Here is a 56,265-nt window from a genome sequence, read left to right as displayed (position 1 = left end):
GCCCCAGGAGAATCCGACGATGCCGACAAAGACGGCGCCAATCACGGCACCGTAGATACCTGGTTTCAGCCATTCGGGAGTGGTCATATCAAGTCCTCCAGCGGAGAAAGCGCCGCGTCGCTATTTTCGCTGTCCCAAGATTGGGCTCAGCGCCATTTTCAGGTTGTGTTCGACGATCGAATGTATCTCGGACTGTGCAGCGAAGCGCCGCTTGCCTAGCGCCATGCGCGAAGGAGCGGCGTCAAACCGCGACAAGTCCAAAGTTAATTTCTCGGCTGCGTATGGCTCTCGTGGTGAGTTTCGCCACTCTTTGCCGTTGCCCGGTTCCCGGGTGGCACATTACAGCCATCCGTTTGCTTGTATGTCAGCAGCGGGTGACCCGCGCTGATGCATGTTAGTCTTGACCGCAATGTAGCGGTGACGGCTCACTTTTCTGTTTCTGGCTCTTGGGAAAAGATTGCATGCCGGTTTTGGCGATAGATCGCGAGTGGAGTCGGTAGGCGCATGCATCGCTGTCGTCCCGGGGCAGGGCAGAGGGAGGCACGATTTGCCAGGCTTCCGGAACATGTCTCCTTTCGGACCGCGGCTGCGGTCGATCCGTCGATCTTGGTCAGTTGATCTATGACAGTTCACGACATGGTGGCGTGCATTAGACTGAGAGGGTGAAAGCACCATTCCCACTTTGGGTCAGGACATCATGAAGGAATAGCCAATGCATATCGAAGTCAGTACCGACAACAGTATCGACGGGAGTGAGGCCCTCACAAGCCATGTTACGAAAATCGTTCAGCACGAACTGGCCAACTTGGAAAAGCACATCACCAGAGTCGAAATCCATTTGAGTGACACGAACACCGACAAGACCGGCCCGGACGATATGCATTGCATGCTGGAGGTGCGGCTCGAAGGGCTGCAACCGACGGTCGTCAAGGAATCGGCTGCGACTGTCGAACAGGCCGCCAAGGGCGCCGCGGTGAAGATGAAACATTCGCTGGAGAGCATTCTCGGCAAAAGATCGGACCGTCGCTGAAACTGCCGCGAAGACATGCCGGCACAAAAATATCAGCTTCACTTGGCGGTACGGCCACGTTGGGCGTCGTGCTGGCGTTTACGTAAATCTAGCCTTTTGAGATTGTTGGCGCGGGGCGGTTCCGACCGTGAAGAGGTGCGGTCTCAGAAGTCCCGCTTGCCATGATAGGCGGCCAAAACCAAAATCCGCTGTCAATCGGCACCATATCCCCGTCCACTTTGGCTACGCTGAACAACCGCTGCGCATAGGTGACGCCGGGCAGGATGATCGGTGACTAATTCCTAATGTCGCCAATTTAGAATGGCGCTTTGCCCATGGGGAAAGCGAAGGTTGCAAGGGCACCGCGTTACGACCGTCGCACCGAGTTTCCGCCGGCGATGATCGTGTTGATCAGGTCTGCGACAGCCCGGTGTTTTTCCGTTTCGGCCTCTGATCCGATGGCGTTCTCGTGGGTTGCCGCGGCGTCGCGCAGGACCCCCACGATTTCGTGCTCGGGCAACAACCCGCTATCGTTCAGGGCAAGCAGGAGTGCCTCGCAGATTGAAAGCGCGGCCTGACCTGCGTGCTCGTTTGCCGTGGACATCTGGGTATTCCTTTTATGGCATCTTGAACCGGCAGAGGTGCCAGCCGGGCGCATGCGTACTTTTCGCAGGAATTGTTCTATGTTGGACTGATCGAGAGCAGTCTTCGGTCCGATTTGCGCTCGGACATCCCAACGGCGCGGTAGAAATAGTGACATCAGTTGAGAACAGCCCCCTCACGCGCAAGCTTTCGGCCTTCGTTGCCCTGTCGGAGGTCGAGCTGGCAGTGCTCGAGCGTCTACACCAGCGCCGCCGAACATTCGTTGCGGGGCGCGATATGGTGCATCAGGGCCAGTCTGCACAGGCCGCCTATATCCTGTCGTCTGGTTGGGTTTGTTCCTACAAGATCCAGCCGGACGGAACGCGCCAGATCGTTGATTTCCAAGTGCCCGGGGATTTTCTGGGGTTGCGGAGCATTCTTTTGCGCACGTCGGATCATAGCTTTGAGCCCATCGTGGATATCGAGGCCGCCGAAGTGTTGAGGGTCGACCTTCTTGATGCATTCGCGCAAACGCCGCGCCTCGCAACGGCCGTTCTCTGGGCAGCGTCGAGGGACGAGGCGATGGTCGTGGAGCATCTCGTCGGGATCGGCCGGCGCGATGCGGACGCCCGCATGGCGCATTTCCTGCTGGAACTGGGATCAAGGCTGGCGCTGGTCTGCATGGGCAGCAAGGACGGGTTCGACTGCCCGCTGACGCAGTATCACCTCGCCGATACCTTGGGGCTTAGCTCGGTCCATGTGAACCGCGTTCTGCGGCAGCTTCGCGAGAGTGGCCTGGTCACCTTTCGTGACGGGCATGTGACGTTTCACGACTATGGCAGGCTGGTGGAATTTGCCGAGTTCGATCCGACATATCTGGACCAGACCGGGCCGCTCTTGAAATGAGGGGGCCGCCCTTCTTTGTGCGGTAGGCGGCGCCAGTGATCACGTCAGGCGCTGAAGGTCACGCGAGGCTTGGGGCGACGCGTCGAGTTCCTTGTTGGTCGTGGCATCATTCTTCGCCGAACGCGCCCTTTCTGCGGCCTGAAAGTGCTTCAAGACCGCATCCTTCTGCGGGTCGGAAAGCACCTTGTCCCAAACGGTCTTGGCGGACTTCATTCCGAGAAAAAAAGAAGCGTGCCGACATGCCAACCTTTTGAGGATTGGCATGCCCACACGCTTCTGGGGAACTCGGAAAAATCGCACCGCCAAATATTCGGCGGGCACGTCTCACCTAACGGATGCCGGCGCATCGCTGCACTGACTCAGGTTAGCCCCCGGCGCGCGCCGATGCGGATTTCTGTCAGCGCCCACGGTGAGCACGGGTAACCGGCCGCAGGGCGATACCCCGCTCGCGGAGGTCTGACCCGGTTGTTACAGCGTCTTGGCGCTATTCACGTCACAGTCGTTTGCTGGTGGGAGATTCTCAGCCATCTGTCCTCATCGTGGAGGTATGTGGAGGTGCAGAGCGCTTGGAAGATCGGCACGTCCGGCTTCTCTGCCGAGGCCCGGTAGGTGAGAATCGCGATCTCACCACGCCGCATTATTCCGCGTTCCGCCATGACGACCGAACGCCAACCTGTCCGTTCGCGAAGATGGGTCCAGATATGGTCACCCTGCAGGATACCGGGAGGATAGGGGAAGATCATGACGGCGTCGGTTGCTGTTGTCGCTCTCGCATTGTCCGCGCCGCTGGTCCAGAAGTGTTCTTCCATGTCCCAGAGAACGTCTTGTTGGGGCGGGGAAAGCGTTTCGGCCTCGTGCGCTGCTTGGCCTGGTGTCTTGGCGGTCTGAGAGGAAACGGTCATTCGCCTGACCCCGCCCCGACAATCGTCAGCACTTGAAACAGCACAATGATGATCGTTAGAACCGCCCAGATTGTTCCACTTGTGCCCAAGCGGTGGCCTGTTACCGTCGAGGCCGCCCGCTTCAGGGTATCTGATGCTGGACCTTCGGGGAGCAGTTGGCTCAGATCTTGTGCGACCCTGCCGTGATCGCTTGCGAGCATGGGGACATCCCGAAATCGAGCAAGCAGCGTTCCCAGCCGCGCTCGTGCCGCATCGCGCCCCAGCGTGACCAGTTCAGCGGTTTCTATCCAAGGGTCGAGGCCGAGCCGCGCGAGCGCGGAGAGGACCGTCACGACATATCCGTTCCGGTCCTCGCCGACCGACGCATAGAGAAATCGCTCGAACTCGGGCGGGTGCGGCCTGAGAACACTGGGTTCGGCCATATTCATTCCACTTCTTGGCTAACGGAACGCAAATCGTTCCTGTTTCTCCCAAGGGTACGCGCAGCACGGTTCCGGCGCCCTTACACAGGTCAGTGCTGGCGATTATCGCCGTTGTACCTTTGACCCAGACAGTCGGGTCGAACACTTTGATGCAATCCGAAAACTGGTCCGATGAATTGGCCTGAACTTGGCTTCCTTCGCGGTGCGCCATCGCAAATTGGCGCGCCAACCCCCATGTAGATACTACCGATGTCAAACATCCCGGTCCGGAATGGACGGGGAGGGGGCGTCGGCCAATCAAAGGATCAATGACATGTCCTTCAAGGACCTGACCGCCAGGGCTGCGGTCGCGATGAAGCCGAAGTCTGCGGAGACGGCGAAGACCCCTGCCAAAGAGAATGAGTCCAAGGTCGTCGGCAAGGAAGCGCCAGTGAAATCCAAGACATCTTGAGAGGTGCACAGGCCACGCGCCCCATCCTCAAAGGGGGCGCGGGCCACCCACAGCAACAAGGGAGAGGATCACGCCGATGGAAGATTTGACGAGCAAGACAGTTGTGGCGTTCGCCCGACCGTTCACCGTCCCAGGCTTTGCCGAGACGCTCCCGGCAGGGGAGTACGAGATCGAAACGGAATTGGCTTCACCCCCGGACCAACAGGATCTCGCCGCCTGGAAGGCCTCCGTTCTTGTGAAGCTTCATTCCCGGATATCGCATCCCGGGCTTGAGCGAACTTTGACCGTATCCCTTGCCGACCTGGACCATGCACGCGCCAGAGATAAGCTGACAGGCAAGGCGTTATCCCAGTTTTTCCTGGAAGAAATGCTGGCTGATCCGATGGTGCGTCTCGTGATGAAAGCCGACGACGTCTCCGAGGCGCATCTGCGACATCTCTACTCCGGGCTCGGGACGCCTGATGCCAGCTTGAATGCGCCGACTTCGAAGGCGGCTAGGCGACGGGCGCGGGATGATGAATCAATCCGGGCCGCCGAAAACGAAGGCATGTTCCCACGACCGGAATCACGGTTGCCCTCACGCACCCGCCACGTAGCGGGGCAGATGTGATGGCGAACAAGGCCATCGCCGAGGGTGTAACGCCAGACATCGAGACGGCAAAGGCCTTGGGCGATGTTCCGCAAAAACGCCAATGCCTGCGATGTGATACCTCTTTTCTATAGCCAAGGATTCGGGGAGCGGATCTGCCGGTTCTGCAAGGGGTTGAGCGCTTGGCGAAACGCCGCACCCGTCAGCCCGGGCTCATCCAGCCGCTGCTGATACTAGTAAGAGTGAAGAGCGCTTCGGTTCGAAACTGCTTGCCCATGATCCAAAGATGCGGGGCATCCAAACATGCATGCCGGTCTACATTTTGCTTTGCAAGACAGATGCCCGCTCCTTGATCAGGCCAGATGCCATGACATCGACAACCTTTATTCTGACCAAGTCGCAACCGCGCAGCTTGCTGTCGATGGCCAGGTTAAAGAGCGCTAGTTCGCGGCGGTTCTCGGCAAGCTCAAGCCGGACCCTGATCGCCCAAACATGTTTGGGCTTCAGTCGGCGTTTCTGGCCGACGATGCGCCGCTTGTTCCATGCAGGGCGAAGTGCTCGAATGGCGGGTAAGTTTGGTGATTGCATGACTGATCCTCCGATCCGCCATGCCCTCCCATATCGACAACCCGACGTTGACGATTCATAATATCACGACATGCTGCGACGCATCCGAGGTCTGCTACGAGCCCAATTCGACTCATGATGTGTGAAGCTCGTACGTCCATTATTAGAAGAACGTCACGACCCTCCAACATCTGGTTCTGTTCTGATCGGGATTTTTGGTGGTGTAAATCAAGATGATGGGTATCGGCTGATAGGACTTTTTCGATCCTCAATGGAACTTTACTGGTTTCAAAGCTTTGTATTTCCAGAAAAAATACTATGTCTTTCACAGGGCTGACGCCGATCAAATCAGACCTAACCTCAACAAAGGTCTGCAATGACAGTTTACCTTCACAGCCTTTCGACCGCACTACCCCCACATTGTCTATCGCAATCAGACGTTAGAGAACGTGCATCCGTTATCTTTGGCGATAAATACCCTCAGTTCGGTCGTCTTTCGAAGACCTTTGAAACAGCTGGGATCGACAAACGCTATTCTGTCGTTCCGATCGATTGGTTCTCCGAAGATCACGGCTGGGCGGATCGGAACGCCGCCTTTATTGTCGGGGCAAAGGCGATGTTCATTGACGCCGCACAACTCGCTCTCGCAAATGCTGGCTGGGAAGGATCAGACGTTGATTGCGTGGTAACCGTTTGCTCGACAGGTATTGCTACACCGACACTGGATGCACAGGTTTTTTCCGAGATGGGCTTTCGAGAAGACATCATGCGAGTTCCTCTTTTCGGGTTAGGCTGTGCTGGGGGTGTATCAGGTTTGTCCGTGGCGCAGTCGATTGCGTCAGGTAAGCCGAGTGCAAAAGTTTTACTCGTATTGATCGAGACATGTTCAGTGTCTTTTCGGGCGGATCGACTTCAGAAAGCCGATATAATTGCGACAGTTCTGTTCGGCGATGGATCGGCAGCCGCGTGCATTAGCTCGGTTGCTCCGACGACTGGTAAGGTCGTTTCATTGGGTCAGGGCCATCAGAAAATGTGGCCCGATACGCTTGGCATCATGGGGTGGGACGTAGACGAAAACGGCTTTGGTGTTGTGTTCGACCGCTCGATCCCATCGTTTGTCACCCAAGAGTTTGCGGCTGCAACCGAGGGTGCTTTGAAAGCGGCAAATCTCAATCATGCTCAGATCGACCGCTACGTCTGTCATCCTGGTGGCGCAAAAGTCGTGGATGCCATTGAGGGCGCGTTACACCTTGATCAGGGTTCACTTGTTGCGGAACGCGACACATTGCGGGCGGTTGGAAATATGTCGGCCCCCACAGTAATGTTTGTAATGAAATCTGTTATTGAAGCCGGGACAACAGGTCAAATGATGGCTTGTGCCTTGGGACCAGGCTTTACCGCATCTTTTCTGCCGTTTCATGTCAGCGCGAATGCCGCATGATGGAAACAGCAACAGCGCTCTTTCTCGGTTTCATCCTTCTGCAGCGGTTCAGCGAGCTGGTCATTGCAAAGCGGAACACCGCGCGCCTACTCAGAAAGGGTGCTTATGAGGTTGGCGCGTCACACTATCCAGTGATGGTTGGCATGCATTGCGCTTGGATCGCTTGTCTAATCATCCTTGGCTATGACGAGTCTTGTGCATTTGGTTGGTTGGCCTTGTTCGCTGTCTTGCAAATCTTGCGTCTCTGGATTTTGGGCAGTTTGGGCAGTCGCTGGACAACACGCATCATCATTCTTGAGGAACCGCTCGTCGTGCGTGGACCCTTTAGATATTTCTCTCATCCCAATTACATGCTGGTCGTGACCGAAATAATCGTTGCACCGATGGTCTTAGGACTTGTTTGGGTCGCGGTGTTTTTCACTGTTCTGAATGCGGCGATGTTGTGGGTCCGTATTCGAGTGGAGCATAAAGCACTTGCGCCACTTCGGGCGGCTTAACTTTGGTTTGGGGCATCGGGTTCGGGGCTGAGCGCCTCGGACTTGCAGCCATCAAATTCCCGCGCAGCGCGACTTTATGTTTGTTCGCATTGTTAATCCTAATCGGCAACACTTTGCCACGGCTGTCGTTCGATGATGATATTCACCGTGTTTTTCTATCAGACAGCCCATTGTCACAGGCTCAACGCGCTTATGAGGCTGAACAATCACCGCCCCTAAGCACTGTTCTGATGCATATCACTTCGCCAGACACGCTGGACGCAGAGGACATGACTGCGCTGCGCGATTTGTCGTTGGATATGGAGTTTTTAGAAGGAGTTACGGCTGTTGCGTCGCCTTTCATACTTAGATGGCTGCCAACTCCTGATGCACCGTCCGGCACGCCTCTTTTCGAAACCCCGATTGAACCTGCTTTTGCGAATGATTTGGCGTCTTTTAGGGCGCTTGAAACAGGCTTGCCGACGTTCGTGAATGATAGCCTCACAGCGATTTTGCTCAGCGTGGCGATTAACACTGACCAGACAAAGATTGCCGCTGCGATGTCAGGTATACAATCCGAGTTGGACCGCGCCTTACCCGGAGACCTGTCGGCCAACATTACTGGTGAGAAAGTCATCAGCGCGGAAATCGTGTCGGGATTGAAAGACGACCTGATTGAGTTGAACCTTTGGGGAGCCTTGATCATTACCTTCACGGCATTTGCTCTACTTCGTGACCTGCGGATGGGATTGCTGGCGGTTGTGCCTGCGCTGGTCGGGGCGGCAGGCGTTCTGGCGCTGTCAGTCTGGCTTGGCTATCCGATCACAGTCCTTAGCAACGTGATCCCGATCCTGTTGCTGGTCTTGGGCGTTGCCGACGGCGTGCATCTGACAGGGCACCTTAAAGAACACGGGACGCTGCGAGGGGCCGTGGAGACCGTTGGCCCTGCATGTGCATTGACGGCGCTTACGACGGCTGTTGCGTTCGCCAGTATTACACTGACGGGAAACGCACAGCTTTTTGAATTTGCTGTTCTGGGGGCAATAGGGACGATGCTGTCTTTCGGTATTGTCATCGTAACATTCGCGCTTCTGGGGTGGATTATCCCCTTATCGGACAGGCCGATTCCGCAATTCAGCGCAGTCTTTGCGCGGCGGTTAACCCTGATTGGGGCAGCACGGCCCCGTGTGATGATCGCGTTCTGCATACTTGCTTTGTGTGTTGCGGCATTCGGCTTCAGTCAGACGCAAGCATGGTTCCCGCTTTACCAAAATTTGCCTGTCGACAGCGCAACCTCGGCCACGAATGACGCCATTTCAGATGATTTTGGCGGTGTGTTTCAGACGGTCGTGGAAACGAGCGGCGGTTGGAATGACACCCGTAGTTTGGTCGAAGAACTTGAGGCTGTTAGTGCGCCGGAAACGGTGTTGTCCGAAGTGAATTTTGCCCGCTGGCTGGGCCACCCGGACACTGCCCCAACGCCGCAAGAACTGGAAACGTTGCCAAAGGCATTGGTGGATCAGCTTCGCGGTGGTGAGGATACATCCCGTATCTTTGTGTCCGTGCCAGAGCCAATGCGCAGCGACGACACCTTGGCGCTTTTCGACGCGGTTTACGAAACCGCCCTTGCCGCCGGGGCAGACACGATCATCGGCCTGCCCACCATCATGCGGTATGAAGCCGTCAGCCTTATCGAGCAACTGTCATTGGGGTTGATCGTGGCAGCTCTTGGCGCAACAGCTTTGGTTGCCATTGCGTTTCGCTCAGCGCGCTTAGTTCCTGTGCTTATCATTCCCAATGTCTTGCCGTTGATGATTGCTGGTGCATCGCTGCATCTTTGGGCACAGGGTCAACTCAGTCCCACCGCCGTCCTTGCCCTGACAATCTCATTTGGCGTTGCCATCGATGACACGGTTCACTTTCTGAGCCGGTTTTCAGATGCAAAAGTCACAGGCCAGACTTCCGAGCAGGCGGTCGTGACGGCAACCAAATCGGCAGGACAGGTCATGGTTTTGACCACGCTTTTGTTGACGTTTGGCCTGTCCGTGACGCTGTTCAGTGATTTTACCCCGATCCGTCTGTTTGGGGCCATGATGATCGTCACACTCTGGGCCGCTTTGCTGATTGATCTACTTTTACTGCCTGCACTGCTGACTTGGAAAAGGACCGCGCATGCTTCTGTCTGAGATCACTATCATTTCCGCGGTTGCCCTCGCCTCTGCGGCAATGGCTGAACCTCTTGCTGGCATGGAAGGCACTTGGCGCGGGTCTGGTTGGGCCAAAGAGACGCAGCAAAGCCCTCAGGAAACCGTGCGCTGCCAAATTAAAAACAGCTACGACAGTGCAGGTCTAACCCTCACCCTGTCAGGGCAGTGTGTCGTGCCAGGGCGGCGGTTGACGATATCTGGCACTTTGACGGGATTCGACGGCATGGAAAGAATCACAGGGCGCTGGTCTAATCCAGATGGTATCGGCAGCACGCGGGTTGTCGGGGTACAGTTGGACGATATTGTTGCCTTCAAATTCAATATGACTGATCCTACCACTGGCCGTAATCTTGGCCAGAACGTGGAGTGGCGGGTGTCAGAAGAAGCCCTTCGCTTGCGCTCGACTGATCGTAGCGATCCGACCATCATGATGTCGGATATCTCTTTCACCAGATAGCGCCAGATATGATCATTCGTTGAGCATCATTTCTGAAAGCTGTCATTAGTGAGCGCGCCGATAAGGACCACTAAATCCGCTCCTCGCTTGTCGATACAAAGCGCAGCGAAAGGGCGGTTTTGATCCAGCCCCCGTTTTACCGGACACCTAAGCGGTTTCGGTTTTAGCCCTGATGAAATCACGAGGTGAGTGCCATTTCAGGCCGCTGTGAGGGTGGTTGTCGTTATAGTCCTCGATACAGTCTCCTATCAATTTCAGAACGGTTCCCGGATCCGGCAGCGGAGTGACGCGCACATCGACCGGTGGTTGTGTCTCGAATCTGGTGGAAATTCTCCGGCGGCGTTCTCCGAGTATTGGGATTTGGGCCTGATCAGGCCGCGAGGTCAAGGCTGATCGGGGCAACGGGCTGAGCCAAGGTTTCCCAACCATCTACTTTCCGCATCTGGATCTGGCCCGATGCCATCAGTGCCCAGAGGAGCATCGGCACGGTTTCGGCGCAGGGCAGCACGGTCTGGGTCTTGATGCGACGGCGGAATTCCTCGTTCAGGCGTTCTATGGCGTTTGTCGTCCGTGCCGATTTCCACTGCGACGGGTCCAGCCGGGTGAAGGTAAACAGCCGGTCCCCGGCCTCCTCCAGGCTGTCAGCGACCGCGCGGCATTTCAGGCGCCATTTGCGCAGGAAGGCGTTACGGTGCTTTTCGATTTTTGCCGCAGTGGCGGCATAGATCATGTCGCGGTAATCCTCGGTCAGCTCGTCCTGCATGTGTTTCGGAGCGTGACCGAGAAGGTTACGGTGCTTGTGGACCGTACAGCGCTGGATCGGCAAGTCCTCACCCCAGAGCGCGACCAGCGCGCCCTCAAGACCGGGGGCGCCGTCGACAATGACAAGCTCAGGGCGTTGAAGGTCACGCACATCGAGATCGCCGAGAAACTTGGCCCAGGCCGCCTTGCTTTCACCGCCCATATTCTTAATGGAAAGCAGCACCTTCTGCCCGTCCCGGCGCACGCCGATGGCCGCCAGCACGGAGATGTTCGTGGCTTTCTTGTCCAGTCGCGTCTTGATGACGGTGCCGTCCAAAATCAGACGGACGATGTCTTCGTCGGCCAGGCTGCGCGCGACCCAGGCGTCCCAGTCGACCTTCACCTTGCGCCAGGCGCGGCTGACCACGTCTTTGCTCACAGCGCCCTGAAACAGCCCATACAGAGCCCGCTTCACCCGCCGTGTGTTGGTGCCGGCCAGATAAACTGAGGCAATCAGGGCCTCGGCCTTCTTGGTCAGCCGCTGATAGCGCGGCAGCGCTTTCGAGCGCCATTCGGTAATCTTCCCATCCTGGCCTTCGATACGGGCGCGCGGAACGCTCACCGTTTCCGTGCCGAAAGTGCCGATGAGTTGGCGTTCGCGGCGACCATGCCGGTAGCCCGTGGCTTTGTCGGTGCCACGGTCATACCGGCAGCGTCCCAGAAACGCGTCCAGCTCCTCTTCGAAAACTGCTTCGATCGTGGCACGAATATTCTCTCGCAGCCGATCCTCGATCGGATCATATCCCGCTTCATTGGCCTGTAGCGCGGGCATGCTGATGTCTGTAATCTTTGTCATGGCGTGATCTCCTTGGCGGTTCCAGCCGCCGGTTGGGTGGGTTCAGTTCACCCGGAGATTACGTCACCTTCAAATTTCCACCACCTTCGCGACACGACCCGACCGGTTCACAGAGGTCGAAGGCGGCGGCAAGGATGCCCGACCGGAACTGGCCAAGGCCCTGCATCTGGCAAAGCTCACCGGAGCCATGCTGGTCATCGCCAAGCTCGACCGGTTGAGCCGCAACGCCGTCTTCCTGCTGACATTGCGCGACAGTGGCGTCCGCTTCCTGGAGGTGGACATGCCCGAGGCAAATGATCTGACCGTCGGCATCATGGCCCTCGTGGCGCAGCAGGAACGCGAGGCAATCTCCCGGCGCACGAAGGAAGCGCTGGAAACCCCTCAGCGCACAGCAGGATCACCCGACAGCAGACCGATAATGAACGTGGAGCTTTGTGCCGACGAGCCCGACCTTCTAGAAGACGGCGCTCCTCGTTGCTAAGCACCACCACATCTGCCGACCGCCCAACCATCGCATCACCTCCTGAAATCCAGTTCAGTCAATGATACGAATTACTGTTCCGGGTGACTGGATGAACAACAGGGCCGAGAATTTAAACTTGCTGTTCCGCCGCGGAGAACGCGCCATGCTGTGTTTTCGGCAAATGCGAAGTTTGTAGCAATTTGTCTCCGCTCATACCTCAGTTCATAATCATTTCGAGCTCAACCGTGACGCTGCTATCGGCGGGTGCCGCCAGCTCCGTTCAGTATAATTTCCTACTCTTAACGGTTAACTGAAACTGGTTTGAATTGGTCAGAAACTGCCCTCGACCCCTATAGAGTCTCGATTACCGCCGCCTCGCCCTGTCCGATGCCGACACAGAGGCTGACCACCGCGTAGCGCTTGCCTGTCTCACGCAGAGACCGCGCCGCAGTAAGCGCCAGCCGCGCACCCGATGCACCAAGCGGATGGCCAAGCGCGATGGCTCCGCCATTCGGGTTCACGCGCGGATCGTCCGAGTCGATCTTTAGCCCCTTGAGGCAGCCCAGAACCTGCGCTGCAAAGGCTTCGTTAATTTCGATCACGTCCATATCCGCGAGGGTCAGACCGGCGCGCGCGAGCGCCGTCTGGATTGCCGTGACCGGCCCCAATCCCATGACCCGCGCAGGCACGCCGACGGCGGCGGAGGAAATAATGCGCGCCAGCGGCTTCACGCCTGCGCGCTCGCAATATGCGGCGCTGGCGAGGGCGACCACGCAAGCTCCGTCATTGATGCCCGACGCGTTGCCGGCTGTGACGACGCCATCCGCACCGAGCGGACGCAGAGCGGCGAGTTTGTCGAGACCGGTGTCCGGGCGGGGATGTTCATCCGCAGGGACGATCACCGGCTTGCGCCCTGGCACGGTGGTCGGTGTGATTTCGTCGTCAAAGAACCCGCGGGCGAGGGCTTGCGCATAGGCCTGTTGCGAGCGATGCGCAAAGCGGTCGCTGGCTTCGCGGCTGATGCCGTATTCCTTGGCAACGTTCTCGGCGGTTTCTGACAGGCTGTCGTCGCCAATCCGCTCCAGCAGCGCCGCATTGGGAAAGCGCCAGCCGAGGGTTGAATCGTAACTCTGTACGGTGCGGTCGAACGCGCGCGTCGGCTTGGCCGTGACGATCGGGGCGCGGCTCATGCTCTCGGCCCCGCCTGCGATCAGCAGGTCTGCCTCACCGCAGGCGATCATGCGGCGCGCATCCAATATGGCGGCAAGGCCGCTGGCGCAGAGGCGGTTGACCGTGCGCGCCGGAATCGTGTCGGGTAAACCGGCGAGCAACGCCGCGTTTCGGGCGAGGTTACGGCTGTCCTCGCCACCCTGGTTGGAACAGCCGAGGATGACCTCCTCGACCCGTTCGGCGGACAGACCCATCCGCGCGATCAGCGCCGCGATCAGGTTGCCGGCCATGTCGTCTGGGCGCAGCGCGGACAATGACCCGCCATAGCGGCCAAAGGGCGTGCGCAGCCCGTCGCAGAGATAGGCGTCGTTCAGGGTCGTAGGGCTCATGCTCACACCTTCGTTTCGGCGGACGCCCAATAGGGGTCGCGCAGCACGCGTTTCAGGATCTTGCCCGTCGGGTTGCGGGGAAGTTCGTCGACGAATTCATATGAGCGCGGTTTGAGGTAATCGGCCATGTTGGCCGCACAATAGTCGCGCAACTCCTGTTCGCTCAGGCTTTGGCCGGGGCGCAGGCAGATGATCGCCTTGAGGGTTTCACCCCATTTCGGGTCGGGCACGCCGATCACCGCCACGTCCGAGATCGCGGGGTGTTGTTGCAGCACGTCCTCGACCTCGCTGGGATAGATGTTCTCGCCGCCGCTGATCACCATGTCGGTGCGGCGGTCCACGAGGTAGAGATAGCCGTCATCGTCCAGCCGACCCATGTCGCCGAGCGAGAACCAGTCGCCCTGGAATGCCGCCGCGGTTTTCTCGGGGTCGTTGTAGTAGCCGCTGAACAGGGTCGGTGTGCGGATGTAGATTTCGCCGGTCTCGCCCATGGGCAGGGTTCTTCCCTCAGTGTCCATGATCCGCACCTCGACGTCACGCACGGGCCGCCCGACGCTGCGGGTCTTGTGGCGCAGTTCCTCCGGGGTGATCGTGGCGATGATGCGGGTTTCGGTCGCGGCGTAGAATTCATGCAGGACCGCGCCGAATTTCTCCAACACGTCGTTTTTCAGGCCCGTCGGCAGGGGGGCGCCGCCACTGATCAGGGTCTGCATCGACGCGGTGCGGGACCGGTCGAAACCGGGGGCTTCCAGCATCATGCTGAACATGGTCGGCACGTAGAAACCGGTGGTGACCCCGTGCCGTTCGATCAGCGAGAGGCACTCTTCGGCATCGAATTCGCGCATCACCACCGTCGTGCCGCCAAGATAGATCTGCAACTGTGCGAAATCGCGCGGGGCGGAGTGCCAGAAATAGCCCGGGTTGAGCGACACGCCGGTTTCGTCAAAGCGGTATTGCAGCGTTTTGTAGAGCATGCCGACGACAATTGCGCGGTGGCTGACGATCGCGGCCTTGGCGCGCCCCGTGGTGCCGGACGTATAGCCAAGGTAGAGTGGATCCTCGGGCGAGACGATGGTGTTCGGTGGCGTGTCCTCGCCGCTCTCCATGATGCGTTCGTAGTTTCGTGCGCCACCTTCGATGGCGTGCATAATGATGGTCCTGGGAGCGAGGGCGCGCGCCAGGACGGCGGGAATTTCGGCCAAAACCGCCTCAAACTCGGGGTCGAGAAAGATACCGGAAACCTCGGCATGGGTCAGCCGCATCGCTACCTCGGCGGGTTTCAGGCGGTGGTTGATCGGGACCATGCAGATCCCGTTCAGCGCCAGCGCGAAGGACAGTTCCAGATACCAATGGCTGTTGCGGCCCAGCACCGCGATGCGATCCCCCTGAGCATAGCCCGCCGCCGTCAGCGCGTTAGCCATTTTCTGCACACGTGACAGCAGCTCGCGATGGGTCCAGCTTTGACCCTCGAAGATGATCGCGGGCTTGTCGGGGTAATGCATCGCGGTGTGTGTCAGGGATTTGCCGAGAATCATGTGTCACCGGTCCTTTCGTAGTCGTCGGTAGCGGATTGGTCGGATGGCTTGATCGCGCGCATGATCAGCACGATCACGAACGCGACCGCGCCGGTGATCACGAGGTAGATCGGAAAATCGGTGAACTGCATCCCGAGATAGGCGGGCACGAACAGGGCGGCAAGGAGACAGAGAAACACCAGCCACTGGATGAACGCCTTCATGGGGCCACCTCTGCCGATTGTGAACTGCGCGCGCGGCGCAGATGCAGCGACAGAACCGCCGCCGCGCCGATCAGCGCCCCGGTGCCAAGCCAGATGTCCGGCGATACGAGCAGGAGCGCGGCGATGGCGAAGGCCAGCCGCTCCCACCATTTCAGTGGCGCTTCGATGTACCCCTGGATGGCCGCCGTGAAGGCCATGACCCCCGCGAGCGCGGTCAGTGTCGCAAGGATGATCGACACTATTGATCCGTCGAGCAGCAGCGCCGGTGTATAGACGAACATGAACGGGATGATGAAGGACACCAGCCCCATCTTGGCGGCCGTCCAGCCAGTCTGCCACGGATTTGATCCGGCGATGCCGGCGGCCGCGTAGGTGGTCAGCGCTATGGGGGGGGTCACGCCGGACAGTGCGCCGAAATAGAACACGAACAGGTTGGCTCCCATCGCAGTCACGCCCATGTCGATCAGCGACGGCACCACCAGCGCGGCCAGGGTAATGTAGATGATCGTGGTCGTCATCCCCATGCCCAGCACGATGCAGATCAGCATCGTCATCAGCAGACCCGGCAGCAAATTGCCCTGCGCCACTTCGAGGATCAGCCGCGAAAACCGGCTGGCCAGCCCCGAGAGATCCATCGATCCGATGATCAGCCCCGCCGCCGCACAGGCGATCACGATCGGAATAGTCGCGCGCACGCCGTTTTCCAGCGCCGCGATCACGTCGGCGGGCTTCAGCCGGGTTTCGGGGCGGAACTGCACCACGATCAGCGTCACGATCAGCGCGGCGACCCCGGCGACCATCGGCGTGAACCCCATCATCAGCAGGATGATGATCGCCAGCAGCGACAGCAACAGGGGCCAGCCGCGACGCAGCTCGGGCCCGACCTTGGGCAACTCGCTCTTGGGTATGCCGACAAGGCCACTTTTGCGGGCGTTGAGGTGGATCATCATGAACAGCGCAAAGAAGTAGAGGATCGCCGGAATGATCGCCGCCAGCGCCACGTCGCCATAGCTTATGCCGGGGATGTACATAGGGATGATGAAGGCCGCGGCCCCCATGATCGGCGGCATGATTTGACCGCCATTTGATGCGATCGCTTCGATCGAGGCGGCGGTGCGCGCGTTGAAACCCGAGGATTTCATCAGCGGGATGGTGAACGAGCCCGAGGTCACGACATTCGCCGTGGTGCTTCCCGAAAGCGTGCCGTAAAGGCCGCTGGCCAGCGCCGCAGCCTTGGCCGGCCCGCCGCTCATCCAGCCGGTAGCGGAGTAGGCGACATTGGTGAAAAACTTGCCCGCGCCCGAGCGCACCAGCACGGCGCCGAACAGCATGAACGCGATGATGAAGGTCGAGGCGACCGAGATCGGTATGCCCAGCATCCCGTCGGTGTCCATCGTCAGATACGAGATCAGCGAGTTGTAGTCGGTCGGCGCGGCATAAAAGATACCGGGATAGTGCGGTGCATAGATCGCATGAACCATGAAAAAGAGCGGGATGATCACCAGTGCAAAACCGACTGTGCGCCGGATCGCCTCAAGCACCACCGCGATCAGCAGCGTACCGTTGATGACGTCGGCCGTATTCGGCAGGCCCGAACGCATCGCCAGCCCGTCGATGTCGCGGATCATGTAGGTATAGCAGCCCAGCGTCACGAGGATCAGCGCCAGATCGACCAGCGACAGCCACCGCAGCGGCTCGCGCCAACTGTGACGGCCCAGCGGAAACACCAGAAAGGTGAGCAGCAAGAACAGAACGACATGCGTCGTGCGGTGGCGAAACGCTTCGGCGACGCCGAACATGCCGCCGGATATGTGATAAAGCGCCGTGCCGAAGGTTAGGCCCGAAATCAGCAACACCAGCCAGCCCGGAACCGCACGCGGGGCGGAATTCAGCCAGACGTCTGATGCATTGCTTTCTTCAAAGTGAATCGCCACGGGGCACTCCTTGAACGCGGACAGGACAGAGGGCGGGAGGCCCCTTGCGATTTTCCTGACAAGGGGAAAAACGGAAAAGGCCGGTGCATGGGGAAAGGGCGCGGCGGGATCGGTGGGGGCGCAGGGATCAACCCCGCGCCCGCGCCGGGCTTACCAGGCGCCCTTTTCTTCAAGGTACTTGATCGCGCCATCATGGAACAGCATCGGCCCGTCCTTGAGCCCGCTTGTCGCCAGCTCGACGTTCAGCGACGGCCCACCGCCCATGAACTTGTTGAGGTCGGGGTCTTCGTAGATCATTTTGGTGATCTCATATACCATTTCATCGGGCAAATCGGCGGATACCACGAAGATGGACCACATGACCGGCACGGGGAAATCGCCTGCAACGCCCGGATAGGGATCCTTGGGATAGGTCATCTGCACATACGCGCCCTTGGGCGTGAGTTGCTCCATCGCGATATCGACCTCTTCCTGCGTATAGGGTGGGATGTCGATGCCGGGGATTTCCGACAGTTGCAGCAGAAGCGGGCTGGGCACCGACCCGTAATACATGAACGCATCGAGGCGGCGATCCTGCATCATGTTGGCTGCATCCTTGAGCCCGAGGAACTGCATCTGCCCGCCATTTTCGGCAAGGCTCTCTTCGGTGATGCCCTTGGTTTCGAGGATCTGCATCGCAATCTGCGCGGTGGACCATTCGCGTTTTCCGGGGCTGACGACCTTGCCTTGAAGGTCGGCCATCGATTCGATGCCGGCCCCCTTGCGTGCGACCGCATGCAGGAAGGCGGGGTAGAACGTGCCGATCAGACGCACGTTCTGATGCTCTTTGTCGAACCCAGCGGTGCCGGTCCACGCCTCAAGCGACACGGGCGTAAAGCTGAGGCCCATCTGCGCCTGACCCTCGCTGACGAGCATCTGGTTCTTCTGCGATCCGCCGGGCACGTTGCTGAACGTGGTGCCGGGATATTTCTGTTGCAGCTTTTCCGAAAGCTGCGTGGCAAAGGTGTGCCACAATCCACCGGGTGAGGTGGACAGGATCTTGAAGAACTCGGGGTTCTCCTGCGCGGAGGCCGCGCCGGGCGCGGTGATAACCGCACCGATGGCGGCCGCACGGGCCAATCTGGAAAGTGTTTTGAACATGTTTTTCTCCCTATTTTATTGCTCTTGATGTTCGATGCGGTCCGGCCTGCCGCTCCTCCTTGGCGGGCCGGTCCATCGTTATGATCTGATCGGTAGCGTATCAGGGAATTCGGCCATCGCCTGGCCGACGGCGACACGGTCCCCGTTCTGGTTGGACACCGAGATGTCGAACAACACCCAGCGCCCCTTGTCGGTTTCGCGTTTCTCGCTGACCGTTGCGGTCGGCGTGATCGTATCATTCGGCTTTACCGGTTTGAGCCACTTGGTTTCGAGTCGGCGATGATAGCCGCCGCGCTCCATCAGCCAGTCGGTCAATGTCCGGGTGATCAGCGCGAAATTCTGCATGCCATGCATGATGACGCCGCCGAAATTCGTCTTGCCGAAATCGCCATCCATGAAATTGTCGTCGAAATGCAGCGGGTTAAAGTCGAGGGACGCCTCAGCGAAACGTTTTATCGTCTCGCGGGTCGGCTGAAACGATGTGCCGGTGATGCTGTCGCCTTCGTTGATGGCGGCGAAGGCCTGTTCTGCGGTTGTGGTCATGTTAACGTTCCGTTTCTTCAGTTGGGGCGAATGGTCCAGCCGCGGCCGCTACAGATCACCTGATCGTTCTGGTTGGTGAAGACGTTGTCGTGGATCACGAACAACCGCCCTTTGCGCATGTAACGATCGAGCGCGCGACCCTGCATCGAGATCACATCACCGGGACGTGCGGGGATGTTGTAAAACCAGCTCTGGCTGGCGTTGATCGTCCCCGGAGAGCGCATCCAGTCGGTCGTGCCGGTGCAGGCGAACATCAGCAGGATGTGGATCGTCGGCGGTGCGATTATGCCACCATAGGGGGTCGTCTTGGCGTATTCTTCGTCGAAGTAGAGCCGGTTGGTTTCGCCCATCGCCTCGGCGAAGTCGCCAATCGCCTCCTTGGTCAGCGTATAGGGCTGGGTCTCGCGCGGGGCGCCGGGGATGATTTCATCCCATGTCTGGCGTGCGCCGGCGTCCTTCCAGAAATCGGTCTCGAAACTCGGGTTCGGGTCTGATGTCATTGTTCGTCGGTCCTTTTGCAGAAAATGGGTCGGAATCAGCTGTTGTCGGGGCCTTCCATGACCAGCCCGCTGGCCAGCGCATCTTGCATGTCGCACGCGCTCAGCCCCGCATCGGACAGAATCGCCGCACCATGTTCGCCCAGACGGGGCGGGGGCGAGCGCAGGCTCGCGGTTGGGCGGCCATAGGTCACGGGGATGTCGATCATCGGCACGTCGCGCCCCTTGGCGTCGGGCAGGCTGGTGCGAAGGCCGTTGTGAAGGACCTGCGGGTCGGCGAAGATCTCGGGGTAGCTCAGGACCGGGCCGACTGGAACGCCGGCGTCGCCTAGCAGGGTCAGCCAGTGATCGGCACTGTGTTCAAGGAACCGTGCGGCGAGGTGGTCGTTGATGATATCGCGATGCGAGACGCGGTCGGCGTTGGTGGCGAATGCGGGATCGACGGCCCAGCCGTCTTCCTCTCCCATCGCCTTGCAAAGGATCAGCCAGTGTTTGTTGCTCATCACGCAGATGTTGATCGGACGATCAGCGGTCTGGAATGTGTCGGTTGGAGCCGAAAAGAACGACCCGTTACCGACCTTCGGCGTCTGTTCGCCCGTCGCCAGATAGTTGGAAATCTGCGGGGCCTGCAACGCGACAAGGCAATCCACGAGCGCCAGATCGAGGAACTGCCCGTTGCCGTCACGATCGCGCGCGCGGATGGCCGCGACAATCGCCAGCGCCGCGTTGAGTCCGGTCACCATGTCGCCGACGCGCTCGCCCGCCTTCACGGGGCGGTCGTCGATGCCGGTTACTGCCATCAATCCGGCCATGCCCTGAAAGATGTTGTCGAGGCCGGGACGGTCCGAATATGGTCCGCTCTGCCCAAAGCCCGAAATCGAGCAGTAGATCACCTCAGGGTTCACCTTGCGCACGGCGTCATAGTCGATGCCGAGCTTGTGTTTCACCTTGGGCAGGAAGTTCTCTACCACGACATCGGCCTTTTCTGCCAGCCGCAGCAGCAGGGCGGGCGCGTCCTTGTGGCGAAAGTCGATGCGCAGGCTGCGCTTGTTGCGGTTCACGCTCTGATAGTAGGCGGACTCGCCGTGGATGAGCGGAGGGCTCAGATCGCGGCTGGGGTCGCCCTCCTTAGGCTCGACCTTCCAGACATCCGCCCCGAGATCACCAAGGTGCATCGTCGCGAAAGGGCCCGAGAGGACACGCGAGAGATCAAGGACACGAATGTCGGAGAGGGTGCCGTTTGACAAATAATTGTTCCCTTAGCGAACAGTTGTGCGGTAGAAGAACGCTATTGCAGATTCGTTCTTCAGTCAAGTCGGGCTGTCTCCCGGACGGCGAACGGATATGTTCAGGCAGGCAATGACACGCAGAGAGGCATTGAATGGTAGTAGACGATCAAAAGGTTGAATCGGTGCAGGGGTTTGTGCGCGGACTGGCGGTGATCCGCTGCTTTCGCGAGGATGGCGGTCGGTTGACCCTGACCGAGGTGGCCAAGCGCGCCGACCTGTCGCGCGCGAGTGCGCGGCGTCTGCTTTACACGCTCTGCAACGAGAATTACGCCGCCACGGATGGCAAGGTTTTCTGGCTTACGCCGCGTATCCTGGATCTCGGCTATTCCTATCTGTCGTCGATGGAACTGTGGGGGTTCGCGCAGGAATATCTCGAACAGTTGCGCGAGACATTGGGCGAATCCACCTCCATCGCCGTGCTCGAAGGGGACGATGTCGTCTTTGTCATTCGCGCGCAGGCCCGACGCATCCTGACCAGCGCCCTGGGCGTCGGCAGCCGGATACCAGCCTACGTCATTTCACTGGGTCGTGCGATGCTGTCGACCTTGCCAGAGCACGAGCTCGAGGCATATCTGTCCCGCGTGAAGCTCGAAAAACTGACGCCGCACACGGTGGATGATCCCGATACGCTCCGCGAGGTGCTGCGGGCGGATCGCGCGCAGGGGTATTCCATCGTCAGCAAGGAACTTGAGCTGGGTATCAGCGGGATCGGTATGCCGATCCGCAACCGGCAGGGCCAGACCATCGCGGCAATCAGCGTGAACTTTCACCCCGATAGGGGGCTGGATCCCGCGGTGCAGGAACGCATCCTCGAGAGTCTGCACCACACGCGGGCGCAGATCGAAAGCGTACTGAAACTGCGTTAAGGCGTTTCGCAAAAACCTGAGTTACGGGTTTTCGCGAAACGCTGTAAGCGTCACACAACGCTTGGGGCCAGCACTCGGGCGGAGACGTCCTGCCCGAGGATCCGATGGAGCGTGTCGGCGAGGAAATCGGCACCTTCGGTCGCCGCGTCCCCATAAAACCGCCGGGCGACAAACCCGTCGGGGCGCACCAGCACCATGCCGCAATCATCCTCGCCGCGATAAAGCGCGGTGAACTTGGGCTCTTCGGGCACATACTCGCCTTGAGCGGACAGATCGACGAGGTGCAGGGGCAGGCCGGGATCACGATAGGTATCGATGATCCTCTGCCATTCTGTGGCTTGGCGTGTCACGACAAGGCTGAACCACATCCCCCACATCGTCACCAGCGATATCCGGTTTGCATCCTTGCCCGTCAGCCAGATATGTGGCGCGCGCGCACCCGGCGTCGTGCTCTCGATATACTCGGCAAGACGCGGCGTTGGCGGCGTTGCGCCGTCACGGATCACGGCGCTGGAATTGTACGTTGTGCCAAGCTGGTAACCCGTGTGCAGCACCGCGTTGCCACCATGCGACATCATCCGTTCCTCAAGGAAATCGCGTGCCTCCTGACTGATCTGTCCGGTGCGTGGCATGTCGGGCTCTCCGAGGATCGCGGATTGCGCGATCGCCTGATAATGTAGCGAGTTGTAGGTCGCGGATTTGACGGTCTGGAGTGCCTTGCTCTTGCGCTCGGCCACGTAGCTGTCGATCAACTCGTCTCCGGCCAGCCCCTTGAGCACAAGCGCTAGTTTCCACGACAGGTTGTTGGCGTCCTGCACGCCCGAATTGGCCCCGAATCCGCCCCAGGGCGAGTGCCAGTGCGCCGCGTCTCCGGCGAACAGGATGTTGCCCTCGCGCCAGTTGCGCAAGAGGCCCGTGGTATAATCGAACCGGTAGGTTTTTTCGATGCGGACCGGCAGGTCCGGCATCCCGAGCGCGCCGCGCAGCCGCTCTATGATTGCGGCCTCTTCGGGCAGTTCGTCCTCATCATGGCGAAAGCTGTAGCGCCAGAGACCCGTCTCGGGATGCTCGCTGCCGAACCAGCCGGGATAGCGCGGGTCGAGCACGAAGGAATGGAAAAATCCGTCCTTGCCGAGGGTATTCTTCAACTCGGCTTCGAATTCAACAAGGATCTGGTTGGTGAAGGCGGGACCGTAATCCTCGCCCTGACCGATCTGGTTGCGCACGACGCTGTGCGCTCCGTCGCTGGCGATCAGGTAGCGGGCGGAAAACGTCAACTGTTCCCCGGTGATGCGGTCCGTGGCCTCGACCTCTACCCGGTCGTCCAGCGGGGTGATGGTGTGGGCCTCGGTGTTGAAATAGGTGGTCAGGCTGGGCCATTGCGACGCCTTGTGCAGGATCGCCGCCTCGTAATCCGACGCCGGGATTTTGCGCGGATAGACCGGGGTCAGTTGCTCCCATTTCCTGCGGTACTCCGCATCGCTGCCGGTGGCCGAGCGGACCTGTGCCACCGGGCCGTTGGCGACGTTGACGTAAAACCCCTGACCGTTGGAGCGCTGGATTTCCCAACCGGCAGTGTCCAGCATGTCCCAGACGCCCCACTGGAGATAGAGCTCCGCAGTCTGCGAATGGACATACTGCCCCTTGGGCAGGGTCGTGGTGCCAGGGCGTTTTTCCAGCAGGACGGCGCGTATTCCTGCGCGTCCCAGAAGATAGGCAAAGGATAGCCCGACCGGGCCGCTACCGCAGATGATCACATCCGCCTCGACGGCGCGGGCGGGCGTTTTGGAGGTCTGATATGTCATGCCTTGGCGCTTTCTGGTTGGGCGTTCAGGTCATCGCGGACAATCTGGCGCAGGTAGTTGGCAGAACGCGCCATCCGTTCGCCGCACTTGTTCCATTCCGACCAGCTTCCGACAAACAGGTACGGTGTGTGACCAAGGGCCGAGAGGGTCAGCACCTCGAACGCAGAGAGTACGCCGCCGCCGCAATAGACGACGATCTCGCGACCCCGTGTGACACCTGCCTCTGCATAAAGCTGACTGATTTCCGCCTTGGTGCGCAGCTTACCCTGCGGGGTCCACTGGTCGGGTGCTGGCCGATTGACGGCATTCGGGATACATCCGGCGAGGTACCCCGCCTCGTCACGTGCATCGATCAGGATGGCCGTGCCGTCCATCCGCGCGACGGCGTCCACCTCAATGCTCGGCATGTTCCCCTGAGATAGCGACAGGGCATCCGGTGGCGGCCCACGGCGCGCAGGCGTATTGCCCTGTGCGACCGGCCCGCCGGCATTGATCCAGGCCTTGAGCCCGCCATCAAGAACCCGCACGTTGCGAAGGCCTGCCCATTTCAGCACCCACCATCCCCGCGCAGCCAATGCGAGCGAGCGGCCATAGGTCACGATTTCGGTCCGCTCATCCACGCCCCAGTTGCGCAACGCGTGTTGCAGCGCATCGAGTGTGGGCAGGGGCAGGTTGCCGCTGGTCTCGGACTGCGGCCCGGCAAGTACATCGCGGATTTGCGCATGAACGGCGCCGTGGATGTGGCAGGTGCGGAAATCGTCGAACTCTTCCTCCGGATCGCCCAGCCTGCAATCGACAAACAGCCGATTGCGGTTCGGCGTGGCGATCAGGTGTTCGGCGATGGCAACGTCGGGAGAGGCCAGCAGGTGATCCGGCGTCGTCGGAAAAGTCATTGCAGCCCCCCCTGTTTAAGTACGGAACCTGACGGCGCATTCTTGCAACCTTTTGGCATGAGATCTCACTTTCCTCTATCGGAATCGGTCACGGATGCTATAGTGACCGCTAAGCGGACATAATGTAACGCTTAGCGGTCAAAGTAGAATCCGCACCTTCGGATTGTCAACAGGGACGTGTCATGGCCTCATTGAACAGCGAAACCTTCGTTCACACCTTTGCCCGTGGACTCAGGGTCATTGAGGTGATGAGCGAGGTCACGACCCCCAGCACACTCGCCGTGCTGGCCCAGAGGACGGGGCTGTCGCGAACGGTGCTGCGGCGCTTCCTGCTGACCCTGATCGAGGTCGGCATGGCGGACACGGATGGCAAGCAGTACTGGCTCACGCCCGGCGTGCTGCGGCTCGGCATGTCCTACCTCTCGAGCTTGCCATATTGGCAGGAAGCACAGTTCGCGCTGGAGGAGTTGTGCGCGACGGTCGGGCAATCCTGTGCGCTATCGGTTCTGGACAAGGGCGAAATCGTCTACCTGCAACGCCAGCACGCCAAACGCATTCTGCCGCTCAGCCCTGCGCTGGGCAGTCGGATGCCCGCCTATGCGGTGTCGATGGGGCGGGTACAGTTGGCGGGGCTGGAGGACGGTAAACTGGACGCCTATCTGGAAACGGCGGATATCCGGGCGCTGACCGGGCGCACGATCATAGACCGTGCGAAACTAGGCAGCATGATCCGCCGCATCCGCGAGGACGGCTATGCCTGGGGCGAGCGTGAGTTTGACGATTCGATTTGCGGCCTCGCGGTGCCGGTCCGCGATCTGGCGGGCAGGGTGATCGCGGCGATCAACGTCAGTCTGGCGTCGCACGAATTCGACCATGACTCGGCGGTCGCCGCCTTTCTGCCCCAGCTTCGAATCGCGGCGTCGCGCATCCGCGCGGTCACGCCTGCGATGTGATCCGCGAGGTTCAGGGCGCGTATTTCCCGATCGCGGCGGCGTGGGCCGGACTCGCATAGGCCGGCATTTGATCCGGCGCGTGGTGTATTCGCCGGACGCCGTCACCTTGCGCACATGTGCGGCGATCTCCTCCATAGGGAAGAACCAGACGTCGCCCGCATCGACAACCCGCCCGAGGAACGACGCGACCACGTCCCAGCGCGCCAACCGACCGGTGGCGAAGGGACCCGTGGGTGCTGTCATGCGAAGCTGGCTTGAGCGGGGCAGGGGGGGCTCTGACGAGGTCTGGCTCGACACAGGTTTCCGCGTGACCTCCCGCCCCACCTGATGCACGACATCGGCCTCGAGCCCTGGCCCGAACGTTCGCGCTTGCGGCCATTCCTCCACCGCTTACGTGCGGTCGATAGCGCGATATCTTTGGCATCTTTTATTGGGGATCGGTCCGTCGCTTCAATGCCTCGGCGAGCGCCGAACCCAATGCGCCCTGATTGTTTGCAGTCGGTTTGGGAGAGGCAGACGAAGTGGCTTTTGCACCAGACTTTCGCTTCGCTGTGGCAGCGTGAAAGCGCGTAGGGAAGAGCAGCGCGGCATTGTGCGCCATCTATGCCGAACAGAACTGTCCGAGATCCTCACACGGTGTGGCAGAGCGTGACGGGTGTTCAGCGTCAGGAAGCTGAATCGCACAGTCGAACGGGTCAGTCGTAAAAATAGCTGGCGCAGCCACCGGGGTGGGCCTTGTCGGAAGGTGGGGATGATCGCACTGCCATGTTCGCTCAGGCTGGGGGGGCTCAAAGCGTGTGCTGTGTTTTGGCCCTGCAACCTAAACCTGCTTGAATGAAAAAATCTTGTTATGAATACGTAATCATGATCTTCTTTACGAAAGAATCACTGAAATGGTCTGTCTGTGAAATCGAAATCAAATTCAACGAGCAAGGATCTGGCGCGGGCGGCGGGGGTTTCCCAAGCTACGGTTTCGCGTGTTTTCCAAGGGCTGGACAATGTGAGCGCGGAGACGCGGGAGAAGGTTCTTGCTGCCGCCAGAACGATTGACTACCGCCCAAACGTTTTGGCGCGGGCGATGCGGACCAGCCGGATTGGCGTGATTGGCGTCGTAGTGGCTCGGCTGAACAATCCACTCTACACAGATATTCTGCGTGCTTTGAATCTCGCGCTCGTGGACCAGGAAATGCGTGTCGTGCTTTGGGATACCGAAGGCGCTGGCGAAGTGGCGGCAATTGACGCCATTCGCCAATCTCTTGTCGATGGGGTGATTTTTGCCGCCGCCACACGCACCTCGTCTGTTCTGGAAGAAGCAATTCAAGCTTCTGCCCCATTGGTGTTGATCAATCGGACCGTGGATGGCTTGGCGTGTGATCAAGTATCTAGCGACAACACGTCTGGTGGGGCGCTTGTGGCTTCCTACCTTTTGGATCATGGCCGACGTCGCATTGGCTACATCACTGGCAATACCGAGGCCAGTACGATCCAGAACCGCGAAGCGGGGTTTCTAAAGGCTCTGTCAGAGAAAGGTTCGAAGATTGAATCATCGCTCATACGACGTGTCGATTTTTCACATGACGCGGGCCGCAGAGCGATGCGTTCACTGCTTGATCTGGCCGACCCACCTGATGCGGTATTTTGCGCCAACGATTTGCTGGCCTTTGGCGCGCTGGATGGAGCGTTGGAGGCAGGCTGCCGGGTACCAGAAGATTGCTGGGTGGTCGGGTTTGATGATGTCGAGCAGGCCTCTTGGGCAACCTTGTCGCTGACCACCGTTCGCCAACCGATCAGTTCCATCGTCGATGACGGTGTCTCGCTGTTGCTGGAACGGCTTGCCAACCCCGCGCTGGAGCCGCGTTGCATTGTCCATCCGGTTGATCTGATGATCCGAGGGAGCACAGGACGATGCCGCAATCCGGCCCAAAGCGCCAATCCCCGAGGCGTTGCGACATGAGACACTTGATCGAACCAGAAATTTCCACCGAGTTCCGTCACGATGTTGATGTTCTAGTGGTCGGTGGCGGTGCTGCGGGTATGGCCGCGGCGGTATCGGCGGCCCGTTCCGGTGCTCGCGTGATGCTGGTTGAAAAGATGGGGTTTCTCGGCGGCACTCTGACCTCGGTTACCTTGGGCAGCATCTGCGGCCTTTATGGGCGCCGGGGTGACCGCGTGCAGAGACTTGTGCGCGGGTTCGCTGACGAGGTTGTGCAGCGATTGCATCAGCGCGGATGCGAGGTTCAGCCCAAAGTCTGGCTGCAGACTGCATCGCTGCCCTATCACCCGGAACCAATCAAACTGATCGCTGACGATCTGATGCGCGAGGAAGGTATCGAGGTTTGCCTTCATTCGCTGGCTGTCCGGGCGATCGTTGAAGAAGGTCAGGTGCGGGGTGCCGTATTCGAGTCCATTGATGGCCGTTGGGCCGTGCGGGCGTCCTGTGTCGTCGATGCGTCAGGGGACGGTCAGATCGCGGCGCTGGCGGGGGCGGAATGGGAATGCGACGTTGATGACCTGCAATTCCCAACAACAATGATCCGTTTCGGAGGCGTGGACACGGCTGTCGTGGACCAGACCGATCGCGCAGCCTTGCATCGCCATCTGGAGGCCGCAGTTGCCGCCGGGTACGATTTACCACGTACAGCCGGTGGAATTTTTTCGTTCAATGACTCTGTTGTTCATCTGAACATCACGCGGGTCTCGAATAACGGCAAGCCCCCCGACCCACTCTCGACCTCCGAGATGAGTATGGCAGAGGTTGATGGCCGCCGCATGGCCGAGCTCTATCTGGCTGCGTTTCGCGACCATGTGCCGGGCTATGAGAACGCTTGGCTGTTGGATACCGGGGCTCAGATAGGTGTCCGCGAAAGCCGCCGCATCACAGGCGACTATGTCCTGACGGAACAAGATGTGTTGGGGGCCGCCCGCTTTGATGATGCCATAGGCTGTTGTGCGTGGCCGGTCGAAGAGCATGGCGCGGATCGGGCAACGCGCTGGGTTTGGATGGAGGACGGGACGTTTTACCAAATCCCATGGCGCTGCCTCTTGCCACGCGGACGAGAGGGATTGATCGTCGCGGGTCGCTGTGCGTCGGCGACACATGTGGCGCAAGCGTCACTGCGCGTGGCCGGAACCTGCTTCGCCATGGGTGAGGCTGCGGGTCTGGGGGCGGCGATGGCAGCCGCCGATCATGGCGGTCTCGTGCGCAGTATCGACGTGCAGCACCTGCAAGCGCAATTGACAACACGGGGGGCGTTCCTGGGCAGAGATGCGCCCGAGGAATTCGATGACCACGGTCAGAATGCGGGATCAAAACAATGAAACTCAGAAGCAATTTTCGCGAGGGAGGTACGCTTTGGGCTTTGCGAAAAGCTCAATGGACCGCGTTAGGCATTGATCCCGCCGATATGGAAAAGCCGAAAATCGCGGTCATCAATACCTCATCTGAGATGTCCAGTTGCTTCTCGCATCTCGACCGGGTCGCGGCTGTGGTTAAGGAAGAAATTCGCGCAGCTGGTGGACTTCCCTTTGAAATCAAAACGACTGCGCCGAGCGACTTTATCCATTGTGCGGGATCTTCGGGTAGTTACATCCTGCCGTCACGCGATCTGGTTGTGAACGATATCGAGGTTTCTGTCGAAGGGCCGCAGTTGGATGGCATGGTCTGTCTGGCGTCTTGCGACAAGACAGCACCAGCTCACATGATGGCCGCCGCCCGGCTGAATATCCCCGCGCTGCTGGTCATTGGCGGGTATCAGGCCTGTGGGCAATTAAACAATGTACCGGTTGATATCGAGGACGTGTTCGAGAGTGTTGGTAAGCTCGGCTCAGGTGGGCTGACTGTCAGCGATATCGATTGCATGTCGCGTGTGGCAATCCGCGGCCCCGGCGTCTGTGTCGGGATGGGGACCGCCAATTCGATGCACATCATGAGTGAGGCGTTGGGTATGACCTTGCCGGGCAGCGCCCCGACCGCTGCCGAAGGTGACACAATGTACGAACGTGCCCGCGCGTCGGGACGAAGGATCGTCGAGATGATCCACGAAGATTTGCGTCCGTCACAGGTTTTGACACCTGCCGCTTTTCACAATGCCGCTGCTGTTGCTCTGGCACTTAGTACGTCGATCAACGTTATGCGCCATTTGCAGGCCGTGGCCGAAGAAGGACGAGTTCCCGTTGATATCTACCGCATCTTTGCGGAGCTCGATGGAAAAGTGCCGGTCCTCTGCGCGATCAAACCGAACGGCTCTGGCCGGATCGAAGATTTGGACGAGGCGGGGGGTACGCTGGCGGTCATGAAAGTGCTGCGCGACCTGTTGGATTTGACGGCGCGCGGCGTGGACGGCGTTGAATTGGGTGACCGGCTGGATCGGGCAGCCCCGGCGCGTGAAGGGGCCATCGCGTCTTTGGAACGACCGGTTTCCGCTGGGCCGTCACTGATGGTTTTCAAGGGTAGCTTGGCACCAGAAGGGGCAATCCTGAAACTGGGAACCAGTGCCGCATCTGACCTGGTATTCGAAGGGCCTGCACGGGTTTTTGAAACCCAACAGGCAGCCTTGGACGCGCTTGAGGCAGAGCAACTGGCTGAAGGCGAGGTGGTTGTTCTGCGCGGCCTTGGTGCAAGGGGAGGGCCTGGAGTGGCCTCGGCATCTTGGTTTGCGGCGGCTTTGGCGGGCAGCTCTCTGAAAGGCAAAACGGCCTTGGTCACGGATGGGCAGCTTTCTGGCCTCAACCACGGCGTGGTCGTTGGTCAGGTCATGCCCGAGGCGGCGATGGGCGGTCCCATCGGGCTGGTGCGTGACGGTGATCCGATCCGAATAGATCTGCCGGGCCGCTCTGTCGATTTGATGGTCTCAACTGAAGAACTGACGCGCCGAGTGGAAGAGACTGGCCCCATGATCGTCGAAATGCGCGATGGCTGGCTAGGTTTTTATCAGCAGCTGGTGACCCCCCTCAGCCGCGGGGGTGTTCTGCGCCCGGGGCGCGAGGCCGCATCAAAGGATCAAAAATGACCATGGTTTTCAGATCTTCCGGTTCAGCATGGCCTCACATGATTGACGGGCAGGAAGTGCCTTCAATCAATGAGGCAAAGTTTGAAAGTATCGATCCCTCCACAGGTAAAGTGCTGGGATCCTTTAGTGAGGCTGATGCTCTCGACGCAGACCGTGCTATCGACGCGGCGCAGGCTGCGTTCGCGTCTGGCTGGGGCACGCTGACGCCCAAAGCAAGGTCAAGGCACCTGTTTCGTTTTGCCGACGCAATCCGGTCGCGTGCCGATGATTTTGCTTTGGCCGAAACGCTCGATGTGGGCCGCCCGATTTCGCTGACGTCGACCGAGATGGGCGGACTGGCTGACTCGTTAGAGTATTACGCAGGGTTGCTGCTGGGATTGGGCGGCGAGACGCTGAACATCTCGGACCCGAGCCTGACTGATTTTACTCTGCGCGAACCCATCGGTGTTTGCGGATTGATCACACCTTGGAATTATCCGGCATTGTTGGCGGTGTTGAAATTGGCCCCTGCGCTCGCGGCCGGGAACACCGTGGTGTTGAAGCCCTCTGAGGTCACCCCGCTGTCCACTGCGCTATTGGCCGAATGCGCTCTGGCCGCAGATATGCCGCCCGGAGCACTGAACGTGATCCATGGCGGCGCAGAAGCCGGAATGCGGTTGGTGACACATCCCGCTGTTGGCAAAATTTCTTTTACTGGCGGCACGCAAACGGGAAAGCGCATTTTCGAGGCTGCGGCACAGGGCGTAAAGCGCCTGACGCTGGAACTCGGAGGCAAGTCGCCTCTGCTGGTTTTTGCTGATGCCGATATCGATGCAGCGGTTGAGGCGGCCTATACTGACAATGTGCGCAATTCAGGTCAAGTCTGTGCGGCCTGTACCCGGTTGATCGTGCAGCGCGACGTACACGATGCCTTTGTGGATAAACTGGAAACACGGTTGCGATCTGTGCGGGTTGGTCTGGCACAGGATCCGCAATCAGAGATGGGCCCGGTCGTCAGTGCCGCTCAACGAGATCGGATATCGGGATATCTGGATCAGGCAGAGGCCGAAGGTGCTGATCTGCGCCGCTATGTGGATCTGTCACAGCGCGACGATCTCAGCGGGGGCTATTTCATTTCACCCGCTTTGATCCTGAACGCAGCTGGCGACATGCAGACCTCACGTGACGAGATTTTTGGACCCGTCCAAAGCGTCTTGTCTTTTGACACCGAAGACGACGGCATTGCCATGGCCAATGACAGTGACTTCGGCTTGGCGGCTGCGGTGTTTACCCGTGACACCGGCCGCGCGATGCGAGCCGCGCACAGAATTCGGGCAGGTACCGTTTGCATCAACGCAGGTCGCAAGGTTTCGGTCGACGCGCCTTTTGGTGGCTTCGGGATGAGCGGCTTTGGCAAGGAACGCGGGATCGCGGCGATGCTGGACGACACGCAACTGAAGAATATCCGCTACGCGCTCGACTGATGTCCAACATCTGCTTGCGCACCCAAACTACGACCAAACCAAACAAAACAGGGAGAAGAAAAATGAATGCTTTGAAGAAATTCACTCTAGGGGCCGCAGTGGTCCTTACCGGCGCGACGGGAGCCGCAGCGCAGGACATCCAAGAACGCCAGATGACTCTTGGCCACGTGGTTGCCGAGCAGTTCCCCTATCATACCTCGGCCATGCTGATGAAAGAGGAGATGGCGGCAAAGACCGATGGAGCCTGGACGCTTGATGTGCATCCCAGTGGCGCACTCGGTGGGGAACGCGACGCGCTCGATGCGCTATTGCTGGGGTCGATGGATTATACTTGGGTCCACACAGCTGCAATGGCTAGCTTTGTTCCATCCTTCGATCTGTTCAATATGCCGTTCGTCTTCCGTAGCCCCGAACATATCGAAGAGGCGTTGAACACGCTCGACTTTTCGAAATTTTACGAAGAGGCCGATGCGGCTGGGTTCAAGCTTCTAGGGATCGGCTCTCCAGCTTTCCGGTATCCGATGAACAACGTCCACCCGATTTTGACGGTGGAGGATTTCGACGGAATGCGGATGCGGACCATGGGCGTCGCGGCCCATATCGACACCTATGAAGCCTTGGGATCAAATGTGGCCTCTACATCTTTTGCAGAGCTCTACGGTGCCCTGCAGACCGGCACGGTAGATGGCAACGAAAACGCCTTGTCGGCACTGTCGTCGATGCGTTTTAACGAAGTGCAGAAATACCTGACGCTTTTGCCGACGGTCGCCAACATTGCCGTGCTCGCAATGAGCAAATCCACGTTCGATTCGATGTCGCCCGCTGAACAGGCACTGATCGAGGAAATCGGCCGCGATACAGTCGCCAAGAATAACGCAGATTATGCGAGACTGGATTCCGAAGCGCTCGAATCAATGAAAGCACAGGGACTGGAAGTGAATGAAATCACCGACATGTCAGGCTTTATCGAGGCAACTGCCCCGGTTCGCGACAAGTATTCGGAAAACCTGGAACCTTGGGTGCGTGATCTTATGGCACAAATCGAAGCCCTGCCTTCAGCGCAGAACTAAGACAGGACCCCGGCCCCGCGATGTGGGGCCGGGTGTCATCACGATGGAGTGTGACGAAAATGGATCGACTGCAGAAGCTTAGTCTGATGATGGAAGTCGCGATCCGCGTGCTGGTGATTGCCTTCATGTTGTTCATGCTTGGCACGGTCCTTCTTGATGTCTTGGCGCGCAACACCGCGCTGCGTATTCGGGGGTTGGACGAATTGGCGCGCTATTCGCTGATCTGGATCGTTTTCCTCGCAACGGCAGCTGGTGCGCGTTACGGCGACCTGATCGGCATGGATGCCCTGCCCAAGATGTTTCCATTGCCGGTTCAAACATTCCTATGGTTGCTGCGCCGGGTCATCTTTCTGGCATTTCTTGTCGGGTTTGCCTGGTATGCGCTGGGCCTTGTTCAGCTCATGATTAAGACCGGGCGATCTTCGCCTAACCTGCACATTCCGCTTTGGCTGGTCTACGCGCCGCTCTTTGTCGGGACGGTTTTGATGGCCCTGTCCACGCTCATCGATGCGGCAAACCGTTTGGCGACTGGTACGGTCAATGACCCGGTAGAACCGGACGAAGGGAGCAGGCTGTGGAATTGACCGCGCTCGCCGTAACATTTTTTGTCACGTTGTTGATCGGTCTGCCCATCTATGCGGTGATGGGGTCGTCAGTCTTGGTGTATTTCTTGCTCTCAGGCGTCAACCCGATCACGATTCCGCACCGTGCTTTTGCCGGTATCGACGTGTTTGTCCTGATGGCAGTACCGTTCTTCATGCTTGCGGGTAACCTGATGAACGCAGGGGGCACCACGCGGCGGCTGGTGACCCTGGCCGAGGCCATGGTGGGCTGGGTCCGGGGTGGTCTGGCCCATGTCAACGTGGTGGTGTCGATGCTGTTCGCCGGTATTTCTGGCTCTGCTGCCGCTGATACTGCGGCGGTGGGCAGCATCATGATCAAATCAATGAAGGAACGTGGTTATTCAACAGAATTTGCCACATCGGTAACGGTTTCCTCTTCGCTGATCGGACCAATCATACCGCCGAGCATCATCTTGATCGTCTATGCGGTGGTCGCTGGCGTCTCTGTCAATGCACTGTTTTTGGCCGGAATTGTGCCGGGCATTCTGCTGGGACTGGCGCAGATGGTATTGATCGCGGTCTATGCTTGGCGGCTTGGGTTCGGCAAGGGTGAACGATTTGCGCTGAAGAGGTTTTTGCTGGCCTTGGCAGATGGGTTGATACCCTTGGGCATGCCCGCGATCATTCTAGGTGGCATCTTTTCAGGCTTTTTCACACCAACCGAGGCAGCAGCAGTGGCCTGTCTCTACGCCTTGTTGGTAGGGCTGTTCATCTACAGGGAACTCAAGCTGCGAGATCTGCCTCGGATCGTGCTGGAGAGCGCCCGGACCACTGGAAGCGCGCTGATTATCGTGGCCATCGCGGCGCCCCTTAGCTGGATTCTGACAAAGGAACAGGTGCCCGCGATGGTGACCGCCGCGATACAAACTGTATCAGACAACCCGGTGGTGACACTGCTTTTGATCAACCTGATGCTGCTGGTGCTGGGCGCATTCATGGAGATGATTGCCGCGTTGATCATACTTGTACCGATCCTGTTACCTGTGGTGGTGGGTATGGGCATGGATCCAGTCCATTTTGGGATCGTTGTGGCGATCAACCTGACCATCGGGATGATCACCCCTCCAGTTGGGATCAGCTTGTTTATTGGTGCCACGATCGGGCGAATATCGCCCGAGCGGTTGGCCTGGGCCAATATGCCGTTTCTCATCGTTTCAATTCTCGTCCTGTTGATCATTACTTTTCTACCCGGGGTGGTGATGTTTCTGCCTGATCTCTACGGACGCTGAATTATGGCTGAGCATTTTGATTATATCGTGATCGGAGGTGGATCATCTGGCTGCGTTTTGGCCAATCGGCTGTCGGCGGACGGGCGGTGCACCGTCTTGTTGGTCGAGGCTGGTCCTGACACGCCACCTGATGATGTGCCTGCCTCCATATGGGCCGAAGGCTATCTGCCGGACTATTTTTCAGACAACAGATATTGGACTGACCTGACCGTAACACGTGATCCGGTTGGCAATCGGTCCCCTGAAGAGGCCGAGGGGGATCTGACGGCGCATATCTACGAACAAGCGCGCGTCATGGGCGGCGGTTCCAGCGTGAACGGACAAGTTGCGCTGCGTGGCATCCGTTCGGATTACGACGCTTGGGAAAAACTGGGAGCCACCGGTTGGAGCTATGACGATTGTCTCCCCTATTTTCGCAAGTTGGAAAGGGACATGGACTTTGACGGACCGTTTCATGGTCGTGAAGGTCCAATCGCACTCAGGCGTACCTTCCCCGAGGATTGGTCGACCTTTGCGCTGGCCTTTCGCGATGCGTTAGAGGATCAAGGCCTGCAGTATCACGACGATTGCCATTCCGTACACTCTGAAGGCTGCTTTCCCTTCCCGAAGAACAACGTTTATGGGCGCCGCATATCCACGGCAGTTGGATATCTTGGCAGTGCCATTCGCCGCCGCTCCAACCTTCAGATCATGTCCGAGACGCGGCTTGTGCGCATTTTGGCCAATGAACGGCGCATCAGCGGCGTAGAGTTGCAGCCCAAAGGGGCGCAACTCCAAGCCATCAACGCTGGTGAAGTCATTATTTGCGCAGGCGCGCTGCATTCTCCGGGTATCCTGATGCGGATGGGCATAGGTCCGGCCGATCATCTGTCGGAGCTGGGAATCCCCGTGTTGGTGGACCTGCCCGGGGTCGGTCGAAATCTGCAGGACCATCCATTGGTTGGGCTGGGACTGCATCTGAAGCCCGAGGCACGGATGCCTGAGACCATAAAGAATTCGTTCTTGGTCTATACGCGGTTTTCGTCGGGGCTGAAGGGGTGCGAACGCGGCGACATGAAAATGTCATTGGGCGCGCGCTTTGATCAGACACGCATCGGCCACCAGATCGGCGTATTACGCGTGGGACCAGATCAGGCCCATTCGCGCGGTTATGTTCGACTGCGCAGCGCGCGTCCGGAAGACGAGCCTTTTGTCGCCTTCAACCTGCTATCAGATCCACGCGACATGGAGCGGATGAAGGTCGGCGTGCGGTTTGCCATCCAACTGCTGCAGTCAGAGCAGCTGCGGGAGGTGGGCTATAGCGCCTTCGCTGGGGGATATACCGAATGGATCAGGCGCCTGGGCCGCAAAGATCGGTTGACTGGCATGGTTAATGCTGTGGGTGCCCTTGCCTTGGATTCAAACGACTTCATACGGCGCAGCCTGATGGCCATCGCCATGTCTGGCTACAACATTGAGCGGATGTTGGTTGACGACAGCGAACTGGAACGTTTTATCCGCGACACGGTATTGGGCAATTGGCATGCCTGCGGCAGTTTGGCTATGGGCCGTGCAGACGACCCCATGGCATGTGTCGATGCGGGTGGACGCGTCATCGGTGTCGACGGGCTTCGAGTGGCAGATGCTTCGGTGATGCCGCGCATACCCTGTGCGAACATTAACCTGACCACCATCATGATTGCTGAAAAGCTATCAGATGCAATCATCTCAGACCGCCGCTAACCATTTCATGGCGCAATAAGTGGCTGTCTTTGCCCTCTGCGCTATTGTTCTTTACGGGAAAACAGAAGCGCCATCCGGTTCCCAGTTATCAAAAGGGTTTGCGGGAACGGAGCGAACCTCGCCCGCTCCGGCTCGGTTCCGTTATACCGCGACCTTTCAATGCCCTGATGCGGACCTCCGTCAAAACCCAAGCGCACGTTCCGAAAACCTATCCGATCTCGTGATTTGCCATGCGTTCCAGTGCCTTGACCATGCCGGAATGGTCGTCATTGCCGCCGTCATTTGCAGCGCAGGAGTTGAACAGTTCCTGGCAGGTGGCGGTGTTCGGCAATGAGACGCCCAGTTCGCGCGCGCTTTGCAGCGCGAGGTTGAGGTCTTTCTGGTGCAGGCAGATGCGGAATCCGGGGGCGAATGTGCGGTTGATCATCCGCTCGCCATGCACTTCGAGGATTTTTGACGAGGCGAAGCCGCCCATTAGTGCCTTGCGCACGGTGGCCGGATCGCAGCCTGCTCGCGAGGCAAACAGCAGCGCCTCGCTGACCGCCTCAATGTTGAGCGCGACGATGATCTGATTGGCGATCTTGCAGGTCTGTCCGGCGCCGTTATGGGTGCCGATCAGGGTGATGTTGCCACCCATCAGCTCGAACAGGGGGCGGGCGCGCTCGAACGCCGCTTCGGGGCCGCCGACCATGATCGTCAGCGTGCCGGCCTTGGCGCCCACCTCGCCGCCGGACACCGGCGCGTCAAGGTAGAGTGCGCCCTTGTCGTTGACGGCTTTGGCCAGATCGGCGGTGACAATCGGGCTGATCGAGCTCATGTCGATCACCAGCGCGTCCTTGCGCAAACCTTCAAGCGCGCCATTTTCGCCGCGCAGTACGCGTTCCACATCGGGGCTGTCGGGCACCATGATGATAAGCGTGTCGCAGGCGGCAGCCACCTCGGCGGGGGAGTCGACGACCTTGACCTGTTTACCGTTCAGCGCGGCGGGCAGGGGCGAGGTATTGAGGCAGGTCACGATGCCATGCCCGCCCTCGAGCAGTTTTTCCGCCATCGGCGTGCCCATCACGCCAAGGCCGATGAATCCGATATCCATGTGGGTCTCCTTTCTTGGGCCGGACCTTTTGGGTCAGCCCGCGTCAGTCAGTAGCCGAGATCCGGCTGAATGGGGTTGAGCAACGGCTTGCCCGCCAGGAACAGTTCCATGTTGCGGAAGAACAGACCCAGCGTCAGCGGGATGTAGGCGTCACCATCATCGGCCGAGACATGCGGCGTCAGGATCAGGTTGGGCGTATCCCAAAGGCGCGAGTCTTCCGCCACCGGTTCGGGATCGAACACGTCGAGGATCGCCCCCCCCAGCGTGCCTTCCTGCAGCTTGTCGCAAAGTGCGTCGTAATCCATCACCGCCTCGCGCCCGATGTTGATGATGCCTGCGGAGGGCTTCATCAGGTCCAGCCTGCTCCGGTCCATCAGTCCGCGCGTCTGCGGTGTGTCGGGGGTGGCGATCAGCAGGTAGTCCGCGCGCGGCAGCACCTCGTCCAGCCGGTCGGTGGTGACCACCTCGTTGCAGCCGTCCACTGGATTGCCGCTGCGATTGACGCCGATCACATGCATACCGAGGGCCTGCGCCTTTTTCGCACCCGACCCGCCCAGACTACCCGTGCCCAGCACCACCAGTGTCTTGCCGGCTATCGGCGAGGCGTAGAGTGAATCGTAGACCTTGCGGCGCTGGTTGGTGACGATGGCCGGGATGTGCGAATGCAGCATCAGGACCGCCATCAAGCCGAATTCGCCGGCCTTGGCAGCATGCACGCCCTTGTTGTTGGTCAGCGTCACGCCTTCGGGCAGCCAGTCCATCGGCAGCAGGTGTTCGACACCCGCGCCGATGCAATGGATCCATTTCAGGTTGGGCGCGATGGTGGCCAGGTTTTCGGTGGGCAGATCCCACGTCAGCAGGACATCCGCGTCCTTCATCGAGGTTTCGAAATTATCGGTATCCCAGTCGAAGATTGCTTCGATCTGCGCGCCGATGCCGTCAAACTCGGCAAGGGCGGTCTGAAACCGCTCTTGCGTGATGGTAAAGACCTCCTCGCCCTCGGGGGTGTTGGGGAAGGACCCCGGTGCCCAACGGTTGTTTTTCACATGTACTTTCACGGTCATGGCCGTAGTCCTTCCGTCTTTCTTGTGCTCTTGAGCAGACTGGATCAGCCGAGGCCGTTGGCCTCGAACTCCTTGAGTTTGTCGATGATGGCTCGGTCGCGGGCCTCATCGTCCAGATCCTCGAAGGTGAACTGCATCTCCAACACCTCAGCGCCAATGCGGGCAAGGTATTTGCGATCATCCTGCCCTTCGATCGGCGGCATGCGCAGCACCGTGTCCTGCCCGTAGGTGCGGACCGGCAGACCCTCGGGGTGGACGGGCTGCGGCGGCTCGATACCGTCGCTGGCAAGGTCGCGGATCTGCTTGCGGGCGCGCCGCCGGTAGAGCGAGATGCCGCGATCTGTAGGCATCAGATGTTCGCCCTTGTGGGTCGAGATCGGGCCCATCCCTTCGACCGCCTCGGAATCCGCCGGGTAGCGCTGCTTTTCCTCGAGCGGACGGTCCAGGATCTCGCCCTGTTCAATCAGTTCGCAGCCTTCCTTGGTGTTGTACTGCATCGGGTCGCCGCGCGGGCCGAAATTGGCCCAGGCGTAGACGATGGAATTTTCGTCATCCACCGGCACCACCCAGCGGGTAAAGCACGAGCGCCCGAAATAGCGCTGCTCGGTGCCGTCGGCGGCAAAGGCCGAACCGGCCTGGGTGAAGTTGGGCAGGATCAGTTCGTTCACCCGCACCCAGACGTTGTCGTCGATGCGCCGGGTCGAGGAGCCAAGGAAGTGGTTCTCGTTGCGCTCGAAGAATTTCAGCTCGCCGAGGGCGGCCATGCCTTCGGAGAATTGCGGATGGCTGTTCTGGCTGTGCAGGAACGTCGTATGCACCGGGTCGAGAATGGCGTCGAGTACCTGAATCCAGTTGCAGGTATAGGGCGCCTTGTAGGTCGTGGTGACCATCTCGGGGATGGTGAATGCGTCGTAGAAGGGGAATTCCGGGCGTTTGTCCGGCGGGCCCATATAGGCAAAGACCAGCCCGTTGTACTCGATCACAGGATAGGCGCCCAGCCGGGTCTTTTCGCGCACCATGTCGGCGGCGGCGGAGTTTTCCGCAGGGGTTTCCAGGATCTCGCCATCAGGCGCGAAGAGCCAGCCGTGATAGCAGCAGCGGATGCCGTTATCCTCGCATTTGCCGTATTCCAGCGACGCACGGCGGTGCGGACAGTATTTGTGGACCAGTCCGATTTTTTCGCCCCCGGCATAGCGGAACAGCACCAGTTCCTCGCCCAGAATCTTGATGAGCTTGGGCAGGTCGCCCAGTTCGCTGGCGATGAAGACCGGCTGCCAGAAGCGCCGCAGGTACTCGCCACCCGGCGTGCCCGGTGTAATGCGGGCCAGCTCCTCTTCGATGCCGACGGTTTCGGTCTGCGTGTAGCCACGGAAGTTTCCGGCGAACATATCCAGTATCGGTTTGGTTTCAGCGACTGTCATCGGTAGTATCCCTTCGCAATACCCATGGCTGGGTGGTAATTTGTGATTTCGAAATATGGACGGCTGAATTCGTAAGTCAATCGATATTTTGTGATGAATTCGTATTGCGGGCATCATGTAGTTCGAATTCAGTATCGAGGCAGGGTGAGGCGAGGCACACCGGAAAGGGGACTGGACCAAAGATGGATCAAGCGCAGCAAGACGATTCGACACCGGGACAGGCAGGCAAGGCTCTGCTGGCTGACAAGCTGAACAGAAGCATCGTAAGGATGCTGCGCGAGGATGGGCGCAGGGCATATTCCGAGATTGCTCAGGCGCTGGATGTGTCCGAAGGCACGATTCGCAACCGCATCAACAGCATGAAGGCGGCGGGGGCGCTGCGCATTGCGGCCATCACCGACCCGCAGGCGTCGGAATACCGCTCCGAGGCAATGTTGGGCCTGAAGATAGGGGCTAATTGCAAACCTGCAGATGTGGCGGCGAAGCTGAGCAAACTTGACGAGATCGTCTATGTGGCCTGGATGAGTGGCCGCTACGATTTGCTGGTGGAGGTGGTCAGCGACGGGCAGGGCTCGCTCGTGCATCTGCTGGAGAAGCACATTTACGACAACCCCGATATCATTGATGTCGAAGTCATGACGCGCCTGCGCAATTACAAGAACCAGTTCCTGCTCAAGAAGAACTGGACCTGAGGCGTAGCCTCTCGATTTTCCTGAATGTTTCGACGCGGGTGGCGCTGCCGCTCGTCGCCGCACCCCGCCAGCCCCGGCGGGGCGCTTTGCTTTGGTTGTCCGGCATTGTCCCGGCCCCGACCCCATGATCTGCGCCATTTTGGGGTGGTGCTGAAATCGTACGCAATTACGGATAATTGTGATGAATTCGCAGGGTTATGGAAGATTATTGTTTATTTGTAAAAAATATTCTGCATACTTCTGGGTAATTCGAAGCGAATCGAATGACGCAATTTGGGGCGGTTATGCAGATGGGGCGACCGAACGACAGCAATCAGACCGACGAACGGGATGGGCGACGCCGTGCCGGGGACGATCTGGATTATGCCATCGTCAAGCTTCTGGAGGTCGACGGGCGCAGGGCATACTCGGAGATCGCGAACGAGCTGGATGTCTCTGAGGGCACGGTCAGGAACCGTATCGGGCGCATGAAAGAGGCGGGTGTGCTGCGCATCGTTGCGATCGCCGACCCGGCGGCCACCAAATACAAGACCAGCGCGATGCTGGGGCTGAAGGTTGCGCAGGGACATACCCCCGAACAGGTGGCGGCACGGCTCGCGAGTGAATCAGCTGTTGTCTACATCCTGTGGGTCACCGGGCGCTTCGATTTGCTGGTCGAAGTGGTCTGCGAGCGCCAGGCGGATCTTCTGGAATTTCTGCAAGCCGAGCTTCACGCCGCCGAAGATCTGGCCTCGGTCGAGGTCATGCCCGGGCTGAAGAACTTCAAGAACCAGTTCTTGCTGAAACGAAATTGGACAGCGTCCGACGCGAAATGATGCCGCGTGGGCGCAGGGAAAAAATGCCGAGTGGCAGAAGGAGCAAGCAAATGAAGGACGAAACTAACATGAGCACGGATTTCGACAAAAAGGTCTACTACGAGAAGATCGAGGATGCGATCGAGCGCAACCGCCCGAAGATTGCCGAGGTGCGCAAGAGGCTGGAGGCGGCTGGCGTGAAATACGTCATGTCTGCCTGGATCGACCTGCACGGCATTCCCAAGACCAAGCCGGTTCCGATGAGCGATTTCGAGGATCTGTGCCTCGGCAAGGGGCCGCAATTCGCCGTGCATTCGGTCTCCTTCGTGCCCGAGCTGTCGCCTGCGGATTCCGATCAGGTCATGGTGCCCGATCTGGACGCGGTCTATGTCTGCCCCTGGGACAACACCATGGCCATCATCTTTGCCGATCTGTTCTGGGAGGGGGCGCCCTATAACGTCTGCCCACGCCAGGCGCTCAAGCGCGCGATTCACGAGGCGCAACAGCAGGGATATCTTGGATTTGCCGGGGTCGAGCCCGAATTCATCGTGATGAAATACGACGAGGACGGCCAGCCGGAGAAGGCGTTCGACGATGATCCGCGTGACGGCTTGCGTCCGCGCCGCCAGGCATTTGGCTATGACGTCGAATATTCGATCAACTCGATGCCGTTCCTCAAGGACATGATCGATATCGTTCAGGATCTGGGCTGGCAAATGCACGATGTGGTCGCCGAAGGCGCCTATTCGCAGTTCGAGCTGGATTTCCACTATACCGACCTCTTGCAGATGGCGGACCGGTTCGTGTTCCTTCGCATCGTGCTCAAGGAAGTGGCCAAGAGCCACGGCATGTTCGTCACTTTCATGCCCAAACCCACGGTGGGCGACTGGCGTTCGGGCGCACACATCAACCTGTCGTTGCAACACAGGGACGCGCCCGGCGAAAACGTCTTCAAGGCCAACGGCGACTGGTCCGAGGCATCGCGCTATGCGGTGGGCGGGCTGATGCAGCACGCCGAGGCGCTGACCGCGCTGACCTGTCCCATCGTCAACTCCTATAACGGTCTCGTGCCGCGCGTCGGCGGGTTCGAGGGCGGCACCGTTACCTGGGCACCAACCAACATCACCTATGGCTACAACAACCGCTCGGCCCAGTTCCGCCTGCCGCAGAGCCGCCATTGCATCGAGAACCGCGCCGCCGACATGACGATGAACATCTATCTCACGCTGGCGATGACCCTGACCTGCGCCGTCGATGGCATCGTCAACAAGATCGACCCCGGCGAGCCGACCGATCGCGACCTCTATGCGATGAGCGAAGAAGAGTTCAAGGAGGCTGGCATCCGTCGCCTGCCGCGTAACCTGCTGATCGCGATCAATGCGCTGCGCGAGGACGACATGGCCAAGCATGTGATGGGCCCGGTGATGCGCAATTCCTACCTCCAATACAAAAACGACGAGTGGGAGCGCTATCACCAGTCGGTCACTGACTGGGAAGTACAGGAATACCTGCGCCTGTACTAAGCAACTGCACCTCAAAAGAGCATGGGATCCGTTTGATGCCTGAACCAAGACCCCATATGACTTCACCTTCCGGCGCCCCACGGCGCCGGAAACGGGTGTTCGAATTCAAATCCGACATCTCCGCGGGATGGCGCATCCTTTTGGGGGTGTCGGTCTGGGTCGTCTTCTTTGCGCTCTGGCAGTTCGTCACCTGGCTGGAACTGACCCCCGCGATCCTTTTCCCGGAGCCGGGCAAGGTCGTGCAGGCGCTTTATGTTCTGTTTACCGAGAACGGTTTCCACAAGGATGTGCTTATCAGCATCAAACGCGTGCTGATAAGCTTTGCACTGGCCAGTGCCGTCGCGGTGCCACTCGGCGTTCTCATGGGATCTTTCCGGACCGTCGAGGCGTTCTTCAGCCCGCTGGTGTCGGCCTGGCGGTATCTGCCAGCGCCATCTTTCATTCCTTTGCTGCTGATGTGGTTCGGGGCCGGAGAAGGCGAAAAGCTGGCCCTGCTATTTATTGGGGTCATCTGGTTCCTCATTACCCTTATCGCGGACCACACAAAGGCCATATCGGCCGATCTCATCAACACTTCGGTGACGCTCGGCGGGTCACGCTGGCAGGTTCTGCGCACGGTCGTGGTTCCCGCAGCCTTGCCCAACATCATCGTCGCCATGCGCCAGATGCTCGCGGTCAGCTGGACCTATCTGGTCATCGCCGAAATCACCGCGGCCGATGCGGGGATCGGGGCCATGATGATGCGCGCCAAGCGCTTTTTACACGTGGATCAGATCATGGCCGGCATTCTGGTTATCGGAGTGCTGGGGCTGGCGTTCGACTACCTGTTGAGGCTGCTCCATCGTACGGCATTTCCCTATCTCGAAAAGGAAACCTAGCGCGGGTGCGCGAGCGCCTTTTACCAAAAAACAAAAAAGACTGGGAGGTCACAATGGAACAAAAAATCTTATCACGACCTGTTGCTAACTGGGCAACGCGCCTTTTGTGCGGCGCCGGCATGATGCTTGCGGCAACGACTGTGCAGGCAAAGGAAGAGGTCAGAGTCTCGGGCCTGACATGGCCGGGCTTCGGTTTCTGGTACATCGCCATTGCCAAGGATCTGGCACCGGATCTGGACCTTGGGTACCAAAAGATTGAAGACCCTTACGAAAGCTTCAACATGGTCGCCGCGGACCAGATGGATGTGGTTTCGGGCACGCCCGAATTCACCCCCGTCGGGGTTGAGCGTGGCTTGCCGATCAAGGTCGTAGCGCTGGCCAATCTATCGAACGGGTCCGACAAGATCGTCGGCGCGCCTGGCATTGAAACGGCGGCCGATCTGAAGGGCAAGGAAGTGGCCGTCGTCGAAGGCGGGTTGGCGCAGATCTTTATGGCGATGTGGCTGGAGCGCAATGACGTTCCGTTTGATGCGGTCACCTATCGCAACATCATCGCCGACGATGCTTTTGCCGCGATGATCGGCGGCAGCATTGCAGCATCCGAGTTCTGGGAACCCTACGGTACCAACACGCTGAAGGCTTTGCCGGGCTCAAGCATCCTCGCTCAATCGGACGATCCTTATTGGCTGGAGCGTGCTGTCGTCGCTGACGGCCTTTACATGTCGGACACCTTTATCAACGAGCGCCGCGACGTCGCCGTTCAAACCATGAAGGCGTTTTATGATGCGATCCAGTGGTGGATCGACAACCCGATGGAAGGCAACGAGATCATCGCCGACGGTATGGGAATGAGTATCTCGGATGTCGAAATGGTTCTGGGCAAGGACGGCAGCCGTCTGGACGGGGGACTCTATGTCTATGACTTCCTAGAGGCAGCCCGGTTCTGCGGTGCCGCGCCAGGGGAGCCGCCTTTCGGGCAGACCAACGGCCAGGTGGAAGCCTATTGGGAACTGATCAGCTCCTGGTGGGTCAAGTTCAACCTTATCGAGGAAGTCAAACCAGCCGACACCGGCGTCGAATGTAGTCTCCACAAGGAACTCTATGACGCGGGTTACAGGGGGTGAGTGCCTTGCCACGGTTCAGCGAAAATGGAGGCTGGAGCCTTGCACGGTAACGTCAAACTCTCGGTCGAAAATGTCGGCAAGGTATTCGGCGCCAAGGGGAAACCCGTCGAAGCCTTGCGCGACGTGTCCTTCACCGTGGCGAAGAACGAACTCTGCGTTCTGCTCGGCCCGTCCGGCTGCGGCAAGTCCACGCTGCTCAACATCGTAGCCGGACTGCTCGAGCCATCGAGCGGCCGGATGCTGTTGGACGGGGCCGAAATCCGCGGCCCCGCTCGTGAACGCGGCATGGTCTTTCAGGGCTATACGTCATTCCCCTGGTTGAGCGTTTTCGAGAATGTCGAATACGGTATGAAGCTGAACGGCGTGCCAAAAAAGGTCAGGGCTGAACGGGCCGAGAAATTCCTGGATCTGGTCCATCTGACGCGTTTTCGCGATGCCTATCCCAAGAACCTTTCGGGCGGCATGAAGCAGCGCGTTGCGATTGCGCGCACATTGGCCAACGAACCCGAAATCCTGTTGATGGACGAACCCTTCGGCGCGCTTGACGCTGAGACGCGCTGGCACATGCAGGAGATGCTGCTCGACATCGTCGATAGCACGCAGACCACGATCCTGCTGGTCACGCATGACATCCAGGAGGCCATTTTCCTGGCGGACCACATCGTCTTTCTGTCGGCGCATCCAGGGCGGCTTAAGACGGTTTTGGATCTGGAATTCAAGAAGGGAAAAGCGCTGCGCAGCAAGGAAGAGCTGATTCAAACCGATGGCTATCTGGAATGCGAACAACAGATCATTTCGATGATGCGCTCCGAGGCCGGCAACGCACTGGAGAGTATCTGACATGGAGAGGCGCACATGAACAGCAATCACGAGACCCTCGCGCTCGGCGATGTGACGCTCTTGTCTGGGGAGGTGCTCCATGATGCGCGCCTTGCTTACAAGACCTATGGCACGATGACCGCTGCGCGCGACAATGTGGTCGTGCTGCCAACATTCTATACTGGCACCCATGAGCGCAACGAAGGGTTCTTCGGCCCGGGACGTGCGATCGACCCCGCGCGCCATTTCATTGTCTGCCCAAACCTATTTGGCAACGGTGTTTCGTCGTCGCCCAGCAACATGGCCGTCCCCCAGGACGGGCCGCGCTTTCCGCTGGTGCAGCTTTGGGACAATATCGCTTGCCAGCATCGGCTGCTGCACGATCATCTGGGGGTGGAGCGCATCGCGCTGGTCGCCGGCTGGTCGATGGCGGGCTGTCAGGCCTATCAGTGGGCGGCGCAATATCCCGACATGGTGCAGGCAATCCTGCCGTTTTGCGCCTCGGCGAAGACCTCGCCACACAACATCGTCTTTCTCGAAGGGGTCAAGGCCGCGCTTTGCGCCGATGGCACTTGGGATGGCGGCAACTACACCACGCCGCCGGTCGCTGGGTTGAAAGCCTTCGCCCGAGTTTATGCGGGCTGGGCGTTTTCCCAGACCTTCTATCGCGATGGCCTCTACCGCGAGCTTGGCTTCGAGACGCCCGAGGCGCTGTTGCAGGATTGGGAAGCGGACCATGTGAGCGGCTGGGATGCCAACGATCTGCTGGCCAAGCTGGCGACATGGCAGGCGGGCGATATCAGTGCTGGGCCGCTCTATGACGGTAACATCAAAAAGGCGCTCGGCGCGATCAAGGCGCGCGCCATCCTGATGCCCTGCACGCAGGATCTGTATTTCCCGCCCGAGGATAACGCGATCGAGGCGCAGTACATGCCAAATGCCGAGCTGCGCCCCTACGATTCACCTTGGGGGCATTGCGCGGCCAATCCCGGAAATGATGCGGGTTTCACCGCCGCACTTGACGCATCGATCAAGGAGTTACTGGCGTGATGGATGGCTCTGTGAACGATATGACAGCTCCAGTCATCGAATGCCGTTCCTTGTGGAAAGTGTTCGGCGATCGTGCGGATGAGGCGATGAAGGCCGTCCTGCAGGATGATCTGGCCAAGGAAGAGGTGCTGCAACGTTTTGGCTGTGTCGTGGGGGTGCGCGATGCGTCCTTCTCGGTGCGCGAGGGTGAAATCTTTTGCATCATGGGGCTGTCGGGTTCGGGGAAATCGACCCTGATCCGCCACGTCAATCGCCTGATCGAGCCGACAGCGGGCGATGTCCTGATCGAAGGTATCAATATCGGCGAACTGGGCAGCAAGGCCCTGCGCGAGGTCCGGGCGTCGAAAATCGGAATGGTGTTTCAGAACATGGGCCTGATGCCGCACCGCACGGTGCGTGAGAACGTGGCCTTCGCGCTTGAAGTGCGCGGCATGGCGCGCACCGAGCGCTTTGCCATCGCCGAGCGCGCCATTGCAACCGTCGATCTGGCGGGCTGGGAAGATCGCTATCCCGATGAACTCTCGGGGGGCATGCAGCAGCGCGTCGGGCTGGCTCGGGCGATTGCCGCCGATCCGCATATCCTACTGATGGATGAGCCGTTTTCGGCGCTCGACCCGCTGATCCGGCGCCAGCTTCAGACGCAATTCATGGAGCTTGCGGCGCATATGAAGAAAACCACGCTGTTCATCACTCACGATCTGGATGAGGCAATCCGCATCGGCGACCGCATCGCGGTGATGAAGGACGGAGAATTCGTCCAGGTCGGCACGCCCGAGCAGATCGTGACCGAGCCGGCGGATGAATATGTCGCCGATTTCGTGGCTGGTATCTCCAAGCTGCATCTGGTCACAGCCGCGCGCATCATGGAGCCACTGGACGCTTACCAATCCCGCAACGGCCCGATTGACCTGACCGGATCTTTGCGCGCGCGCCCCGATGACCTGCTTAACCGGCTGGCGGATCTCTCGATCGAGACGGATGCGCCATTGGCGATCGAAGACGATGGCAAGGTGATCGGCGTGGTAACGAAAAAGGCGTTGATCCGCGGCATTCAGGGCCGCTCACGTGATGACGAAGGGGGATTGCCCAATGGCGGATGACAAATCTTTCAGCCTGCTTGATCCGTTCCAGACGGTCGACCTGGGGCTGGCCGACTGGGCCGACGGCATTAAGGGTTGGGCGACCGCGCATCGCAGCGCGATCCAGCCGCTCAAGCGGGCGGTCAACGATGCGATTATGTCCATCGAGCATGCCCTGCAAGCCGTGCCGCCTATGATCATCATTGCCATTCTGGTGCTGCTGGCCTGGCAGATCGGCGGGCGCCGGGTGGCGATCATCGTCGGAGTATCTCTTTTTGCCCTGGGGCTTCTGGATCCCACGGCGTGGGGGCTGGCAATGACGACCCTGGCAATTGTGACCAGTTCGGTTTTGGTCTGCATCGCCATCGGCCTGCCGCTGGGCATTCTGGCGGCGAAATCCGACCGGTTTCAGGCGGCCATCCGCCCGGTTCTGGACACGATGCAAACCATTCCTGCCTTTGTCTATTTGGTGCCCGTGGTGATGCTAGTGGGCATCGGCAATGTCTCGGGCGTCATCGTAACCATCGTCTTTGCTCTACCTCCCTTGGTGCGGTTGACGTCGCTGGGAATCCGCGGCGTTGATGCAAGCGTGGTCGAGGCGGCGCGCGCTTACGGCGCCAATCCCTTGCAGATCCTGTTCAAGGTCGAGTTGCCACTGGCGACGCCGACGATCATGGCGGGGGTCAACCAAACGATCATGCTGGCCCTGTCGATGGTGGTGATCGCGTCGATGATTGCGGTCAAGGGGCTGGGCAACGAGGTGCTGCGCGCCATGGGGCGGCTCGACGCGGGCAAGGCCATCGTTGGCGGTCTGGGCATTGTTCTACTGGCCATCGTGCTGGACCGCATCACGCAGGGCGTGGCGCAGACTGGGCGCGAGCGTGGTCACCGGCACTGGTGGCAGGGAGGCCCGGTTGGACTGATCGCCAAGATGTTTGGCCGTTAGCGGCGCACCGGAACCTTCTCTTACCCAAGCGGCATCGGCACGCAATACGGCTCGTCCGTCCGATGCTTCACCGACAAACCAAGACGGGCCCATCACAGAAAAACAGGGGTGACTATAATGAAAAATTTCAAGACAGGGACAATCGCGGCGGCGTCCGCGCTGATGATGTGCTCAGGCATGGCCTGGGGGGCAGACATGCCAGGCGAGGGCGTCACCGTGCGACCGATCGAGGGTACCGTTCTGGAAGAGCGTTTCCAGAACCAAATCATCTACCGCGCTCTCGAGCAACTGGGCTACACTATTGGCGATCCGCAATCGGTGGAATATCAGACCATCGTTCTGGCAATCGGCACAGGCGACGGTGATTTCACCACGGTTTTTTATGACCCGCTGCACGAGCATTTTTTCAAGGAATCGGGTGGCGCTGACGCCATGACCAAGGCGGGGCACCTGATCACGGGCGCCGTGCAGGGCTATCTGGTCGACAAGGCGTCCTATGACGCGGGTGTCACCAATATTGGCGATTTGACCGATCCCGAGATCGCCAAACGCTTTGACAATGACGGCGACGGCAAGGCCGATCTGGCCGGGTGCCCGCCGGGCTGGGGTTGCGAGCGGGTGATCGAGCATCATATGGATGCTTATGGCCTGCGCGATACCGTGACCCACAATCAGGGTTCTTACAACGCTGTCATCGCCGATACGATCGCGGTCCACGAAGCTGGCAAGCCGATCATCTACTACACTTGGACGCCTTATTGGGTCTCCGGCATTCTGGTGCCGGGTAAGGATGTCGAGTGGATCGAGGTGCCGTTTACCTCGCTCCCTGACGAGCGCACCGACGACACCATGTATCAGGACAAGAACCTCGGTTTTGCTGTGAACGAGCTGCGCATCCTAGCCAATAACGATTTCCTCGCGGCCAACCCGGCAGCGGCGAAGTTGTTCGAACTGGCACAGATCGACATCAACGACGTCTCGGCCGAGAACTATGCAATGCGCCAGGGCGAGGATTCGATCGAGGATATCGACCGCCATGTTGATGAATGGATCAAAGCCCACAAAACCGAGTATGAGGGATGGATTGAAGCCGCCCGCAAGGCAGCAGACTGATATTCGAAAGCGATACAAAGTCTTGTCGATCTCATAGACAAAAGGGCCCATTCACCGTCGCAGGATGGGCCCAGCGTTCGACATATCGGCTGCGCTCTGGCGCAGCCGATAGCCGTCGCCGTTCATCTCCAGGATATGCACTTGGTGGGGGGCAGGTTATTGACGCGCTCCAGCGGTGAGCAGCCCCACTTGATTGGTCCAAGTTGAAAGTTGGTGCATGATAGGCCTTTGGTCCATTGAGCGATGGTCTCCGACAAACTCGGGACGATTCACATTTGGTCGGCCGGGACGCCCCGGCTTCCATTCAGGGCATGCCGCGCGACAGGTGCCTTGAAAACATCGGTCATCCGCAATGCTCCGATCCTCTTGCCCTGATCCATGACCCTGAAAACGTGACCCGCGGCGCCGCCAGACATTTCCAGCGCATCTTCGAGCGTAGAACTGGCACTGATCTTTGACATCCTTCCCGGCTGTCAGCTGTCATGACCGAACGGACCCGCAGGACGCGGGCGCGATTGATGTCCATGTGCTTTTCACAATCGGATTTCGTAAGGGACCTGATTGCATGGGGCCTCTCGGTTTGACCTGCATATGAAGGAACCAACGAAAAATGCTAAGCGACAGCTACCGCGCCAGAGAAACTGCCGGGACAGCATCCGGGATAATAGGATTCCGCCCCGGAAATCCCGCATCCGGAGCATCGGACACGTCATGGATGTCGAATCTCTCCAAAGTAATGTGAAATAGACTAATTAAAATCATATTGCATGCAATATACAACCTTTAAAGTGTAAATTACATGTGGAATGCATGCTTTTAAATTAAAATACACCAAAATGACTTAAAATAAATTGCCCATAAAGCGTTGTGAGCTTCAACATAAAGTGTTACAGCTTGCTACAGCTGCTAGGTCGCCTAGCTTATGTCCGCTTTGCGGCGGCTCTCCGCAACTGGCGTGCCTTTCTCTCCTGGTTTGAGAATGACCGGCTTCTGCGGTTCCGTGAACTTTGATGCCTTCATGTGATCCTGCTTTCTGCCAATCAGGAAAACTTAGCGAAAAACCCAACTTCAAATGGCCCAGTTATCAGGGGGTGAGCACACGCGCAGCGCGCCCGGTGGTCGAGTAAACGTTATAAGAGCTGGTTGAAGATATTATCTGGTACCGTTGAAATTTTAACATTTCTTTAATGTGAGGGGCGTATATGTTTTCTGACACGGGATTGCAGATATGAAATTAAAAAAACCTAACGCAATATATTTGTTTTTGAGGTCACGTGCGAAGGCGAAGATGCTGTTTGCAGAGCTTGCACTGTCTGGGTTGCGACGACACGAATGCGCCGGTGCTCTATATAGGTTTACGAAGGCCAAAACCCGCACCCATATTTGTGAGTTTGTTGACGATGGTTGTCAGGGAAATATTCTCATTCGCCAGAATGAACGAACGCGCGAAACTGGTCGCAAGAATATCGGACGCCCATTTATGGCGACGTTTCAAGGTTTATGGCTAAACCCGAAAATAGTCCAAGTGAAACTATTTGAGTGCGCTTCCATAGATAAGCGGGCGTATCAGAAGGGAGGGACGGATCTTGGCGCAGCACAGCTGGTGATCACTGTGTTGCCCCATTACAATTCAGAGGTCTTCAATCCCTGGGTATGCATTTTCGAAATTCGTATGCCTAACAGGCCAAATTATTTATTTTTAGCGCATTCAGAAATTCAACAAAAATGTTGCCGCTCTCTACAATTCTGTTTCCGGTTTCGATTTTTCCATTGCCCACGTGCCTGCTGCATGTCGCGATTAAGTGGCAAGGTAGAGAGTATTTTGGAGCTGCGAGATAACCGTCCTCACCCTTCTTGCGAGGGTGATCACTACGGACAGCGCGGCGATCTGATTTTCGGAATGCCTAATTTTCACACTGCGCTTTCAGAACATTATTAAATCGGAAGGATATCTAAAATGTCAAAGATTGATCGTTACAAAATTTCAGACCATGCTATGGGCAGCCAACCCGCCGATGTTGAGCGCGGGCCTAACTTGGCACCCATTCAGATTACTTTTGAACAAAGTATTCAAGCTTACGAGCTGGCTGTTCAATCGAATTCTCTCTATTCATTTAAGGACTTGGTTCTTAGCGGCACATGGAAAAAATACGAACAGCGTGCGGCATCTATGGCCCGCAAGGACCCGTCTGGTGACCCGTTTATCAGCTATCTTTCCATCGACCATGCAAATGGGTGGACCAGCGCCAACAGCCGCCAGAGCTATCGATCTGCCTTAGTACGAATGGCGGCCCAAAAGGTATTGGAAAAGGCACCGGCCTACTGGTGCCAAGTGTTCACTGATGAGAGAAACGAAAGCACCAAAAAACATTATGTGAAACTCCTTAAACCACATCGCAGTAAAGATCTAATCGATCGGCTGGAAAATGTTAAAGGGCGCCTAACCGTTGATCAGCGAAGCCAATTTATCAGTGCTGTTGCCTTCTTGTTGCAGGTGCCACCAGACCCGCATCATAGAGCACTGCGAGACCGTTCCACCAAAGAGAGGGGCAAAGCTAAGACTCGCGCTCGATCTTCAAAGTCGAAGAAAGACGCTCTCTACGCGCTCAACCGGCATCAGCGCCGCAAAGCGAAAACCCTCCCAAACTATGATTGGCGATCGCATTTCTGGGCAACGGCAGTGATCCCTGACCGGTATCTGGACGATCGCCAACGGGCCTTTATCGCCACATTCATGCTGACAGGCTGTCGGCCGGCAGAATTCAGTGATGACTTTGGCGTTACCGTCCACGCGATGGACACAAACGGCCAGTCATCCCTGTCCTTTGAAATCGCCGGAGCAAAGGTTTCTGAAGAGAAAGGTGAGCATTCGGGCAGGGGTCAGTGCTGGCGCAAGATTGATTTATTCTGCCAAACTGATGAAGCAATCTGGCTCTTTGACTACATATCGGAGCAACGCCAAAAACCCATTGTGCTGACGCTTTCGGCAGCGACCCATAAGAAATCTGGCGAGGCTCTGATGCCACTTGAACGCGGGAGACGCGTATCCTCCAGTTTGGGTAAGCTCACAACCCGACTGGGGAAAATTGCCTTCCCTCGTTTGCGGCAAACCCTGACGCCATATGTTTTCCGCCATGCGATTGCATCAGATCTCAAAGCAGGAGGACATGAGGTGGATCGATTGGACATCAGTGCAATTCTGGGGCAACAGAGTGCGCGAACGCAGGAGAATTACGGAAGCGCAAATACAGCGCGCAACCTCGCCGGAAGTCGCGCACCGCAGATCATCGACGCGAGATCTTTTACACCCGTGCGCCAACCAGAGCGGCTGAATTATCTACCAGCATCGAAGACACAGGCCGACCGGTATAATCAGCCAGGCGCCCACAGATTATTTTAGTTCCGAAGGGACTACCGTTTCGCATCTGGCATCCAATGCTGCCGGTTGACTTGACAGGCTGCTTTGGATCGCTTCAAGCTTCGGCTCATCGATCTCGCGTGTCTCGGTGAGCCGATCTGCAATTTGGCCCAAGAGACTGGTATTCTCCTGAAACGGGACGAGCCCGATCTCATGCGCTTCTTTGAGGAGACTCTCGGCCCGCTGCTTTGTCTCCAGAATCGCGTCCACACCTTTTCTATCTGGATGCGGGAGACGTGTGTTCGGCTTTGTCAGGTCGTCGCCACGCCCCGGCTACATGGATAACCCTCTGTCATGATCAGCAAAGTTTCACAGCATTGCCTGAAGAGTTTCCACTTTCCTTGGTCCATCATCTCCTATGCCGTCTGGGCGTACCACCGGTTTGCCAAACGAATTATAATCTGTGTGGCAAGGGTTCTCATCACAATGGGCTTTGGGGCTCCACATCGTGCCAGTGAGCGTTCACGGGCAGGGTCTGCGCTCGCCTTGCGATATCCTCGAACCGTACAGGCATGAAATCCCAGACATCGACCCCGACATTGATGCTGTTCCGGCTACCTTTCCAATTATCATGGACATGCCCGAACAGATTGAGAGCGCCTCTGCGAGAGTGATTCCAGGTCAGCAGCGGATAGTGGCAAAGGGTATGCTTCTGGTTCTTGGGGCCGTCCTGGACCTCTACAAGAGAGTTCACACTATCCCAAGGCAGTTGCAGGACAGCTTCACGATCATGATTCCCCGTGACGAAATGCCTGGATTTGCCAGGAAGCTTTTCAAAGATCGCCATCAGCCATGTCGGACTATTTGCTCCTCTGGGGGCCGCGAAATCCCCTAGGATCCAGAGTTCGTCTTCCGGCTGAACGCATGACCACAGGTTCCGAATGATCGCATTGTCCATCTCGTCGGTATTTTTGAAGGGCCTCTTGCAGAATTTCAGGATATTTTCGTGCCCGAAATGAGGGTCCGCAGTATACCATTTCACCATTGTCGTTCTCCTCGAAAATAAGGCGAGCGACCAGATATGAACATGAGCGTGATAAAACAGCGGGCACATCACAGTCGCCCGCAAGGGTGCGAGCTCTAACCGATTTTAAGGGTTATGAGGTGTGCGTGTTTCATGGCGAATATTTAACTCTCAAAAAGAGATCATCGCAAGACGGAATGTCGGAAGGCAGTTTCTGCACCTGCAAGGCCAAGTTCGGGAGATATAGCTGAAGGTTGAGGGGCGCGGTAAAAGTCGATTCATTTTGGCTGCGGAACCGGCTATACTTTGGCATGATTGCATCGCGCGATAGACGAACCGGTGATTTGTTTGATCGCTGGTCTGAGATGGGCGAGAAGGCGGCGCCTGCTGCTGGATCGTTCTTGGGCGGGGGTATTTCGGGATCACCTCCTTGATGATCTACCGATCCAAGAGTTGTTGCGTAACCACGCCATTGGCACCGCCTGCGTGACGCTTTGGCAATGAACTAAGAGACGTCGCTAAGGACGTCATTAACGACGTCCCTTAGACAGGGTCTGCGATGCGTGGTGAAATTTTTGGGGCGGAGCGGCGACGCTTTTGGTATGACGACGACAAACTTGAGATTGTCATGTCGGTTGGGGTCGATGGCGCAAGCGTAACGCAGGTTGCGCAACGTCATGAGATTAAGCGACAGCAAATTTATGCGTGGCGGCATGACCTCAAGAGAAAGGGCCTGTGGTCGCCTGATGCTGGGGCGCTGTTCTTTCCGGTGGATCTGCCGGTGGCGCAGGCTGTCAACGCCGTTTGAACTTTCCCCAAAAGTGCCGAAGTAAAATTCCCCACTTGCTTGGTCCCGGTGATCAGCCGGTGTCAGTGATCTGCGGCTCCGTTTTTTGATTTGGGTGGCCGCCCACGCCGCTTTGGCGGCGGTGGCGGGGTGATGGGGGCGTTGGCGCGGACATGCTCGGGTATGAGGCCGGCATGGCTGCGGAGCCTGTAACTGGCACCCTCGATCTGGATGACGACAGCGTGGTGCAGGAGGCGGTCGAGCAATGCGGTCGCGACGACCGGATCGCCGAATACCTCGCCCCATTCCGCGAAGCCGCGGTTTGAAGTTAGGATCATGGCGCCCTTTTCGTAGCGAGCGTTGACGAGTTGGAAGAACAGGTTGGCGCCCCCGGTGGTGATGGGGAGGTAGCCGATCTCATCGACGATCAACAGAGACGCCCGGGCATAGAAGCGGATCTTCTCGGCCAGCCGGCCCTCCCGCTCGGCCTGGCTCAATGCTGCGATCAGATCGGCCAGGGTCGCGCGGTAGACGCTCTTGCCAGCCTTCACAGCGGCGACGCCATCGGCGCATTTGGCGCGGTATAATCCGCGCATGTCTAACGCCCCGCCCATCGACCTGTCCGCGATCCCCGAGAGCCAGCGCGCCGCCGTTCTGGCGCTGCTGCAGGAGAATGGTGCGCTGAGGGACGCAAACCGGCGCCTCGAGCATCTCGTGGCCGAGTTGAACCATGTCGTGCATGGCAAACGGTCCGAGAAGCTGAGCGACGACGACCGGCAGCTGGCCTTCGAAGATCTGGAAACCGCCGTCGCGGAGGTCGAGACCCGCAAGGAGCAGGCCGCGCCATCCACCACGACGCCGCGCCGGAGACGGCAGCGCAATCTCGGCCATCTGCCCGCTGATCTGCCGCGCATCGAACGTGTCATCGAACCGGCGAGCCTCGATTGCCCCTGTGGGTGCGGTCGCATGCACCGGATCGGCGAGGATCGGACCGAGCGTCTCGACATCGTACCAGCGCAGCTTGCCGACGCTGGCTCTCGAGGTTCGTCATGACCTGGCTCTGTGTCGACTGGCGCACGTAGATCACTGCATGACGCT

Annotated in this window: 53 protein-coding genes and 5 pseudogenes (1 of these 58 only partly in view); 35 read left to right on the top strand and 23 right to left on the bottom strand. The window is 58.7% G+C overall.

Annotated features, from left to right (window positions below):
• Positions 1-87: the 5' end (the start) of a hypothetical protein gene (locus O3306_RS18305; RefSeq protein ID WP_272010002.1), read on the bottom strand. It extends 264 nt beyond the left edge of the window; 87 of the gene's 351 nt are visible here — the first part of the coding sequence; the start codon lies at positions 85-87; its stop codon lies beyond the left edge, outside the window.
• 625 nt (positions 88-712) lie between these two features.
• Between O3306_RS18305 and O3306_RS18300 the strand changes: the two genes are divergently transcribed.
• On the top strand, positions 713-1,030 hold the full coding sequence (locus O3306_RS18300; protein ID WP_272010000.1) for an HPF/RaiA family ribosome-associated protein: 318 nt from the start codon (positions 713-715) through the stop codon (positions 1,028-1,030).
• Between the two features lie 346 nt (positions 1,031-1,376).
• On the opposite strand, the gene O3306_RS18295 is transcribed toward O3306_RS18300, so the two are convergent.
• Positions 1,377-1,613: a hypothetical protein gene (locus tag O3306_RS18295; RefSeq protein WP_272009998.1), complete on the bottom strand. Its 237-nt coding sequence runs from the start codon at positions 1,611-1,613 to the stop codon at positions 1,377-1,379.
• Between the two features lie 149 nt (positions 1,614-1,762).
• On the opposite strand from O3306_RS18295, the gene O3306_RS18290 reads away from it, so the two are divergent.
• Entirely contained in the window at positions 1,763-2,497 is a 735-nt protein-coding gene (locus tag O3306_RS18290) for a Crp/Fnr family transcriptional regulator (RefSeq protein WP_272009995.1), read from the top strand.
• 39 nt (positions 2,498-2,536) lie between these two features.
• Here the strand turns inward: O3306_RS18290 and O3306_RS18285 are convergent, their stop codons facing one another.
• The 3 genes from O3306_RS18285 to O3306_RS18275 all read right to left on the bottom strand — a co-directional run bounded on the left by O3306_RS18285 (position 2,537) and on the right by O3306_RS18275 (position 3,827).
• On the bottom strand, positions 2,537-2,710 hold the full coding sequence (locus O3306_RS18285) for a hypothetical protein (protein WP_272009992.1): 174 nt from the start codon (positions 2,708-2,710) through the stop codon (positions 2,537-2,539).
• A gap of 275 nt (positions 2,711-2,985) precedes the next feature.
• Positions 2,986-3,399, bottom strand: a complete 414-nt coding sequence (locus O3306_RS18280; protein ID WP_272009990.1) for a hypothetical protein — start codon at positions 3,397-3,399, stop codon at positions 2,986-2,988.
• Positions 3,396-3,827: a hypothetical protein gene (locus tag O3306_RS18275; protein ID WP_272009988.1), complete on the bottom strand. Its 432-nt coding sequence runs from the start codon at positions 3,825-3,827 to the stop codon at positions 3,396-3,398. The genes O3306_RS18280 and O3306_RS18275 overlap by 4 nt, the downstream gene beginning before the upstream one ends.
• Before the next feature lie 307 nt (positions 3,828-4,134).
• Here O3306_RS18275 and O3306_RS18270 point away from each other — a divergent pair, with 307 nt between their 5' ends.
• Both O3306_RS18270 and O3306_RS18265 read left to right on the top strand, forming a co-directional pair.
• Positions 4,135-4,272, top strand: a complete 138-nt coding sequence (locus O3306_RS18270) for a hypothetical protein (RefSeq protein WP_272009986.1) — start codon at positions 4,135-4,137, stop codon at positions 4,270-4,272.
• Positions 4,273-4,348: 76 nt separating this feature from the next.
• Positions 4,349-4,882 (top strand): hypothetical protein, encoded by a 534-nt coding sequence (locus tag O3306_RS18265; RefSeq protein ID WP_272009983.1) that lies wholly within the window; start codon positions 4,349-4,351, stop codon positions 4,880-4,882.
• Positions 4,883-5,182: 300 nt separating this feature from the next.
• On the opposite strand, the pseudogene O3306_RS18260 reads toward O3306_RS18265, so the two are convergent.
• Positions 5,183-5,449: pseudogene (locus O3306_RS18260) on the bottom strand (integrase); the annotation flags it as partial.
• 355 nt (positions 5,450-5,804) lie between these two features.
• On the opposite strand from O3306_RS18260, the gene O3306_RS18255 reads away from it, so the two are divergent.
• From O3306_RS18255 to O3306_RS18240, 4 genes are read left to right on the top strand one after another with little or no spacing between them, the layout of a single operon-like run.
• Positions 5,805-6,869 carry a type III polyketide synthase gene (locus tag O3306_RS18255; protein WP_272009981.1) on the top strand — a complete coding sequence of 355 codons (1,065 nt, stop codon included), beginning with the start codon at positions 5,805-5,807 and terminating at the stop codon, positions 6,867-6,869.
• The gene (locus O3306_RS18250) at positions 6,866-7,366 is read left to right on the top strand and encodes an isoprenylcysteine carboxyl methyltransferase family protein (protein ID WP_272009978.1); all 501 of its coding nucleotides are present in this window, start codon (positions 6,866-6,868) and stop codon (positions 7,364-7,366) included. Before O3306_RS18255 ends, O3306_RS18250 begins: the two co-directional genes overlap by 4 nt.
• 2 nt (positions 7,367-7,368) lie before the next feature.
• Positions 7,369-9,531 carry an efflux RND transporter permease subunit gene (locus O3306_RS18245; protein WP_272009976.1) on the top strand — a complete coding sequence of 721 codons (2,163 nt, stop codon included), beginning with the start codon at positions 7,369-7,371 and terminating at the stop codon, positions 9,529-9,531.
• Positions 9,518-10,009, top strand: coding sequence for a hypothetical protein (locus O3306_RS18240; protein ID WP_272009974.1), 492 nt, complete (start codon positions 9,518-9,520; stop codon positions 10,007-10,009). Before O3306_RS18245 ends, O3306_RS18240 begins: the two co-directional genes overlap by 14 nt.
• A 147-nt stretch (positions 10,010-10,156) precedes the next feature.
• Here O3306_RS18240 and O3306_RS18235 read toward each other — a convergent pair.
• Together O3306_RS18235 and O3306_RS18230 are read right to left on the bottom strand one after the other, a co-directional pair.
• A pseudogene (locus tag O3306_RS18235) lies at positions 10,157-10,303 on the bottom strand (IS3 family transposase); the annotation flags it as partial.
• Positions 10,304-10,379: 76 nt separating this feature from the next.
• The gene (locus O3306_RS18230; protein ID WP_272009972.1) at positions 10,380-11,606 is read right to left on the bottom strand and encodes an IS256 family transposase; all 1,227 of its coding nucleotides are present in this window, start codon (positions 11,604-11,606) and stop codon (positions 10,380-10,382) included.
• A gap of 73 nt (positions 11,607-11,679) precedes the next feature.
• Between O3306_RS18230 and O3306_RS18225 the strand changes: the two genes are divergently transcribed.
• Together O3306_RS18225 and O3306_RS22470 are read left to right on the top strand one after the other, a co-directional pair.
• Positions 11,680-12,087 carry a recombinase family protein gene (locus O3306_RS18225; protein ID WP_272010040.1) on the top strand — a complete coding sequence of 136 codons (408 nt, stop codon included), beginning with the start codon at positions 11,680-11,682 and terminating at the stop codon, positions 12,085-12,087.
• A gap of 82 nt (positions 12,088-12,169) precedes the next feature.
• Positions 12,170-12,358, top strand: a pseudogene (locus tag O3306_RS22470) (IS6 family transposase); the annotation flags it as partial.
• Between the two features lie 61 nt (positions 12,359-12,419).
• Here the strand turns inward: O3306_RS22470 and O3306_RS18215 are convergent.
• From O3306_RS18215 to O3306_RS18180, 8 genes are all read right to left on the bottom strand, one after another.
• Positions 12,420-13,628: an acetyl-CoA C-acyltransferase gene (locus O3306_RS18215; protein ID WP_272009970.1), complete on the bottom strand. Its 1,209-nt coding sequence runs from the start codon at positions 13,626-13,628 to the stop codon at positions 12,420-12,422.
• A gap of 2 nt (positions 13,629-13,630) precedes the next feature.
• Positions 13,631-15,163 carry a class I adenylate-forming enzyme family protein gene (locus O3306_RS18210; protein ID WP_272009968.1) on the bottom strand — a complete coding sequence of 511 codons (1,533 nt, stop codon included), beginning with the start codon at positions 15,161-15,163 and terminating at the stop codon, positions 13,631-13,633.
• On the bottom strand, positions 15,160-15,366 hold the full coding sequence (locus O3306_RS18205; RefSeq protein ID WP_272009965.1) for a hypothetical protein: 207 nt from the start codon (positions 15,364-15,366) through the stop codon (positions 15,160-15,162). Before O3306_RS18205 ends, O3306_RS18210 begins: the two co-directional genes overlap by 4 nt.
• The gene (locus O3306_RS18200; protein WP_272009962.1) at positions 15,363-17,300 is read right to left on the bottom strand and encodes a TRAP transporter permease; all 1,938 of its coding nucleotides are present in this window, start codon (positions 17,298-17,300) and stop codon (positions 15,363-15,365) included. The genes O3306_RS18205 and O3306_RS18200 overlap by 4 nt, the downstream gene beginning before the upstream one ends.
• 150 nt (positions 17,301-17,450) lie before the next feature.
• Positions 17,451-18,440 carry a TAXI family TRAP transporter solute-binding subunit gene (locus O3306_RS18195; RefSeq protein WP_272009960.1) on the bottom strand — a complete coding sequence of 330 codons (990 nt, stop codon included), beginning with the start codon at positions 18,438-18,440 and terminating at the stop codon, positions 17,451-17,453.
• A 78-nt stretch (positions 18,441-18,518) separates the two neighbouring features.
• Positions 18,519-18,983, bottom strand: a complete 465-nt coding sequence (locus O3306_RS18190; protein ID WP_272009958.1) for a MaoC family dehydratase — start codon at positions 18,981-18,983, stop codon at positions 18,519-18,521.
• A gap of 17 nt (positions 18,984-19,000) precedes the next feature.
• Complete coding sequence (locus O3306_RS18185; protein WP_272009956.1) at positions 19,001-19,483, bottom strand: MaoC family dehydratase; 483 nt, start codon at positions 19,481-19,483, stop codon at positions 19,001-19,003.
• Positions 19,484-19,518: 35 nt separating this feature from the next.
• Positions 19,519-20,727 (bottom strand): CaiB/BaiF CoA transferase family protein, encoded by a 1,209-nt coding sequence (locus O3306_RS18180; protein WP_272009954.1) that lies wholly within the window; start codon positions 20,725-20,727, stop codon positions 19,519-19,521.
• Positions 20,728-20,861: 134 nt separating this feature from the next.
• Here O3306_RS18180 and O3306_RS18175 point away from each other — a divergent pair, with 134 nt between their 5' ends.
• On the top strand, positions 20,862-21,635 hold the full coding sequence (locus O3306_RS18175; RefSeq protein ID WP_272009952.1) for an IclR family transcriptional regulator domain-containing protein: 774 nt from the start codon (positions 20,862-20,864) through the stop codon (positions 21,633-21,635).
• Between the two features lie 50 nt (positions 21,636-21,685).
• Here O3306_RS18175 and O3306_RS18170 read toward each other — a convergent pair whose 3' ends face one another.
• Positions 21,686-23,440, bottom strand: coding sequence for an FAD-dependent monooxygenase (locus O3306_RS18170; RefSeq protein WP_272009950.1), 1,755 nt, complete (start codon positions 23,438-23,440; stop codon positions 21,686-21,688).
• On the bottom strand, positions 23,437-24,333 hold the full coding sequence (locus tag O3306_RS18165; protein ID WP_272009948.1) for a sulfurtransferase: 897 nt from the start codon (positions 24,331-24,333) through the stop codon (positions 23,437-23,439). Before O3306_RS18165 ends, O3306_RS18170 begins: the two co-directional genes overlap by 4 nt.
• Before the next feature lie 182 nt (positions 24,334-24,515).
• Between O3306_RS18165 and O3306_RS18160 the strand changes: the two genes are divergently transcribed.
• The 9 genes from O3306_RS18160 (at position 24,516) to O3306_RS18120 (ending at position 36,402) form a co-directional block, all read left to right on the top strand.
• A complete protein-coding gene (locus O3306_RS18160; RefSeq protein WP_272009946.1) occupies positions 24,516-25,286 on the top strand; it encodes an IclR family transcriptional regulator domain-containing protein in 771 nt (256 codons plus the stop codon).
• A gap of 904 nt (positions 25,287-26,190) precedes the next feature.
• Positions 26,191-27,240, top strand: a complete 1,050-nt coding sequence (locus O3306_RS18155; RefSeq protein WP_272009944.1) for a LacI family DNA-binding transcriptional regulator — start codon at positions 26,191-26,193, stop codon at positions 27,238-27,240.
• Positions 27,237-28,604, top strand: a complete 1,368-nt coding sequence (locus O3306_RS18150; protein ID WP_272009942.1) for an FAD-dependent oxidoreductase — start codon at positions 27,237-27,239, stop codon at positions 28,602-28,604. The genes O3306_RS18155 and O3306_RS18150 overlap by 4 nt, the downstream gene beginning before the upstream one ends.
• A gap of 86 nt (positions 28,605-28,690) precedes the next feature.
• Positions 28,691-30,295, top strand: coding sequence for a dihydroxy-acid dehydratase (locus O3306_RS18145; protein WP_272009940.1), 1,605 nt, complete (start codon positions 28,691-28,693; stop codon positions 30,293-30,295).
• Positions 30,292-31,758 (top strand): aldehyde dehydrogenase family protein, encoded by a 1,467-nt coding sequence (locus O3306_RS18140; RefSeq protein WP_334312360.1) that lies wholly within the window; start codon positions 30,292-30,294, stop codon positions 31,756-31,758. The genes O3306_RS18145 and O3306_RS18140 overlap by 4 nt, the downstream gene beginning before the upstream one ends.
• Positions 31,758-32,828 (top strand): TRAP transporter substrate-binding protein, encoded by a 1,071-nt coding sequence (locus O3306_RS18135; RefSeq protein ID WP_272009937.1) that lies wholly within the window; start codon positions 31,758-31,760, stop codon positions 32,826-32,828. The genes O3306_RS18140 and O3306_RS18135 overlap by 1 nt, the downstream gene beginning before the upstream one ends.
• A 59-nt stretch (positions 32,829-32,887) precedes the next feature.
• The gene (locus O3306_RS18130) at positions 32,888-33,412 is read left to right on the top strand and encodes a TRAP transporter small permease (RefSeq protein ID WP_272009936.1); all 525 of its coding nucleotides are present in this window, start codon (positions 32,888-32,890) and stop codon (positions 33,410-33,412) included.
• A complete protein-coding gene (locus tag O3306_RS18125; RefSeq protein ID WP_272009934.1) occupies positions 33,403-34,680 on the top strand; it encodes a TRAP transporter large permease in 1,278 nt (425 codons plus the stop codon). Before O3306_RS18130 ends, O3306_RS18125 begins: the two co-directional genes overlap by 10 nt.
• 3 nt (positions 34,681-34,683) lie before the next feature.
• Positions 34,684-36,402 (top strand): GMC family oxidoreductase, encoded by a 1,719-nt coding sequence (locus tag O3306_RS18120; protein WP_272009932.1) that lies wholly within the window; start codon positions 34,684-34,686, stop codon positions 36,400-36,402.
• A gap of 208 nt (positions 36,403-36,610) precedes the next feature.
• Here the strand turns inward: O3306_RS18120 and O3306_RS18115 are convergent, their stop codons facing one another.
• The 3 genes from O3306_RS18115 to O3306_RS18105 are packed head-to-tail and all read right to left on the bottom strand — an operon-like array spanning position 36,611 to position 39,980.
• The gene (locus tag O3306_RS18115; RefSeq protein ID WP_272009930.1) at positions 36,611-37,495 is read right to left on the bottom strand and encodes a 2-hydroxy-3-oxopropionate reductase; all 885 of its coding nucleotides are present in this window, start codon (positions 37,493-37,495) and stop codon (positions 36,611-36,613) included.
• A gap of 47 nt (positions 37,496-37,542) precedes the next feature.
• A complete protein-coding gene (locus tag O3306_RS18110; protein WP_272009928.1) occupies positions 37,543-38,559 on the bottom strand; it encodes a D-2-hydroxyacid dehydrogenase in 1,017 nt (338 codons plus the stop codon).
• A gap of 44 nt (positions 38,560-38,603) precedes the next feature.
• Positions 38,604-39,980, bottom strand: coding sequence for an aromatic ring-hydroxylating dioxygenase subunit alpha (locus O3306_RS18105; protein ID WP_272009925.1), 1,377 nt, complete (start codon positions 39,978-39,980; stop codon positions 38,604-38,606).
• A 182-nt stretch (positions 39,981-40,162) separates the two neighbouring features.
• On the opposite strand from O3306_RS18105, the gene O3306_RS18100 reads away from it, so the two are divergent.
• The 13 genes and pseudogenes from O3306_RS18100 to O3306_RS18040 all read left to right on the top strand — a co-directional run.
• Positions 40,163-40,672: an Lrp/AsnC family transcriptional regulator gene (locus O3306_RS18100; protein ID WP_272009923.1), complete on the top strand. Its 510-nt coding sequence runs from the start codon at positions 40,163-40,165 to the stop codon at positions 40,670-40,672.
• Between the two features lie 290 nt (positions 40,673-40,962).
• The gene (locus tag O3306_RS18095) at positions 40,963-41,487 is read left to right on the top strand and encodes an Lrp/AsnC family transcriptional regulator (RefSeq protein ID WP_272009921.1); all 525 of its coding nucleotides are present in this window, start codon (positions 40,963-40,965) and stop codon (positions 41,485-41,487) included.
• A 50-nt stretch (positions 41,488-41,537) separates the two neighbouring features.
• Entirely contained in the window at positions 41,538-42,989 is a 1,452-nt protein-coding gene (locus O3306_RS18090; protein ID WP_272009918.1) for a glutamine synthetase family protein, read from the top strand.
• Positions 42,990-43,045: 56 nt separating this feature from the next.
• Positions 43,046-43,867, top strand: a complete 822-nt coding sequence (locus tag O3306_RS18085; RefSeq protein WP_272009915.1) for an ABC transporter permease — start codon at positions 43,046-43,048, stop codon at positions 43,865-43,867.
• Positions 43,868-43,986: 119 nt separating this feature from the next.
• Positions 43,987-44,991 (top strand): ABC transporter substrate-binding protein, encoded by a 1,005-nt coding sequence (locus tag O3306_RS18080; protein ID WP_272009913.1) that lies wholly within the window; start codon positions 43,987-43,989, stop codon positions 44,989-44,991.
• A 24-nt stretch (positions 44,992-45,015) separates the two neighbouring features.
• Positions 45,016-45,831 (top strand): ABC transporter ATP-binding protein, encoded by an 816-nt coding sequence (locus tag O3306_RS18075; RefSeq protein WP_272009910.1) that lies wholly within the window; start codon positions 45,016-45,018, stop codon positions 45,829-45,831.
• Between the two features lie 15 nt (positions 45,832-45,846).
• Positions 45,847-46,860 carry an alpha/beta fold hydrolase gene (locus tag O3306_RS18070; protein WP_272009907.1) on the top strand — a complete coding sequence of 338 codons (1,014 nt, stop codon included), beginning with the start codon at positions 45,847-45,849 and terminating at the stop codon, positions 46,858-46,860.
• Positions 46,860-47,960, top strand: coding sequence for a quaternary amine ABC transporter ATP-binding protein (locus tag O3306_RS18065; RefSeq protein WP_272010036.1), 1,101 nt, complete (start codon positions 46,860-46,862; stop codon positions 47,958-47,960). Before O3306_RS18070 ends, O3306_RS18065 begins: the two co-directional genes overlap by 1 nt.
• The gene (locus O3306_RS18060) at positions 47,950-48,885 is read left to right on the top strand and encodes an ABC transporter permease (protein WP_272009905.1); all 936 of its coding nucleotides are present in this window, start codon (positions 47,950-47,952) and stop codon (positions 48,883-48,885) included. Before O3306_RS18065 ends, O3306_RS18060 begins: the two co-directional genes overlap by 11 nt.
• 117 nt (positions 48,886-49,002) lie before the next feature.
• On the top strand, positions 49,003-49,998 hold the full coding sequence (gene proX / locus O3306_RS18055; protein ID WP_272009903.1) for a glycine betaine/L-proline ABC transporter substrate-binding protein ProX: 996 nt from the start codon (positions 49,003-49,005) through the stop codon (positions 49,996-49,998).
• A gap of 1,228 nt (positions 49,999-51,226) precedes the next feature.
• Positions 51,227-51,937: a hypothetical protein gene (locus O3306_RS18050; protein WP_272009901.1), complete on the top strand. Its 711-nt coding sequence runs from the start codon at positions 51,227-51,229 to the stop codon at positions 51,935-51,937.
• Between the two features lie 18 nt (positions 51,938-51,955).
• Complete coding sequence (locus tag O3306_RS18045; protein WP_272009899.1) at positions 51,956-53,398, top strand: hypothetical protein; 1,443 nt, start codon at positions 51,956-51,958, stop codon at positions 53,396-53,398.
• 312 nt (positions 53,399-53,710) lie between these two features.
• Positions 53,711-53,803, top strand: a pseudogene (locus O3306_RS18040) (IS6 family transposase); the annotation flags it as partial.
• A gap of 34 nt (positions 53,804-53,837) precedes the next feature.
• On the opposite strand, the gene O3306_RS18035 reads toward O3306_RS18040, so the two are convergent.
• Entirely contained in the window at positions 53,838-54,401 is a 564-nt protein-coding gene (locus tag O3306_RS18035; RefSeq protein WP_272009896.1) for a metallophosphoesterase, read from the bottom strand.
• A gap of 538 nt (positions 54,402-54,939) precedes the next feature.
• Between O3306_RS18035 and O3306_RS18030 the strand changes: the two genes are divergently transcribed.
• Positions 54,940-55,188, top strand: coding sequence for a transposase (locus O3306_RS18030; RefSeq protein WP_272009893.1), 249 nt, complete (start codon positions 54,940-54,942; stop codon positions 55,186-55,188).
• Between the two features lie 62 nt (positions 55,189-55,250).
• On the opposite strand, the gene O3306_RS18025 is transcribed toward O3306_RS18030, so the two are convergent.
• Complete coding sequence (locus O3306_RS18025; RefSeq protein WP_272009891.1) at positions 55,251-55,763, bottom strand: ATP-binding protein; 513 nt, start codon at positions 55,761-55,763, stop codon at positions 55,251-55,253.
• On the opposite strand from O3306_RS18025, the pseudogene O3306_RS18020 reads away from it, so the two are divergent.
• A pseudogene (locus O3306_RS18020) lies at positions 55,762-56,190 on the top strand (IS66 family transposase zinc-finger binding domain-containing protein); the annotation flags it as partial. The gene O3306_RS18025 and the pseudogene O3306_RS18020 sit on opposite strands and share 2 nt — an antisense overlap.
• Between the last annotated feature and the right edge of the window lie 75 nt (positions 56,191-56,265).

The organism is Roseovarius sp. ZX-A-9, from assembly GCF_028369135.1.
Lineage (GTDB): Bacteria > Pseudomonadota > Alphaproteobacteria > Rhodobacterales > Rhodobacteraceae > Roseovarius.
The sequence above is the reverse complement of the archived record's forward strand: the minus strand, read 5'-3'. Positions and strand labels throughout refer to the sequence as shown.

Coding starts and splice junctions, on each gene's coding strand:
- O3306_RS18115 (WP_272009930.1), bottom strand. CDS start 37,495: ATGGATATCGGATTCATCGGCCTTGGCGTGATGGGCACGCCGATGGCG.
- O3306_RS18080 (WP_272009913.1), top strand. CDS start 43,987: ATGATGCTTGCGGCAACGACTGTGCAGGCAAAGGAAGAGGTCAGAGTC.
- O3306_RS18085 (WP_272009915.1), top strand. CDS start 43,046: ATGACTTCACCTTCCGGCGCCCCACGGCGCCGGAAACGGGTGTTCGAA.
- O3306_RS18135 (WP_272009937.1), top strand. CDS start 31,758: ATGTCCAACATCTGCTTGCGCACCCAAACTACGACCAAACCAAACAAA.
- O3306_RS18170 (WP_272009950.1), bottom strand. CDS start 23,440: ATGACATATCAGACCTCCAAAACGCCCGCCCGCGCCGTCGAGGCGGAT.
- O3306_RS18195 (WP_272009960.1), bottom strand. CDS start 18,440: ATGTTCAAAACACTTTCCAGATTGGCCCGTGCGGCCGCCATCGGTGCG.
- O3306_RS18165 (WP_272009948.1), bottom strand. CDS start 24,333: ATGACTTTTCCGACGACGCCGGATCACCTGCTGGCCTCTCCCGACGTT.
- O3306_RS18300 (WP_272010000.1), top strand. CDS start 713: ATGCATATCGAAGTCAGTACCGACAACAGTATCGACGGGAGTGAGGCC.
- O3306_RS18140 (WP_334312360.1), top strand. CDS start 30,292: ATGACCATGGTTTTCAGATCTTCCGGTTCAGCATGGCCTCACATGATT.
- O3306_RS18285 (WP_272009992.1), bottom strand. CDS start 2,710: ATGAAGTCCGCCAAGACCGTTTGGGACAAGGTGCTTTCCGACCCGCAG.
- O3306_RS18105 (WP_272009925.1), bottom strand. CDS start 39,980: ATGACAGTCGCTGAAACCAAACCGATACTGGATATGTTCGCCGGAAAC.
- O3306_RS18190 (WP_272009958.1), bottom strand. CDS start 18,983: ATGACCACAACCGCAGAACAGGCCTTCGCCGCCATCAACGAAGGCGAC.
- O3306_RS18295 (WP_272009998.1), bottom strand. CDS start 1,613: ATGTCCACGGCAAACGAGCACGCAGGTCAGGCCGCGCTTTCAATCTGC.
- O3306_RS18070 (WP_272009907.1), top strand. CDS start 45,847: ATGAACAGCAATCACGAGACCCTCGCGCTCGGCGATGTGACGCTCTTG.
- O3306_RS18025 (WP_272009891.1), bottom strand. CDS start 55,763: ATGCGCGGATTATACCGCGCCAAATGCGCCGATGGCGTCGCCGCTGTG.
- O3306_RS18050 (WP_272009901.1), top strand. CDS start 51,227: ATGAAATTAAAAAAACCTAACGCAATATATTTGTTTTTGAGGTCACGT.
- O3306_RS18090 (WP_272009918.1), top strand. CDS start 41,538: ATGAAGGACGAAACTAACATGAGCACGGATTTCGACAAAAAGGTCTAC.
- O3306_RS18275 (WP_272009988.1), bottom strand. CDS start 3,827: ATGAATATGGCCGAACCCAGTGTTCTCAGGCCGCACCCGCCCGAGTTC.
- O3306_RS18030 (WP_272009893.1), top strand. CDS start 54,940: ATGCGTGGTGAAATTTTTGGGGCGGAGCGGCGACGCTTTTGGTATGAC.
- O3306_RS18075 (WP_272009910.1), top strand. CDS start 45,016: ATGGAGGCTGGAGCCTTGCACGGTAACGTCAAACTCTCGGTCGAAAAT.
- O3306_RS18210 (WP_272009968.1), bottom strand. CDS start 15,163: ATGATTCTCGGCAAATCCCTGACACACACCGCGATGCATTACCCCGAC.
- O3306_RS18230 (WP_272009972.1), bottom strand. CDS start 11,606: ATGACAAAGATTACAGACATCAGCATGCCCGCGCTACAGGCCAATGAA.
- O3306_RS18065 (WP_272010036.1), top strand. CDS start 46,860: ATGGATGGCTCTGTGAACGATATGACAGCTCCAGTCATCGAATGCCGT.
- O3306_RS18255 (WP_272009981.1), top strand. CDS start 5,805: ATGACAGTTTACCTTCACAGCCTTTCGACCGCACTACCCCCACATTGT.
- O3306_RS18250 (WP_272009978.1), top strand. CDS start 6,866: ATGATGGAAACAGCAACAGCGCTCTTTCTCGGTTTCATCCTTCTGCAG.
- O3306_RS18035 (WP_272009896.1), bottom strand. CDS start 54,401: ATGGTGAAATGGTATACTGCGGACCCTCATTTCGGGCACGAAAATATC.
- O3306_RS18280 (WP_272009990.1), bottom strand. CDS start 3,399: ATGACCGTTTCCTCTCAGACCGCCAAGACACCAGGCCAAGCAGCGCAC.
- O3306_RS18145 (WP_272009940.1), top strand. CDS start 28,691: ATGGAAAAGCCGAAAATCGCGGTCATCAATACCTCATCTGAGATGTCC.
- O3306_RS18270 (WP_272009986.1), top strand. CDS start 4,135: ATGTCCTTCAAGGACCTGACCGCCAGGGCTGCGGTCGCGATGAAGCCG.
- O3306_RS18205 (WP_272009965.1), bottom strand. CDS start 15,366: ATGAAGGCGTTCATCCAGTGGCTGGTGTTTCTCTGTCTCCTTGCCGCC.
- O3306_RS18215 (WP_272009970.1), bottom strand. CDS start 13,628: ATGAGCCCTACGACCCTGAACGACGCCTATCTCTGCGACGGGCTGCGC.
- O3306_RS18175 (WP_272009952.1), top strand. CDS start 20,862: ATGGTAGTAGACGATCAAAAGGTTGAATCGGTGCAGGGGTTTGTGCGC.
- O3306_RS18100 (WP_272009923.1), top strand. CDS start 40,163: ATGGATCAAGCGCAGCAAGACGATTCGACACCGGGACAGGCAGGCAAG.
- O3306_RS18130 (WP_272009936.1), top strand. CDS start 32,888: ATGGATCGACTGCAGAAGCTTAGTCTGATGATGGAAGTCGCGATCCGC.
- O3306_RS18095 (WP_272009921.1), top strand. CDS start 40,963: ATGGGGCGACCGAACGACAGCAATCAGACCGACGAACGGGATGGGCGA.
- O3306_RS18160 (WP_272009946.1), top strand. CDS start 24,516: ATGGCCTCATTGAACAGCGAAACCTTCGTTCACACCTTTGCCCGTGGA.
- O3306_RS18110 (WP_272009928.1), bottom strand. CDS start 38,559: ATGACCGTGAAAGTACATGTGAAAAACAACCGTTGGGCACCGGGGTCC.
- O3306_RS18185 (WP_272009956.1), bottom strand. CDS start 19,483: ATGACATCAGACCCGAACCCGAGTTTCGAGACCGATTTCTGGAAGGAC.
- O3306_RS18240 (WP_272009974.1), top strand. CDS start 9,518: ATGCTTCTGTCTGAGATCACTATCATTTCCGCGGTTGCCCTCGCCTCT.
- O3306_RS18120 (WP_272009932.1), top strand. CDS start 34,684: ATGGCTGAGCATTTTGATTATATCGTGATCGGAGGTGGATCATCTGGC.
- O3306_RS18045 (WP_272009899.1), top strand. CDS start 51,956: ATGTCAAAGATTGATCGTTACAAAATTTCAGACCATGCTATGGGCAGC.
- O3306_RS18265 (WP_272009983.1), top strand. CDS start 4,349: ATGGAAGATTTGACGAGCAAGACAGTTGTGGCGTTCGCCCGACCGTTC.
- O3306_RS18150 (WP_272009942.1), top strand. CDS start 27,237: ATGAGACACTTGATCGAACCAGAAATTTCCACCGAGTTCCGTCACGAT.
- proX (WP_272009903.1), top strand. CDS start 49,003: ATGAAAAATTTCAAGACAGGGACAATCGCGGCGGCGTCCGCGCTGATG.
- O3306_RS18060 (WP_272009905.1), top strand. CDS start 47,950: ATGGCGGATGACAAATCTTTCAGCCTGCTTGATCCGTTCCAGACGGTC.